This is a genomic window from Isoptericola sp. NPDC060185, from assembly GCF_042728595.1.
GTDB lineage: Bacteria > Actinomycetota > Actinomycetes > Actinomycetales > Cellulomonadaceae > Isoptericola.
Genome location: NZ_JBHWYY010000004.1, coordinates 107,979 through 153,291 on the forward strand (window position 1 = coordinate 107,979; position 45,313 = coordinate 153,291).

Consider the following 45,313-nt stretch of genomic DNA (forward strand, 5'->3'; position numbering starts at 1 on the left):
CCGCTCGTCGGCACCGGCGACGACGCCGGCAGCCTCGCCCAGGTCGCGGCCGTCGGCGCGGCGTCGGCCAACGCGGTGAACAACCTGCCCGCGTACCTCGCGCTCGCGCCGACCGTCACCGGCGACGACGCGCGGCTCGCCGCCCTCCTCGTCGGCGTGAACGCCGGCCCGCTGATCACCCCGTGGGCGTCCCTCGCGACCCTTCTGTGGCTGCAGCAGTACCGCCGCCACACGTTCTCGGCCCCCGACGGCCTGGTGCGCCGCGTCGTCGCCCAGGGCATCGTGGTCGCACCCCTCGCCCTCGCGGCAGGGGTCCTCGCGCTCGCCGCGACCGGCTGAGGCCGGCGGCGCCCGGCGGCGCCCGGCGTGTCGTCGCTCCGCCGACGTTGTTGTTTTGTGCGGAGTCCGCAGAACTGGAGAACGGCCTGCTGCTCGGGCGCCGATCCGGCTCAGCAACCAATTCCTGCTCAGCGAGAGCGACTCCCGCCGGGCAGGCACGAGTCCGCTCTCTCACGAATTGACGGTGGGAGCGCATAGGGGGCGGCTGAGCAGTCGCCGTTCCTGATCCGCGGACCCCGCACGAAACGACAACCCGCGCGGAGCGACGACGCGCCGAGCAGACACGCCGACCCCCGCGCGGCCGTCAGCGGGTCCAGGTCCGCAGCACGTCGACGAGCAGATCTTTCTCCGCCGCCTGCACGCGGGCACGCAGCGCGGGCACGTCGTCGCCGGGAAGCACCGGGACCTCGCGCCGCGCCACCACCGGGCCCTCGTCGTACCCCGCCGTCACGAGGTGCACGGTGGCTCCCGACACCTCCCTGCCGGCGGCGAGCACCGCCGCGTGGACACGGTCGCCGTACATGCCGACACCGCCGAACTCGGGCAGGAGCGCCGGGTGGGGGTTGAGGATGCACCCCTCGTAGCGCTCCAGCACCCGGGGTCCCAGCTTCTTCATGTACCCGGCGAGCACCACGACCTCCACTCCCGCGTCGAGCAGCGCGGCCAGGATCGCGGCGTCGAGCTCGTCCGGATCGGGATAGACGGCACCGCTGAGGTGTGCCGCCGGGACGCCGTGGCGGCGCGCGACGTCGAAGATCCCCGACCTGCTGTTGTTGCCCACCACCAGGCGCACGTCCACCGCATCGGCCGCGAGCACGTGCGCGGCGGTGCTGCCCGCGCCAGATCCCAACAGGCCGACGCGGACCGGGGTACTGGCCGCGCCCCGGCGCACACGCCGGTCCCGCCGCGCGACCACGACACGCGCGATCCCGGTGCTCGCGGCGCCAAGCACCGCCAGCGGAACCAGCAACACCCAGAGCGCCGGCCAGACCGAGAACGCCACCGCCGCGCCGACCGCGCCGGCGACGCCGGCGAGGGCCACCGCCCGCGTGCCCGTCCCCGCTCCCGCTCGCGCGAGCGCCCGCTCGACGGCGATGCCCAGCGGGAAGCCCAGCACCCACGCGGCCACCGCGGAGACGACCCAGATCATGAGGCCGAACAGGGCCGTCGACGCCGCCCACTCCAGGCCACCCCAGGGGTCCACCACGCCCGCGACGCCCGCCACCAGTGCCGCTAGGGGGACATAAGTGAGCAAGATGCCGCATGCCCATGCGCACGTCCGGGCCGCGACGGAGGTCGCGGCCGGCCACGGGCCGTCCCAGTCGTTCTCGAGCGGCCGTGCCGCGTCGCGGCTCACGCCCCTACCTGCCGCGCCAGGCCGACGACGTCGTCCACCACCGACCGCACACCGGGCAGCCCCGCGACCCGCACCAGACGGGCGATCAGCGGCGCCGCGCCGTCGACGAGCGCGCGCGCGCGGCGCTGCCCGGGCGAGCCGTCGTGCACCCAGAACAGGGTCACACCCAGCCAGGCCAGCCAGAGGAGGCGCGGCAGCTCCTCGCGCACGGCCGCGGGGACGCGCGTCGTCGCCCCCGCCACGACCTGCTCGTGCAGGGACCGGCTGAGGCGCGCGGTCTCGGCGGAGGCGGACGAGAACGGGCTCTCGGCGGCGCCCGGACGGATCGCGACCGCGACGAGCTCGGCGCCGAGGTCGTGCGACGGCCCGAACGCGTCGAGGCCCGCATGCCACAGCGCGCGCAGCCGTGGCCCGAGGCCGCCGACCCGGTCGAGGGCTGTCTCCGCCCGCCGGGCGTGGTCCTCGTTGACCTCGACGTAGAGCTCCTGGACCAGGTCCCGCTTGGACCCGAACCAGTAGTACGCGACACCCGTCGCGACGCCGGCCTCCGTGGCGATCGCGCGCATCGTCGTCGCCGCGAACCCGCGCTCGCGGAACATCCGCAGCGCCGTGCGCCGCACGAGGTCGCGCGTCGACTCCTCCGGCCGGGTCATCGCGACCCATCCTGTCTGAACGCGTTCAGTTTGAACATGTTCAGATTCCATCACACCCGGGACCTGGCCGGTAGAGTCGCCCGATGCTCAGAACCCTGCGGCGGGCGCTCGCCGGCATCTACTGGCGGCTCAGCCGCTGGACCCTCCGCAGCGAGCCCGTGCCCGCGCAGGCGGGCGTGCTGGTGGGGGCGCCGCACACGTCCAACTGGGACTTCGTGCTGATGCTCGCCATCGCCTGGCGGCTCGGGCTCGACGTGCGCTGGCTGGGCAAGCACACCCTGTTCGCCGGGTGGCGGGGGCCGCTGATGCGCGCGCTCGGCGGGATCCCCGTGGACCGCCGCGACCCCAGCCGCGTCGTCGACGACGTCCTCACGCGGGTCCGGGCGGGCGAGGTCTTCCACCTCGTCGTCACCCCCGAGGGCACCCGCTCCGGCGACGGCTGGAAGTCAGGCTTCTACCGCATCGCGCGCGCCGCCGACCTCCCCGTGACGCTCGGCTACGTCGACCGCACCACCATGACCACCGGCCTCGGCCCCACGATCCGCCTCACCGGCGACGTGCGCGCCGACATGGACGACATCCGCGGGTTCTACGCCGACAAGGCGGGCGTGCGGCCGGCCCTGCGCACCGAGCCACGGCTGGCCGACGAGGACCGCGAGGGCTGATCCGCCCGCGCGGCCCCCGCGCCCGGCGCCAGGTCAGCCGGGCGTCAGCCGCGTGTCAGCCGCGCGCGACGTGGTCGTACGCGCCGGCGGCGAGGTCCTCGACCAGGGTCGGCCGGGTGGGCTCCCAGCCCAGCCGTTCGCGGGTGATCGCGCTCGACGCGACGGCGTCCAGGCCCCAGAACCGGCTCAGCCAGCCGAAGTGCTCGGCCGCGTCCGCCGGGTCGACCGACACGGCCGGCACGCCGACGGCACGGCCGATCGCCTCGGCGATGTCGCGCGACGCGACGCCCTCCTCGGCGACCGCGTGCACCGCAGACCCCGCGGGCGCCTTGTCGACCGCGAGGGCGACGAGGCGCCCGGCGTCGTCGACGTGGACGGCCGGCCACCGGCCCGACCCGTCGCCGACATAGCCGGAGACGCCGCGCTCGCGCGCGATCTGCGTCAGCACCGCCGCGAACCCGTGGTCGCCGACCCCGTGCACGGTGGCCGAGAACCGCAACGCCACCGACCGCACCCCCCGGTCCGCGGCGTCGAGGGCCAGCCCCTCGGAGCCTCCGCGCGGGGCGTCCGGGCCGGAGAACACGGAGCGGTCGTTCTCGGTCATCACCGCGCCCGGGGTGGTGCCGATCAGGCCCGACGCCAGCAGGAGGCCGCGGCCGCTGCCCGCCAGCTCGTCGACGAAGGTCGCGACGGCGGCGCGCTCGACGCGGCCGGCCTCCCGGTAGTTGTCGAAGTCGTGCTTGAAGGCCAGGTGCACGACGGCGTCGGCGTCCTTCGCGCCGGCACGCAGGCTCTCCAGGTCGTCGAGCCCGCCACGGTGGACGGTCGCCCCCAAGGCCTCGACCCGGCGGGCGGAGTCGTCCGAGTAGCCGAGGCCGACGACGTCGTGCCCCGCGGCGAGCAGGTGCGGGACGGTGTGGGAGCCGATCCAGCCGGAGGCTCCGGTGACGAAGACGCGCATGATTCCCTCTTCCAGTGATGTCAGTTGCTGACATCACTCACGCTACACCCGATGTCTGGCACTGTCATCACTAGACTGTCCGGCATGGCCCGATGGGAACCCGACGCCCGCGGACGCATGACGCGCGCCGCCCTCGACCTGTACACCGAGCAGGGGTTCGAGCAGACGACGACCGCGCAGATCGCCGAGCGTGCCGGCGTCACCGAGCGCACCTACTTCCGGCATTTCGCGGACAAGCGCGAGGTGCTGTTCGACGGCTCGCACGAGCTCGAGGCCCTCGTCACCTCGGCCGTCGCCGGTGCGCCCGACGACGCCGCCCCGCTCGACGCCGTGGGCGCCGCGTTCGTGCGCGTCGCCGGCGAGCTCGAGGACCGCCGCGAGTTCGCGGCCCGCCGCGCCGCCGTCGTCGCGGCCACGCCCCGCCTCCGGGAGCGCGAGCTCCTCAAGCTCGCCGCACTGCGGGACGACGCCGCCGCGGCGCTGCGCGCCCGCGGCGTCCCCGAGCCGGCCGCATCGATGGTCGCGGAGGTCGGGGTCGCGGCGTTCAAGGTCGGCTTCGAGGCCTGGATCGCGTCCGGTCAGGCGCGGCCCGTCGCGGACGAGGTGCGCGACGCGCTCACGGCGCTGCGCGACCAGGCCGCGGTCTAGGCTCGCCGTCGTGCCCGCGACCGGAACCCCCGCCGACCAGCCGTCTCACGTCCCCGCCGACCTGCCCGACGGCGTCGTCCTGCGCCTGCTGCGCCGCGACGACGGCCCCGCGCTGGCCGCCGCGTACGCCCGCAACCGCGACCACCTCGCCCCCTGGGAGCCGGAGCGGCCGGCCGCGTTCTACGAGGCCGCGTACCACGCCGAGCGCATCCCCGTGGAGCTGCTGTCGCACGGCTCGGGGCGGTCCGTGCCCCTCGTGCTCGAGCGCGACGGGGACGTCGTGGGCCGCGTGAACCTGAGCGACATCGTGCTCGGCGCGTTCCACAGCGCCCACCTCGGCTACTGGGTCGACGCGGATCTCGCCGGCCGCGGCATCATGACCGCGGCGGTCGAGGCCGTGTGCGCCCACGCGCGCGACGACCTGGCCCTGCACCGCGTGCAGGCCGCCACGCTGCTGCACAACGACGCGTCACAGCGGGTGCTCGCGCGGACCGGCTTCGAACGGATCGGCACCGCGCCCCGCTACCTCCGCATCGCCGGCCGCTGGCAGGACCACGCCCTGTTCCAGCGGATCCTCCACGACTGACGCGACCGCGCCGACCCGCGCGTCCCGCGCGCGCCGCCGCCCGCGCACGACGAGGGCGACCACCCCGCCGCCCGCCGCGAGCACCAGCACGACGATCCCGGCACCCGCGGCCGTCGCGACGCCGGCCCGGCCGGACGCCGCGTCCGCGTGCGCGGCGGCGTCGTCCAGGTCTCCGGCGGCGAGGTCGTCGCGCGCCCGCTCGGCGGAACCCTCGACGCCGAGCACCAGCGCCCCCAGCGCCGACACCGGGTCGCGGTCGGCGTCCGCCGCGCGCACGGCCTCCCCGACCTGCGTCGTGACGTCGGCGGCGCGCGGCAGCAGGGTCGCGAGCTCCGCGTACTGCGCGTCGTCGGACGCGCCCTCGTACGCCGCGCGGACGGCGGCCGGCGCCTCCAGCCCTGCCGCGTCGGCGGCGGCCTGCACGGCACCCGCGTCCTCGGCCGCGCCGCCGAGCGCCGACCGGGCGGCCTTCGCGTCGCCGAACTCCCAGTCCGTCATCGCGGTGCGCAGCCCGAGCGGCGGCTGCCACGCGCCGTCCGCCTCGTCGATCGCCGCGTACGCGTCCCGCGCGGCCGCCCGGGGCTTCAGTCTCGCCTGCTGGTCGCCGTCGAGCACCCACGTGCGCAGCACCTTCGGCGCCCCGGACACGTCGCCGCGCGTCTCGACGAGGTCGAGGAAGCGCCGCCAGTCCGTGCGGCCGTGGTTCTCGTCGGTCGACCCGGGGCGCTCGTAGGCACTCTCCCCCGCCTGGGCGGCCGAGACCACGGCCGTGAACGCGTCGTCGTCGAGCCCGCCGATCAGCCGCTGCACCGCCGTGTACGACGCGGCGTACCCGTACGCCTCGACGTCGGCGTCGAGCTCGCCGGGGTTCGCCTCCCACGCCGCGAGCGGCAGGGCGACGTCGGCGCCACGGTCGGGCGCCTTCCACGGGTCGCTGGTGCCGCCGGTGCGTGCGACGACGCGGTGGGCCACCACCTCCGTCATCCCCTCGGACAGCCATCGCCCTTTGAGGCGGTCCGGGTTCAGCCAGGCGTGCCCGAGCTCGTGGTAGAGCGTGACGTCGTCCAGGTCCTCGGGGATGACGATCTCGTCCTTGCCCGGGTCGAACCACGCGTACCCGAGCACCTTGGGCGACACGTCCTCGCGGATGGTCTCGAGCCCGCCCGGCCAGGGCCTCCCCACGAGGTCCTCCAGCGCCGGCAGCCCCTTCGTCAGCTTGCGCGACACGAACGTCGTCCACCGGGAGTCGCCGGGAAAGCTCTGCAGCGAGAGGGTGGTGCCGGCGACGTCGACCCTCTTCTCGTCCGCCTTCTTCGGGTCCCGGGCCGAGACCACGGCCCAGATGCCGTCCTCGTCCGAGTTCTCGGTGGCCGTGTACGTGACGGTCTTGCCGGTGCGCTTCTCGGTGAAGCCGTCCGACGTGGCGTCGAACGTCATCGAGGCGGGCAGCACCACCTCGACGGTCGTCCGGCCGACGTCCCCCACCCCCGACGCCGCGAACGTGGCGAACCCGTCGCCCACGCGCGTGTAGTCCTTCGAGCGCACGGGCTCGCCGGGGATGTCGAAGCTCCACTCGATGGTGCGCGTGGCGCCGTAGCGCAGCGGGGGGAACGAGGCCACCGCGTACCGGGTGCTCGGGTCCTGGGTCGCCTCGAGCGACACGCTCAGCGGCGCACCCCCGCTGGTGGCCCGCAGGTGCTCCGCCCCGGCCGGGACGGGGACCGCGTACGACGTGTAGTAGTAGTACGTCAGCCCGCGGTCGGGGGTCACGTTGCCGATGGTGGTGGTCATCGTGGCGCGGACCTCGGTGCCCTTCGCCCGCAGCTCGTACCGGCTGTGCGACTCCTCCGTGAGCCCCTCGTCGGCGACGGCGGCCGGGCCGGCGAGCACGACCGCGCCGACCAGGCCCGCGCCCAGCAGGGCGAGCAGGGCGGGGTGGCGACGGGACGCGGGCGACGGGCTCATCGCGGGGCATCCTTCCACGTGCGGCCGGGGTCACGGTGCGGTAGACCAAAGGGGTCGGGCCGCGGAGGGGGACGCCATGAGTACTGACGAGAACAGCACCCACCCCGGCACGGACGCCGGGTCGATGACGATCGCGCTGCTGACCGCCTGCTCGGAGCCCGACCTCGGCATCCGCTCGCGCGTGGTGCAGGAGCTGCTCGACGAGGCCAGCCACGACGCGCGCCTCGCCCGCGAGGTGCTCACGACGATGCTCACGGCCTCCGTCATGTCGCTGCGCGCGTACACGGACGCCACCCGGCGCGACCCGCAGGACGTGCTGCGCACCCTCGGCGTGAGCTGGTCGCAGCGCTCGCAGCACGCCTGACGCCGCACGCCTGACGCCCGGGCGATCCCTCAGGGGTGCACGACGCTCACCGGGCACGGCGCGTGGCGCACGAGCCGGTCCGGCACCGAGCCGCGGACGACCTCTCGCACGTCGCGCCCGCCGGTCACGACCAGGTCGTCCGAGCGGAGCACCGCGAGCAGCGCGCCGGGCGCGTGGCCGCCGCGGCCCTCGACCGTCCAGCGCACCCGCGGGTACTTCTCCCCCCAGAGGCTGGCACGTGCCTCCAGGTCCGCCCGCGCCTCGGCGCGCAGCCGCTCGAGCCAGTCGAGGTCGCCCTCCGTGACGCCCACGAACATCCCCCGGTCGACGGCGTGCGCCGCCAGCAGGGCGACGCCGGCGCGGTCGGCCTCGTCGAACCCCGCCTCAAGCACACGGTCCAGCGGCTCGCTCGGGTCGACCGCCGCCACCACCCGCCGCGGGTCCTGCACCCGGGCCGCGCGCGGCACGACGACCACCGTGCCGGGCGCCAGTGCCGCGACCGACGACGACACGGAGCCCATGAGGACCCGGTCGAACGTCCCGACGCCGCGGCGGCCGACGACGACCACGGCGCCACGGCGCGCGTGGTGGACGAGGGCGGCGCTCGCGTCGCCGCGCACCGTCGCGTACGCCACCTCGGCGGGCTCGGCCGCGAGTGCGCCGGTGCGCGCCGTGCGGTCGAGGCGGGCCCGGGCGCGCGCGAGCAGCGCCTCGGCCTCGGCCCGCGGGTCCGGGCGGCCGGCCGGTGCGGCGACCGCCCCCACCCCGACCGGCAGGGCGTACGCGTGCAGCACGACCAGCCGCGTGGCCAGGCGTGCGGCCTCCCCCGCCGCCCACGCCATCGCGTGGTAGCCGCCCTCCGACCCGTCGACGCCCACCACCACGTCCCGGGTCGACACCTCGACGCTGCCGCTCATGGGCCACCTCCGTCCGTGTCCAGTGCGCCACGGGGGCGAGTGCGCGCGGCAGTGCCGAACGCCCCCGGGAGCAGGGCGGGTGGCCTCCCGGCCCCGGGCCGAAGGTCCCGATCGCGGCCTTCGGGGATCACCCGGAAATCTGGGGCACCCCGTACTACCGTGGGATCGGTGAGCCCGCGGCAGGGCCGCCGGGACCGGGACATGGACGTCCTGCTGGACGCCGTCGTGTCCGTGGGCCGGGGCCTGGAGCTGGAGACGACGCTGCACCGGGTGGTGCAGGCCGCCGCCGTGGTGGTCGACGCGCGCTACGCGGCCCTCGGCGTCCTCGGCGGCGACCAGCGCATCGCCCGGTTCATCACGGTGGGGATGACGGAGGAGCAGATCCGCGCGGTCGGCCCGTTCCCCACGGGGCACGGGATCCTGGGCGAGCTGATCCGGCACCCGCGCCCACTGCGGCTGCCGGACATCGCCGCCGACGAACGGTCGGTGGGGTTCCCCGCCCACCACCCGCCCATGCACAGCTTCCTGGGGGTGCCGCTGCAGGTGCACGGGGCGCCGTTCGGGAACCTGTACCTCACCGAGAAGCGGGGCGGCGGGGAGTTCACGGAGGCCGACCAGCGCCTCCTGGAAGGGTTCGCGTCCGCGGCGAGCGTCGCCGTCGAGAACGCCCGGCTGTACGAGGAGACGCGGCTGCGCGAGCGGTGGTCGCGGGCGGACGACGAGATCGCCCGGCGCCTGCTGTCGGGCGAGGACCCCGACACGGTGCTGGACCTCGTCGCGTCGGAGGCGATCGACGTCGCGGCGGCGGACACCGCGGGGATCGCCGTCCCGGTGGAGGACGACGAGGGCACCGAGGACCGGCCCGTCCTGGCCGTGCGGTCGGTGGTGGGGATCCGGGCGGACGTGCTGCGCGGCCGGCTGCTGCGCACGCCGGGGTCGTTCACGGCGAAGGCCTTCGGCGAGGGTCGGCCGATCGTCTCGACGGACGCGACCTCCGACGGCCGCGCCGCGGTGGCGCTGCACCCCGACGGCACCCTCGGCCCGCTCGCCGCGTTCCCGCTGATCGGCCGGGGCCGGCGGCCCCTCGGCGTCCTCGTCGTCGGGCGGGTGCGGGGCGCGCCGCCGTTCCCCACGGTGGTGATCGAGGCGCTGGGCGCGTTCGCGAACCAGGCGACGGTGGCGCTCGAGCTGGCGGAGCGGCGCGCGGACGCGGCGCGGCTCGCCGTCGTGCGCGACCGCGACCGCATCGCCCGCGACCTGCACGACCTGGCCGTCCAGCGGCTGTACGCGACGGGCCTGTCGCTGCAGGCGGTCGACCGGCGGCTCGGCGACGCGCGGCCGCTGGGCCCCGAGGCACGCGGCGAGATCGCGACCCGCGTCGGGGAGTCGATCGACCAGATCGACGAGACGATCGACCTGATCCGCACCACGATCCGCGGCCTGCGGGACCCGGGTGCCGGTGGTCCGCGCCGGGTCGCGACGCGCTCCCTGCTGCTGGCGGAGGCGGAGGCCGCGACGCACTCCCTGGGCTTCGCGCCGACGGTCCGCTTCGAGGGGCCGATCGACGCGCAGGTGCCGTCCACCACGGCCGCCCACCTCGTGGCGGTGCTGCGCGAGAGCCTGTCGAACGCGGCCCGGCACGCCCGCGCCACGCGCGTGCACGTGAGCCTGCGGGCGGGCGACGACCTCGTGCTGACCGTGGTGGACGACGGCACGGGCATCGCCACGGACGCGCCCCGCAGCGGGCTGGCGAACCTCGAGCGGCGCGCGTCGGAGCTGGGCGGGTCGTTCGAGGTGCAGCCCGGCCGCGCGGGCGGCACGGCGGTGCGCTGGCGGGTCCCGCTGGTGACGGAGCGGTGACGCCGGTCAGTGCTCGGTCGGTCAGTGCTCGGTCGGTCAGTGCTCGGTCGGTCGCTCGGGCTCGCCGTGCCGGCCGGCCCGCTCGAGGCGCGCGGCCAGCACCGCGGCCTGGACCCGCCGCTCCAGGCCCAGCTTCGCGAGCAGGCTCGACACGTAGTTCTTCACCGTCTTCTCGGCGAGGAACAGTTCCGCGCCGATCTGCCGGTTCGTCATCCCCTCGCCCACGAGGCCGAGGACGCGGCGCTCCTGCGGCGTGAGCTCCGCGAGCGGGTCGTCGCCCTCCCCCTGGTGCCGCATCCGGGCCAGGACGCGGCCCGTGGCCTTGGGGTCGAGGGTGGAGCCGCCCGCCGCCACCGTGCGGATGCCCGCGACGAGGTCGGTGCCGCGCACCTGCTTGAGCACGTACCCGGACGCGCCGGCGAGGATCGCGTCGAACAGCGACTCGTCGTCGTCGAACGACGTCAGCATCAGCACCGCGACGTCGGTGCGCGACCGCAGCTCCCGGCACACGCTCACGCCGTCGCCGTCGGGCAGGCGCACGTCGAGAACGACGACGTCCGGGCGCAGCGCGGGGACCCGGGCCAGCGCCTCGGCCGCCGTCCCGGCGACGCCGACGACCTCGAGGTCGTCCTCCATCCCGAGCAGGTCGGCCACGCCGCGACGCACCACCTCGTGGTCGTCGACGAGGAACACCCGCACGGGCGCACCGGTCATGGCCTCAACGTAGCCCTCCCGTGGCGTCCTGGCGGGTCGGTGGTCAGGGGCGACCGACCGTCAGGCGTCCAGGTCCTCGATGCGGGCGACGCTGGGCTCGCGCTCCGCCCGCAGCCGCGCGGCGACGCCCTCGGCCTCGCGCAGCACGCGCAGCACGTTGCCGCTGGCCAGGCCCGCGAGGTCGGCGTCCGACCAGCCGCGGTCGGCGAGCGCCGCGAGCAGGTTCGGATAGCCGGAGACGTCGCGCAGCTCGTCGGCGAAGCCGCCCGCGCCGTCGTAGTCGCCGCCGAGGCCGACGTGCCGCGGGCCCGCGACCTCGCGCACGTGCTCGACGTGCGCGACGACGTCGTCCAGCGTCGTGGGGGGCTTGGGGTGCGTCGTCGCCCAGTCGGTCGAGAACCGGTCGAACTCGGCGTAGTCGTTCGGCGCGATCCCCGCCGCCCTCGCCGCCTCGCCGGCCTCCGCCCGCCACCGGCCGATCGCGGGGGTGACGAAGCTCGGCACGAACGTCACCATGCACACGCCGCCGTTGTCCCCGAGGCGTGCCAGGACGTCGTCGGGAACGTTGCGCGGCACGTCGGCCACGGCGCGCGCGGAGCTGTGCGAGAAGATCACCGGCGCCTCGGAGACGTCCAGGGCGGCGCGCATCGTTCCCGCCGAGACGTGCGACAGGTCGACGAGCATCCCGAGGCGGTTCATCTCGCGCACCACCTCGCGCCCGAACGGCGTCAGCCCGCCCTCGTCGAACCGGCCGTCCGCGGGCCGGTCGTCCGTCGCCGACTCCGCCCACGGGTTGTGGTGGTTGTGCGTGAGCGTCATGTACCGCACGCCCATCTCGTACAGCATGCGCAGCGCGCCCATCGACGAGTCGATCGACTGTCCGCCCTCGGCCCCCATGAGCGAGGCGATCCGCCCGTCGGCCCACGCCGCCACGACGTCGTCCGCGCTCGTCGCGAGGCGGAAGTGCTCCGGCCACCGCTCGACCATGCGGTGGACGGCGTCGACCTGCTCCAGCGTGGCGGTCACCGCGGCGCTGCCGGGCAGGTTGGACGGCACGTAGACCGACCAGAACTGGGCGCCCACGCCCCCCGCGCGCAACCGCGGCACGTCGGTGTGCGTGCGCCCCTCGGTGCCTGCCACCAGGTCCAGGCGGGACCAGTCGTACGCGACCTGGTCGCGCGCCTCCCACGGCAGGTCGTTGTGCCCGTCCCAGACGGGGTGGTCGCGCAGGAGGGCGGAGATCCGGTCGGAGTGCACGGTCGTCATCTGGCGACCCTATCGACACACCCTTGACCTCAACCTTGATCGAGGTCTTACCGTCGCCGCATGACTACCCAGACCTCCGACGCCCAGCTGGCCGCCCAGCCCGCCGCGTACTGGACCGGAGTCGCCTACGAGGCGCTCATCGCGTACACCCGGGCGCGACAGGCCGAGAAGGGATACACCCAGCCGCAGTTCTGGCTGCTGCGCAACCTGTCCGTCCACGACATCTCACCGGACGGCGAGGGGATGACCCTGGACGAGCTGCGTCGTGCCATGGCCTCCTACCTGCGGCCCGAGGACGACCTGGCCGCCGAGTCCGAGGCGCTGGTGGAGCGCGGCTGGCTGACGCGGGACGCCGACCACCGGCTGTGGCTCACCGAGGCGGGCGAGCAGGCCCGCGTCGACCTCGCGCGCAACGCCCCCGCCATCCGCGACGCCCTCCACGAGGGCATCGACGACACGGACTACGTCACCACGGTGAAGGTGCTGCAGCGCCTGGTCCGCAACGCGGGAGGGAGCGTCGCCTGACGGCGCGCGCCGTCGGTCTCAGCGTCGCCCGCCGCGCAGCCGGTCGATCTCCCGGCGCTCGCGCTTGGTGGGGCGGCCGGCGCCGCGGTCGCGGACGCCGACGGCCTCCCGCTCCTGACGCGTGGGGACCGGCGGGCTCTCGTCGCGGTAGGCCTTGACGGCGAGCGGCGCACCGACGCGCTTGGGCAGCAGCTCGACGACCACGACCTTGCGGTCGCGCAGCGGGTCGCGCCAGGTGACCGTGTCGCCCACGGTGACGGACGTCGACGGCTTGGCCACCGTGCCGTTCACCCGCACCCGCCCCGACCGGAGCAGGGCGGCCGACGACGACCGGCTCTTGAAGAGCCGCACCGCCCACAACCACACGTCCACCCGCACGGCGTCAGCCTCTCACGGCGCGACCCGCGCCTACTTGGCCGACGCCGGGTCGCTGTCGCCGATGTGCCCGGGCGCGGTGACGGCGAGCACGCGCTGCACGAAGGCGCAGTACTCGTCCATGTAGTGCCGCAGGAAGCCGGCGGTGGCCTCGTTGGTGACCTCGCCGTCGGGGCCGAAGTCGTCGGCGACGTAGGTGATGTAGGCCTCCGGGGCGTTGAGCTGCGGCGCGTCCAGGAAGCTGAGGACGGCGCGCATCGACGACTGCATCACCGCGGTGCCGATGCCGCCCGGCGACGCCCCGATGATGCCGACGGGCTTGCGCGCGAACGAGTTCTGCCCCCAGGGCCGCGAGCCCCAGTCGATGGCGTTCTTCAGCGCGCCTGGGATCGACCGGTTGTACTCCGGCGACACGATCAGCAGCCCGTCGGACGCCGCGATCGCCGCCTTGAACGCCAGGCCCTCGGGCGGGTAGTCGGCGTCGTAGTCCCAGCTGTAGAGCGGGAGGTCCCCGATGGGGATCTCGGTGAACTCGAGGTCCGCGGGCGCCAGGCGGACGAGCGCCCGGGACAGCGTGCGGTTGATGGATCCCTTCGCGAGGCTCCCGACGATGTAGCCGATCTGGTGCGTCATGACGACTCCTGCTCCTCCGATGTCCGAAGGCCCGACGGCGGACGTCGGCAGGCCGGCTTCCATTCTGCGCGGGTGCCGGGGCGCCCGCGTTGCTAGCGTCAGGCCCATGGCTGAACCCACGGCTGACGTGCGCGTCGAGGAAGACCTGCTCGGATCGAAAGAGGTCCCTGCGCAGGCGTACTACGGGATCCACACCGTCCGGGCGATCGAGAACTTCCCCATCTCCGGGACGACCATCAACGACGTGCCGGAGATGATCCGCGGCATGGTGATGGTGAAGAAGGCGGCGGCGCTCGCGAACCGGGAGCTGCGCGCCATCCAGCGGGACGTCGCGGACGCCATCATCGGCGCGTGCGACGAGGTGCTCGTCAAGGGGCGGTGCCTGGACCAGTTCCCCGTCGACGTGTTCCAGGGCGGCGCCGGCACCAGCGTCAACATGAACACCAACGAGGTGATCGCGAACCTCGCGCTGGAGCTGTCCGGCTTCCCCAAGGGCCGCTACGACGTCATCAACCCCAACGACCACGTCAACAAGTCGCAGTCCACCAACGACGCCTACCCCACCGGCTTCCGCCTGGCCGTGCACGCCCTGACCGAGGCGCTCGTCGTGGCGGTGCGGCGGCTGTCGCGGGCGTTCGACGAGAAGGCGTCCGAGTTCGCGGACCTGCCCAAGATGGGCCGCACCCAGCTGCAGGACGCGGTGCCGATGAGCCTGGGCCAGGAGTTCGCCGGCTTCTCGGTGAACGTGGCCGAGGAGGTCAAGCGCCTGCGCAACGCGGCCGACCTGCTGCTCGAGGTCAACCTGGGCGCCACCGCGATCGGCACGGGCCTCAACACGCCGCCCGGCTACCCCAAGGTCGCGGCGCGGCGGCTCGCGGAGGTCAGCGGGCTCGGCACGGTCCCCGCGGAGAACCTCGTCGAGGCCACCTACGACAACGGCGCCTATCTGGCCGTGCACTCCGCGGTGAAGCGGCTCGCGGCCAAGGTGTCCAAGATCTGCAACGACCTGCGCCTGCTGTCCTCGGGGCCGCGCGCGGGGCTCAACGAGATCAACCTGCCCGAGCTGCAGGCCGGGTCGTCGATCATGCCCGCCAAGGTGAACCCGGTGATCCCCGAGGTGGTCAACCAGGTCTGCTTCAAGGTGATGGGCAACGACGTCACCATCACGCACGCCGCCGAGGCCGGGCAGCTGCAGCTCAACGTCATGGAGCCCGTGCTCGCGGAGTCGATGTTCGAGTCGATCCGCCTGCTGACCAACGCGTGCGACGCGCTGCGCACCAAGTGCGTCGTCGGGATCACCGCCAATGCCGAGGTCATGCGCCGGCACGTGCTCGGCTCCATCGGCATCGTCACCTACCTCAACGAGGTGATCGGCCACCACAACGGCGACCTGGTCGGCAAGGAGGCCGCCCGCACCGGCAGCTCCGTGCGGGACGTCGTCATCGCGCGCGGCCTGCTCACCGCCGAGGAGGTCGACAAGATCCTCACCACGGAGAACTTCCTGCACCCGCGCTACTCCGGCCGGTTCTACGCGCCGGACGAGCGCGGCATCCCGGACGCTGGCGAGGAGGGCGGGTCGTCGACCGTCGTCGAGTCCGACGACGCCACGGGCGCCCCGTCGGACCCCGAGCACGAGCACCCCGAACCGTCCGCCGGCGAGGAGGGTGAGGCCGCGCGGTGATCGTCGTCCAGTTCGTCGTCGTCCTGGTCTTCGTCTTCATCGGTGCGCGCATCGGAGGGATCGGGATCGGGCTGGCGGGCGGCGCCGGCGTCATCGTCCTCGGGCTGCTGGGCCTCGAGGTCGACCCGGCGACGGGCGTCCCCTGGGACGTGCTGGGCATCATCATGTGCGTCATCGCGGCCATCGCCGCGATGCAGGCCGCCGGCGGGCTCGACTACCTGGTGGCGAAGACGGAGGTGCTGCTGCGCGCCCGCCCGCGCAACATCACCTTCCTCGCGCCGCTCGTCACCTACTTCATGACCGTGTTCGCCGGCACGGGCCAGGTCGCCTTCTCCACCCTGCCCGTGATCGCGGAGGTGGCGAAGGAGTCCAACGTGCGGCCGTCGCGGCCGCTGTCGATCGCGGTGGTCGCGTCGCAGATGGCGATCGCGGCGTCCCCCATCTCCGCGGCGGTGGTGGCCATGGCCGCCGTCGTCGAGCCGCTGGGCGTCGACTACCTCACCCTCCTCACCGTGGCGGGCGTCTCCACGCTGGTGGGCTGCCTGGTCGGGGCCGTCGTCGCGTCCCGGCAGGGCGTGGAGCTGCAGGACGACCCGGTGTACCAGGAGCGGCTCGCCAAGGGCCTGGTGAAGCGGCGCGAGCGCACCGAGTTCGTCGCGAAGCCGCGCGCGCTGCTGTCGCTGATCATCTTCGCCGCCGCGCTGCTGGTCGTGGTGCTGTACTCGACCGCGGTGTCCGACTCGGTAGGCCTCATCGAGGACCCGACCATCACCCGCAGCGGCGCCATCATGACGTTCATGCTGCTGGCGGGGCTGCTCATCGCCGTCTTCTGCAAGATCGACGTGGGCACCGTCATCACGCAGCAGACGTTCCGCTCGGGCATGAGCGCCGCCGTCTGCATCATCGGCGTCGCGTGGCTGGGCAACACGTTCGTGCAGGGCCACACCGCCGAGATCGAGGAGCTGGGCGGCGACCTCATCCGGCAGTACCCGTGGATGCTGGCCGTCGTGCTGCTGCTGGCCTCCGCGCTGCTGTACTCGCAGGCCGCGACGACGATCGCGCTGATGCCCGTCGCGGCCGGCATGGGCGTGGCCGCCACCACGATGGTGGCGTCGTTCCCCGCCGTCACCGGGCTGTTCCTGCTGCCGACCTACACCACCGTGGTCGCGGCGATCGAGCTCGACGACACCGGCACCACCCGCATCGGGAAGTACCTGTTCAACCACTCGTTCATGGTGCCGGGGCTGGTGGCCGTCGGGACCGCTGTCGCCGTCGGCTTCGGCCTCGCGCCGCTGCTGATCTGACTGCGCGGGCCGACGGCGGTCTCAGACGTCGAGCCACGGCGCGCGGGCGTACTCCTCGTCCGTGACGTGCTCCCGCCAGGTGGTCGTGGCGGACGGGTCGTCGGCGTTCTCCAGCATCGCCAGGTGCTCCATGAAGTCGTCCGGCGACGCCCCGTGCCAGTGCTCCTCCCCCGGCGGGCAGTACACCGTCTCGCCCGGCCGGGCCTCCACGACGACGCCGTCGCGCGTGCCGACCAGCGCCACGCCGGAGACGATGTGCAACGTCTGGCCGCGGGCGTGCGAGTGCCAGGCCGTGCGCGCCGCCGGGGCGAACCGCACCAGCGCCACCACCATCCGCTGGTCCGCCTCCTGCGGCACCACGATCGGGTCGAGCCACACGTCGCCCCGGAACTGCTCGGGCGGGTTCTTCGTCGTGGCCGGGCGGGGGATCTTCTTCATCGGTCGTGGCTCCTTCGGTGGTCGGGGCGCCCGCGACGGGCGCGACGGGCGCTGACGCCGCCCGGCTACCCCCGGTAGTGCTCGACGACGTCGGCCGGGCGGACCTTCGCCTGCGCCGGGTCGCCGCCGAACTCGCGCGCCGCCTGGCGCTGCCGCAGCAGGTCCCAGCACTGGTCGAGGCGCGTCTCGGTGGCGGCGAGCTCCTCGTGCTCGGTGCTCGCGTCGATCTCGCCCTTCCCCAGACGCGCGCGCAGCTCGCGCTCGCGGGCGATGAGGTCGCCGATGGTCTGCTGGATGTCGCCGTCGGTGGTCATGCCGGCCCTCCTGCCGCTCCCCCGGGCGCGGCGCCCGGGTCCGACGTCGATCCTCTCTCTAGCGGCCCGCCCAGACCATCCCGAGGCTCTGCGGGGCGGACTCGACGAAGCCGAGGCTGCGGTACAGCGGTCGTCCCGGGGCGTCGGCCATGAGCGTGATGTACGGGTCGGCGGGAGCCCGCTCGTCGATCTGGGCGAGCAGCCACTCCAGCACGCGGCGCCCCAGGCCCTGCCGCTGGTGCGCGGGGAGCGTCGCGATGTCGGCGACGACGAAGTACCAGCCGCCGTCGCCGAGCACGCGGCCCATCGCGACCGCCTCGCCGGACCCGCGGTGCCGCACGTGTGCGAACGCCCAGCTGTTCGCGACGGCGTGGCCCGCCTGCTCCGCCGTCTTCGGGCTGAGGCCCGCGTCGCGGCGCAGGCGCAGGTACGCGTCGACGTCGGGCGGGGTGGGGACGAGCTCGTACGGGTCGTTCGCGTCGGCCATGCGCCTCACCCTAGGAGGGCCTGCCGACGGGGGCCCGGCGGTGGGCTCAGACGGGCTCGGCGACCTTGGCCGGCACCCGGGCGGGCGTCCGCGCCGCGGGCGCGAGGAACGCGGCCGCGGCGACCAGCACGAGGACGACGATCAGCGCGGAGCGCAGGCCGTAGTGGTCGCCGAGGAAGCCGAGCACGGGCGGCCCCACGAGGAACGAGACGTAGCCGAGGGTGGCGGCGAGGGACACCCGCGCGGCCGGGTTCGGGCCGGAGTCGCCCGCGGCCGACAGCGCCACGGGGAAGCCGAGCGACGCGCCGAGCCCCCACAGGACGGCGGCGCCCGCCGCGACCCACTGCTGGTCCGCGAAGATCACGAGCGCGAGGCCGGCGGCGCCCACGACGGCGCTGGCGCACAGCACCGCCGCGCGGCCGAACCGGTCCACGAACCGCCCGCCCACGAACCGGCCGATCGTCATGGCGGCGGCGAACACGGCGTACACGGCGGACCCGAGGGCGGCGTCGAAGCCGTGCCCGTCGACCATGACGAGCGGCAGCCAGTCGTTGGCGGCGCCCTCGGCCAGCGCGAGCGCGAGGATGATGCCGCCGATGAGCAGCAGGCGTGCGTCCTTCCAGACAGGCGGCCCGGCCGCCGCGTCGGCGCGCCGCGCGGCGGGGTCGCGGCGGCCGACGCCCGCGGGGATCGGCCGGATCGCGACCGCGAGCCCGGCGAGCATCACCGCGGCCGCCGCCAGCAGGTGCACGACGACCGGGAACGCGACGCTCGTGAGCACCATCCCGACGGTCGCGCCCACCACGGTGCCGAGGCTGAAGAAGCCGTGCATGGCGGGCAGCGCCGAACGGCCGAGGAGCCGCTCGACCTCCGCCCCCTCGACGTTGAGCGCGATCTCCCCGCCGCCCATGCCGCACCCGACGAGCCCGAGACCGAGGGCGACCACCCCGCCCGACCCCAGCGCCGCTCCCCCGCCGACGACCGCCACGCCCACCGCCATCGCGGAGATGCCGACGACCGTCACGGGGCGGGTGCCCCACCGCGCCACGAGCGGGCCGGAGGCCAGGATCCCGGCCATCGACCCGACGGACAGGCCGAACAGGATGAGCCCCATCTGCCCGGTGGAGGCGCCGACGAGGTCGCGCACGTCGGGGGTGCGGGTGACCCACGAGGAGATGGCGATGCCGTTGAGGAAGAACAGCGCGAACAGCGCGTTGCGGCGCGCGCGCAGGCTGGCGGTCACGAGGGGGTGGCTCCGGGGGCGGGTCGACGGGTGCCGCCCGAGCCTACGGTGCGTCCGGCCCCGTCAGGCGCCCGCGCGCTCGAGGCGGAACAGCCGCACCACCCGCCCCGACTCCCGCTCGTAGGCCCGGTAGCCGGGCCACTGCGCCTCGATGCGCGCCCACGCGGCGTCGCGCTCCGCAGCGTCGTCCACGAGCGTGGCCCGCACCGGGTACCGCCGGCCGCGGATGCTCACCGCCGCGTCCGGGTGGGCCAGCAGGTTGTACGTCCAGGCCGGGTGCCGGTCGCGCGCGAACGACGTGCCCGCCACGACCAGTCGTCCCTCCCCGAGCGGCGTGTACATGAGGTAGGTGTCGCGCGGCTCCCCCGACCGCGCCCCCGTCGTGTGCAGCACCAGCGAGGGCACGAGCACCGCGCTGAGCTGGAACCGCCCGCGGGTGAGCCACGCCAGCGCCCGCTCGACGGGCGGCATCGCCCGCGGCGCCGCCGCCCGGAAAGCACGCGTGCGCGTCACGGGCGCGACGACGGACCGGATCCCCTGCAACAGCGTGGCCATGCCTCATCCTGGCGGGTGCCCGGCCACGACCGGTAGGCCGACAGGCTTGCGTGCACATCTGCGCATGCCAACTTGTCGGCGCCGCAGGCCGTTGACCGCGGCACCGCGCCGCCCGTTCCCTTGGACCCATCGAGCAGGTTCACCCCTGGGACGAAGGAGACGCGGATGGCGACCTCAGCACACGAGCACGCGACACGGGCAGGGACGGCAGCACCGGGGGCAGGGCAGCGATGCCGGCGGGTGTCGGGCTACGGCCTCACGGCCCTCGTCGTCGCCGGTCTGGTCATGACGGGGATGCCGTCCGTCGCGTCCGCGCAGACGTCCGGCGCGGCGCAGCAGTCGCCGGTGGCGGCCACCGCGATCCCCGACGGCGAGACCACGACGGACACCCCCGCGCTGGTGACCGGGCTGGCCGCGAAGGCCGACGCGTCGGTCGCGCCCGCCACGGCCGCCAAGGGGTTCCTCGGCGCCAGCAAGGGCCGCTTCCACATCGCCGACCCGGGCAGGACCCTGAAGTCGGCCGGCACCGAGAGCGCCGACGGCCAGGAGGTCGTCCGCCTGCAGCAGCAGTACCAGGGCGTCGACGTCCTGGGCGGCGAGTACGTCGTGCGGATGACGAAGTCCGGCGACGAGCGCACCGTCACCGGCACGTCGGGCAAGTACTACACCGACCTCGCCCTGGACACCGTGACCCCGGCCGTCTCGGAGAAGGTCGCGATCCAGCGCGCGGTCGCCGCGGTTGCCGGCGTCCCCGGGGGGCTCCTCCGGAAGGACACGCCCGAGACCCTCAAGGCGTTCAGCGGCGAGTCGCAGGGCCTGGCCATCCTCCCGCAGGGCGACGGCGTGCTGACCCGCCACATCACCGTGACCGGCGTGGACGCCGACGGGATGCCGGTCAAGCAGGAGGTGTACGTCGACGCCGCCGGCGGCTTCCCGGTGCTGCAGTACAGCGCGATCAAGACCTTCGGCGCGCCGGACGGCGACCCCGCCGCCGCGGCGGCGACCGCCACGACCGCCGACGCCCCGGAGGCGGCGGTGACCTCCACCCCTGGCTCGGTCGTCGGCACCGGGGTCCGCTACAACGGCGAGACGGTCGACCTCGGCCTCTACCAGCCCAGCGCGGACAAGCCGTTCCAGATGCTCGACTACACCCGCCGGGCGGAGGACTCGCCCTTCCAGGGCCCGCTGATCAAGACGTACGACGCGAACGGCGCGGAGGCCGCCTACTCCTCCGGCGTCTGGCCCAGCCAGGCGACGATCGGCCAGAACGCCACCGCGGACTTCGGCCCGGAGTTCACGGACTCCGGCATGGTCGACGCGCACTGGGCGGCGGGCCAGGTCTACGACTACTACAAGGACACGTTCGGCCGGAAGGGTCTCGACGGGACCGACGCCTTCATCAACTCCATCGTGGGCGTCACCGCGAACGGCGGGCCCTACAACAACGCCTTCTGGGACGGCCAGAAGATGGTCTACGGCAAGGGCGGCGGCGACTACCGCACCTTCTCCGCGGACACCGATGTCGTCGGCCACGAGATGACCCACGGGGTCGTCGAGCACACCGCGAACCTCGTCTACGTCGGCCAGTCCGGCGCCATGAACGAGGCCGTCGCCGACTACTTCGGCAACGCGATCGACCTCGAGGCCAACGGCGTCTCGATGGACGACCCGGACGCCGCGCTCCTCGGCGAGGACCTGTGCACGACCCTCGCCCCCCGCGACTGCGCGCTGCGCGACCTGAACGACGGCGCCACCACCTTCGCCAACTTCGTCGGTGCCGGCATCGGCAGCGACAACGGCGGCGTCCACCTCAACTCCACGATCTTCTCGGGCTCCCTGTGGGACATCCGGGAGCAGCTCGGCGCGGAGCTTGCCGACCAGATCGTCTACCGCGCCCTGTCGGGGTACATGACCCCGCTGGACGACTTCCTCGCCGGCCGCACCGCCGTGGTCGCCGCCGCCCAGGAGCTCGGCGCCACGAAGGACCAGCTGAAGGTCGTCAACGCAGCCTTCGACGCGCACGGCATCGTGGCCGGCTGGGAGACCAAGCTCGGCGTCGACAGCGACCTCCTGATGGCGGACGTCAACGTCGGCGACACCGGGGTCGGCGCCGGCGGCGGCAAGTACGCCGTCTCGCGGAGCAACGAGGACGGCTCGATGCCGTACTCGGTGTGGCTGGGCAGCACGGACGGCAAGGGCCAGCCGGAGCTCGTGAGCGGCAACAACGGCAACTTCAACGTGTACGCCGACACCGACGGCAAGTCCGTCGTCTGGGCCGAGTACACCGGCAGCTCGATCAACATGTGGTCGCGCGCCGTGTCCGGCGGTGTGACGAAGCCGATCGTCTTCAGCCACAACGGGCCCGTCGGGTCGCTGGCCGTCGACGGCGACCTCGCCGTCCGGACGGTGACCGACTACACCACCGGGACCCAGCACGTCGGCTGGGTGAACATGAAGACCGGAGCGTCCGGCCTGGTCGACCCCGGCAGCCCCGCGGTGTCCACGGCCCTGCCGTCGGTCAAGGACGGCAAGATCGCCTACGCGAAGCTCTGGTACACGGCGGACGGCCCGCGGCTCGGCGTCGAGGTCTTCGACACCGTCGCCGGGACCAAGACCCTCATGCCGATGGACAACGCCTCCGTGATGGGCATCGGCCAGACCGGCTTCACCGACGACGGGGTCGTCTGGATCGAGGACACCGACATCGCCGACGGCGGCCAGGCCGCCGTGCGCAAGGCGTCCTTCGACGGCACCCACCCGGTGACGCTGGTCCCGGAGTCGGCCGACAGCACGCTCTACCCCTACTCGCTGACGGCGTCGGGCACCGCGGTGACGATCACGTCGATCCCGCCGGCGACGACGTGGGCCAACGCGACGCTGCCGAAGCTCTACCAGGTGGCCGCCGACGGCACGAAGGGCGCGCAGCGGATGTCCTGCGGCCGTGGCGAGCAGATGTTCGCCGCCGCCGACGAGGGCTCCCGCGTGCTGTGGTTCGACGGCACCACCAGTCACACCAACCTGGTAAAGCGGGACCGCCCGGTCGGCAAGTGCTGACCTGACCTCCCGACACCTGCAGACAGGCCGCGGCCGGGCGCCCCACGTGGGATGCCCGGCCGCGGTCCGTCCGGCACGGTGTGGCGATTTGTCTCTCGTGTCCGGAGACCGCACACTCCGGTCGTGCCCCCCGCCGTGCCCGACCGCCCGCCGACCGGCGACGAGACCGCCGTCGCCGGCCCCGTCGCCGAGCGTTCCGAGCTGTCCCGGCTCGGCCTGGACGACGACATGCTGCGGCTCTACCGGGCGGCACTACGCATCGGGGGCACGTCCTCCGCGGAGCTGGCCGCGCAGGTGGGGCTCGATCCCGACCGCACGGAGCGGGCGCTGGAGCGACTCTCGGCCGACGGCTTCCTCACCTCCTACGGGGCGGTCGCGCCGCGCGCGGCGCTGCGGACCGTCGTCGTGCGCCGGCTGGCGGAGCTGACCGCACGGGAGGCGGAGCTGCGCACCGTCGACGCGATGGTGGACGGGCTCGCGGACTCGCTGTGGCCGCAGGACGCGCGGCTGCCCGTCGCCGATGTGGGCCTCGTCGTCGGGCTGCCGGAGATCGCGCGGCTCAGCACGCACATCGTCATGGCGGCCGAGCGCGAGGTGCTGATCCTCGACGCCCCGCCGTACGCCCAGGACGACGCGGCGGTCGCGCCGTCGGCGCACTTCAACCGCGGCGCCGACGCCGACGAGGAGGCTCTGGACCGGGGCGTCACGTTCCGCCGGATCCTCGCGCGGGAGGCCCTGGACCTGCCCGGCCGGGCCGAGGGCATCCGCGACCGCGTCGGCAAGGGGATGTCCGTGCGGGTGCGCGCCACCCTGCCGTCCAAGCTGATCCTCGTCGACGGCACCACCGCGCTGCTCCCGCCGTCCTCGACCGCGGACGCGCGGGCCACCGCGCTGGTGCTGCGCGGCGGGATCCTCATGCACGTCCTCGTGCCGTTCTTCGAGATGCTCTGGGCGGACTCGGTCCCGATCGCGGTCGGCGACGACGGCGTCGCGCCCGGCGCGCCGGGCCCGGAGGGCTCGCCCACGGCGGAGGAGCGCGAGCTCCTCACCATGCTCGCCGCGGGCCTCAAGGACGAGTCGATCGCCCGGCAGCTCGACGTGCACGTCGCGACGGCGCGACGCCGCATCACCGCATTGCTGACCCGGCTCGGGGTGTCGAGCCGCTTCCAGGCGGGGGTCCAGGCCGCGCGGCGCGGCTGGCTCGGCGAGGGCTGACACCCCCGCCGAGCCGGCGGCTCACACGACGGCCGACGTCACCACCCGCCGGTCGGCGACGGTCACCTCGTAGGTGTCGCCCGTGACGAGCAGCACCGCGTGGGGCGTCGCGGTGCCCGGCAGCTCCCGCTTCTCCGAGCGGCGGGCGCTGGTGATGGCGCCGCCGGTGGCGTGCTGCACGTCCTCGGCGTCGGCGTCGGGGGTGGCGGCCACATGCGACCCGACCCACACCTCGACGTCGCCCGGCTCGACGACGCGCACCAGGCGGCGGTCGGCGAACGCGAGCCGGGTGGTGGGGACGTCGAACCGCACGACGACCGACTCCCCCGGCCCCAGAGCGACCCGGCGGTAGGCCAGGAGCTGCGCCACCGGCCGGGTGACGGACCCGACGACGTCGCGCCCGTAGAGCTGCACGACGTCCGACCCGGCGACCGTCCCCGTGTTGGTGACCCGCACGGCGGCCGCGAAGTCGCCGCCCGCGGCGACCTCGGCGTCCACGTCCAGGTCGGTGTACGCGAACGACGTGTACGACAGCCCGAACCCGAACGGCCGCAGCGGCGTCGAGTCGGTGGACGTGACGTCGGACGGCCCGCCGAGGACGGGGTGCAGGTAGGAGTACGGCTGCGCCCCCGCCGACCGCGGCAGCGAGACGGGCAGGCGGCCCGACGGGTTGACGGCGCCGGCGATCGCCGCGGCGACGGCCGTGCCGCCCTCCTCCCCGGGGAAGAACGCCTGCAGCACGGCGCCGGGGCGACGGTCGCCGGAGTCCCCGGCGACGTCGAGCGCCCAGTCGATCGCGTACGGGCGGCCGCTGAGCACCACCATGACGACGGGGGTGCCGGTGGCCAGCACCGCCTCGACGAGGCCGCGCTGCACGCCGGGCAGCTCCAGCGACTCGGCGTCGTTGCCCTCGCCCACGGTGCCGCGGCCGAACAGGCCCGCGTGGTCGCCCACCACGACGACGGCCACGTCCGCGGACGCGGCGGCCGCGACGGCCTCCGCGAAGCCCGACGTGTCCTCGCCCTCGACGTCGCAGCCGGCGGCGTGCACCAGCTCCGGCTGCGGCAGCCCCGCGGAGCGGAACGCGCCCCCGATCGACTCGAAGACCGTGGGGATGTGGAAGCCCTTCGGCACCTCGGGGTGGTGCGCCAGCACGTGGTTGGCGAACGAGTAGCAGCCCATGAGGGCGTCGCTGCGGTGCGCGTTGGGGCCGACGACGGCGACGCGGCCGGGCGCGGCGCTCCAGTCCTTGAGCGGGAGCACGCCGTCGTTGGTGAGCAGGACGAGCGACTCCTCGGCCAGGCGCCGGGCCACGTCGCGGTGCGCGGGCGAGTCCAGGTCGACCACCGCGGGCGGCTCGCCCGCGAACGCGTCGTCGTCGAGCAGCCCGAGCTCCTCCTTCTGCGCGAGGGCACGCAGCACGGCGCGGTCCACGTAACGCTCGTCGAGCCCGCCCGCGCGGACGAGCTCCGCGAGGGGCTCGAGGTACGCGTCGCCCGACGGCAGCTCGATGTCGAGGCCGGCCTCGAGCGCCTGGGCGGCGGCCTCCCCGCGGTCGGCGGCCACGCGGTGCATCACCTCGAGGAACGCGACGCCGAAGTAGTCGGCGACGACGGTCCCGTCGAAGCCCCACCGCTCCCGCAGGGTCCCGGTGAGGTGCTCGGCGCTCGCGTGCATCGGCACGCCGTCGACGTCGACGTACGACGCCATGACGGACCGCACGCCGCCGTCGCGCACCGCCATCTCGAACGGCGGCAGGTACACGTCGGCCATCTCGCGGGGGCCGGCCGAGACGGGCGCGTGGTTGCGCCCGGCGCGGGAGCCGGAGTACCCGACGAAGTGCTTGAGCGTGGCGTGCACGCCGGCGTCCTGCAGGCCGCGCACGTAGGCGGTGCCGACCGTGCCGACGAGGTACGGGTCCTCGCCGATGCACTCGTCGACGCGGCCCCAGCGGGGGTCGCGGACGACGTCGAGCACGGGCGCGAGGCCCTGGTGGATGCCCAGCTCGCGCATCGAGTCCCCGATGACGCGGCCCATCTCGGCCACGAGCTCCGGGTCGAACGACGCGCCCCAGGCCAGCGGCGTCGGGAACGTCGCCGCCTTCCACGCCGAGAGGCCGGTGAGGCACTCCTCGTGCACGAGGGCGGGGATGCCGAGCCGGGTGTCGCGGCGCAGGCGCTGCTGCTCCGCCCACAGCCAGGCGGCCCGCTCGGCCGGGTCCACCGGCCGGGTGCCGTACACGCGGGTGTAGTGGCCGATGCCGTGCCGGGTGATCTCCTCGAGCCGGCCGCCGTCGCCGGCCGCCATCTCCCCCTGCATCGGGGCGACCACCTCGCCGCCCTGGTCGAGCCAGTACCCGACGAGCTGCGCGAGCTTCTCCTCGAGCGTCATGCGGGCGTGCAGCGCGCGGACGCGCTCGGACACCGCGGGCAGCTCGGTCAGCGCCGGCAGCGCCGGCACCGTGGGTACAGGGTGGGTCACGTGCTCTCCTTGGCTGGTCCCACTGGTCTGGGTCATCCCTTCACGGCTCCCTGCAGGCCGTTCACGATGCGCTTCTGCATCGCGAGGAAGAACACCAGCGCAGGGATCATCGCCAGCGTCGTGAACGCGAAGACGCCCGCGGTGTCCGACGAGTGCTCCGAGGAGAAGTCGGCGACGCCCAGCGGCAGCGTCTTCATGTCGCCCTGCAGCAGCAGCAGCGGGAGGAGGTAGGCGTTCCAGGAGCCGACGAAGGCCAGCACCCCCACGGTCACCATGCCGGGCCCGGACAGGGGCAGCAGGATGCGCCAGAAGAACCCGACCCGGCTGGTGCCGTCGAGCTGTGCCGCCTCCTCCAGCTCCTTGGGCAGCGCCTTGATGAAGGGGCGCAGGATCACGACCGTCATCGGCAGCGCGAACGCCGCCTGCGGCAGGGCCACGCCCCACCACGTGTTGCCGAGCCCGAAGTTCTGCGTGAGGAGGATGAACAACGGGACGACGGCCACGGTGGCGGGGAAGAGCAGACCCGCCACGAACACCATGAACAGCGCCTCGCGGCCCTTGAACGCGTACCGGGCGAGCGGGTAGGCGGCCATCACGCCGAAGACCACGACGATCGCGGTGGTGATGACCGCGATGATCACGGAGTTGACGGTGTACTGCCAGAACGAGGGGTTGGTGAGCACCCCCGTGTAGTTGGTGAAGATCCACGGGTCGGGCAGCGACGCCGGTGCGTTCGCGAGCTGCGCGTTGCTGCGGAAGCCGCTCAGCACGCCGTAGACGACGGGGCCGAGCGTCGCGCAGACCACCACGAACGCGACGGCGTAGACGGCGGGGCTGCCGCCCTGGAACCTGCCCGCGCTGCCCCGACGGCGCACGGCCGGCCGGGTCGCGGTCGGCCTGTTCGTGGTCGGGTCGTTCGTGGCCGGAGTCTGGGTCGACATGGTCATCACGCCACCCCCTGGGCGTCGCGACGCAGGATGAGTCGCTGGTAGAGGACCGCCATGACGAGGGCGATCAGGAAGAGGATCACGGACGCAGCGCCGGCGATCCCGAAGTTGGCGCTGCGGGTGCCCTCGTTGACCAGGTAGATCGCCATGGTGCTGGTGGCGTTGGCCGGCCCGCCCTTGGTGAGGATCCAGACCATGTCGAAGAGCTGCAGCGAGCCGATCATGGACAGGAAGCCCCAGGTGCGGATGGTGGGGCCGAGCAGCGGGATGGTGATCTTGCGCTGCACCTGCCACCAGGACGCGCCGTCGAGCTGGGCCGCCTCGTAGAGCTCGTCGGGCACGCCCTGCAGGCCCGCGAGGAAGAGGATGACGGCCAGGCCGAGGTACTTCCACGTCAGGATGGCCAGGACCGTCCACAGGGCGAGGTCGGGGTCGCCGAGCCAGCCCTGCTCGGGAGGCGTGAGGCCGACGGCCGTCAGGAGGGTGTCGAGCACGCCGTACTGGGGCTGCAGCAGCTGGAACCAGATGACGCCCGCCACGACCTCGGCGAGGACGTACGGCACGAAGATGATGGTGCGCAGTGCGCTCTGGCCCCACATCCGGCGGTTGAGGAGCAGGGCGATCGCCAGCCCCAGGGGGAGCTGGATCAGGATCGAGCCCACCACGATCACGAGGTTGTTCACCAGCGAGCCGACGAACACGTCGTCGGTCAGCACCGACACGTAGTTCGCGAGGCCGACGAAGTCGACCATCGGGCCGCGACCGTTCCACCGGTAGCCGGACATCTGGACGGCCGTGATGACCGGCCAGACGACGAAGAGCAGGATCATCGCGAGCGCCGGGGCCACGAAGAACGTGATCTCCAGACGCTTGCGGAGCGTCGAGTCCGTCGACCGCCGACCCCCAGCCGAACGTCCGGCTGCCGAGCGACCCGGAGGGGTCGCACCGGCAGCCGGACCGGAGGAGGTGGCAGGCGATGCGGGCGCCGTGGTCACGGCGGCGTCGTCTGCCATCTCGATCATCCCTGCTTCGCCGCGGCTTCTTCGATCGCGTCGACGATGTCCTGCGGGCCGGCCTCGCCGGCGAACATGAGGGCGATCGCGTCGTTCATCGCGTTACCGACCGACTGGCCGAGGCGGGTGTCCAGGTAGAGCTGGGTCTGGCCGCCGCCGTCCCGCACCGGGATGAGCTGCTTGAGCGTCTCGTTGGACAGGGAGTCGGTGGCCGCCGGGTTGGTGGGCAGCCCCATGTCCAGCTCGGCGAAGCCCTGCTGCACCTCGTCGCTCAGCAGGTACTCGGCGAAGTCGACCGCGACGTCCGGGGCGTCCTTGGAGACGGCCCACGCGTCACCGCCGCCCATCTGGTCGTCCGGGGCGCCGCCCTGGCCGTCGAACGTCGGGAAGGCGAACCAGCCCATCCAGTCCGGAACCTGCTGGTCCTCGCGGAGACCGCCCACGACGCCGGGCTCCCAGTGACCGGCGAGCTCCATGCCGACCTTCTCCGAGGCGAGCAGACCGGAGGCCGACGTCGGACCCTCCTGGGCCCCGGTGCCCAGGAACCCCTTGTTGAAGGGCTTCTTGGCGATGATGTCCTGGACGTGCTCACCGGCCTTGATGAAGCACGGGTCGGAGTAGTCGCCGGAGTCGATCGCCGCCTCGACGGTGTCGAACGGGCACTCCCGCACCACGCCGTAGTACCAGTAGTGCGCGGCCGGCCACTTGTCGCCGGCGCCCACGGAGAGCGGGTCGACGCCCGCAGCCTTGAGCTTGTCGATGTAGCCGTAGAACTCGTCGATGGTCGGGTTCGGCGACACGTCGTCGATGCCGGCCTTGGCGAAGATGTCCTTGTTGTACCAGATGCCCACGATGCCCATCGAGAAGGGCAGGGCGTACGTGTGGTCGTCGACCGTGTACTGGCCGGCGAACGAGGAGATCTTCTCGATCGTGTCCGACGCGTCGTCGGTGAGGTCGCGGAGCAGGCCGGCGTCGATGTCGTTCTGCAGCTCGCCGCCGCCGCGGCTCATGAACACGTCCGGGATGCCGCTCCCAGCCTGCATCGCGGCCTGCAGCTTGGTGACCATGTCCTCGTGCTGCATGGCCTCGACCTTGACGGTCACACCCTCGTGCGCCGCCTCGAAGTCGGCCGCGACCTTGTCGTAGTACTCCTTGCCCTCACCGGTGTTGGAGTTGTGCCACCACGTGATGGACTTGCCGTCGGCGTTGCCGCCGCCGTCGCCCTGGTCGGCGGTGCCCTGGCCCGCGCAGGCGGCGCCGAGGAGCGCCACGGCGGTCCCGAGCGCGACCGCGGTGGCGCCGCGCATGATCCTCGTCCTGGTCATCATCGATCCCTTGTCTTCGTCGACGGGCGCGGCAGCGACGCTGCCGCGAGGTGGTGAGTGCCTGAACACGAGAGTGGCAGGCGCCCGACCGTTTCGTCAATCGTTGTCGATAACGATTTCGACAACCTCACCCTCGCCGACGTCCGACGGCGGGCGAGCCGTGTGACGGGCGCGGTCGTGGCGCATACTGTCGACTCGTGAGCACCCCCGCCGACCCGCCCGCCGCGGGCATCCCTGCCCCCGCCCCGGGCCGCGTCACCATCTCCGACGTGGCGCGTGTCGCCGGCGTCTCGGTGGCCACCGTGTCGAAGGTCGTCAACAACCGGTACGGCGTCGCGGCGGCCACGTCCGAGCGGGTGCTGGCCGTCGTCGAGGACCTCGGCTACGAGTCCTCCCTGGTGGCGCGCAGCCTGCGCCGCACCAGCACCAACGTCATCGGCGTCCTCGTGGCCGAGTTCGAGCCGTACTCCACCGAGCTGCTCAAGGGCATCTCCGCCGCCGTCGACGGCACCGGGTACGAGCTCCTCGCCTACGCCGGCCGCACCGACGGCGGCGCCCAGGCGGGCTGGGAGCGACGGTCGCTCTCGCGTCTCGCCGGGACGCTCGTGGATGCGGCCATCGTCGTGACGCCCACGATGGTGCTGTCCCCGGACTCCCCCGTGCCCGTCGTCGCCGTCGACCCGCACACCGGGCCGGAGGGAACCCCCACCGTCGACTCCGACAACACCACCGGCGCCCGCGAGGCCGTCGAGCACCTCATCGCGCTCGGCCACCGGCGCATCGCCCACCTGGGCGGGCGCCCGGACCTCGAGTCCGCCCGGCTGCGCGAGCTCGGGTACCGGCAGGCGCTCGAGGCCGCCGGCATCGCCGTCGACCCGCTGCTCGTCAAGGTCGGCGGTTACCGCCCCGACCTCGCCGACGCCCCCGTCCGCGCCCTGCTCGACCGCCCCGACCGGCCCACCGCCGTGTTCGCCGCCAACGACCTGTCCGCCATCCGCGTCCTCGAGGTCGCCCACGAGCTGGGGCTGCGCGTCCCCGACGACCTCTCCGTCGTCGGCTTCGACAACGTCCCCGAGTCCTGGGGCAGCGCTCCCCCGCTCACCACGGTCGCCCAGCCCATGCACCGCATGGGCGCCGAGGCCCTGCGCCTCGTCCTCGACCTGCTCGGCGGCACGGCCCGCGAGCGCCACCTGCGCCTGCCCACGTCGCTGGTCGTCCGCGCGTCGACGGCGCCCCCGCCGCGGTAGTCGGCCGCCCGGTCAGCGCACGACGAACGTCGCGGCGTCCGGGAACTTCACCGGCGGCGCGTCCACGCCGCAGAACGACAGGTAGCTGCCCACGTAGTCGCCGTCCGGATGCTCGGGGTCGGCGGCGATCACGCCGCCGGCGTCGGCCACCACGCCCGTGGCGGTGAACGCGTCGCCGCCGCTCGCGTCGGCCTCGAGCACCGTCCCGCCCGGCAGGGTCACGACGTAGCGGCCGACGGGTTCGCCGCTGTCGACCGCCCTCGTCCCGTCGGGCCAGAAGACCACGTGCTCCGTACCGTCGATCACGGCCACCAGGCACCCGTTCTCCGGCGCGCGCAGCTCGCCGTCGAGCGGGGCGGGATCGGCCCGGAAGTACTGGTGCAGCTCCGGCTCGTCGAGGTACTCGACCTGCGGCGTGCCGAAGCCGACCGCCTCGTCGTCCAGGGCGTCGTCGTCGAGCAGCTCGCAGCCCGCGAGCAGGGCCGTCAGGGCGAGGACACCGCCCGCCGCGCGCGCACCGGTGCTCCGCATGCCCGGAGCGTAGGACGGCGCGTCAGCGCGCGCGACCGTGCCGGCGCTCGGGCTCGCGCGGTCCGCGGCGGGCGACGTAGCGCTGCCGCAGCCGCACCACGACGAACCACAGCACGAGCAGGGCGATGATCACCAGCACGGCGTCGGAGATGATGCCGCTCCACTGCTCGAGCACGGGCTCGATGGCGGGGCCGAAGGCGTAGCCCAGGCCGACCCAGATGCTGTTCCACACCCCGGAGCCGATGGCGGTGTAGAGGGTGAAGGACCAGAACGGCATGCGCTCGATGCCGGCGGGGATGGAGATGAAGCTGCGCACCAGCGGGACGCAGCGCCCCACCAGCACCGCTACGCGCCCCCATCTCGCGAAGAACGCCTCGGCCTTGTCGAAGTCCGTGCCGTCCATGAGGGGGATGGCGTCGACGATGGCGCGCGTGCGGCGCCGGCCGAGCGCCAGCCCCAGGCCCCACCACACCCAGGCGCCGATGACGGCGCCCGCCGTCGCGGCGAGGATCGCGAGCCACGCGTTCATCTGCCCGTCGTAGGCGAGGAAGCCGGCGGCGGGCAGCACGGCCTCGGACGGGATGGGCGGGATGAACGTCTCGAGCAGGACGGCGGCGCCGACGCCGACCTCGCCGAGCGTGGTCATCAGGCCGAGCACCCAGCCGATGAAGCCGTCGTACCCCTGGGCGGGGTCGGTGGTGGCCGCGACGGCCAAGGCGTGGGCGGCGCCGCTCACGGGGCGGTCCCGGCGCCGGCGCGGTCGAGGGTCGCACGGTCGAGCGCGGCGCGGGTCGCGGCGACCACGTCGGGGTCGGTGACGTCGTAGCCGCTGGTGCCTCCTCCGCCGGGGCCGCCGTCGGCGACCACGGTGCGCTTGGCGGAGAGGTGCACGGCGTGCACGCCGGCCGCGACGAGGGCGGGCACGTCCTCGACGCGGACGCCGCCGCCGGCCATGACCTCGACGCCGAGCTCGCGGCCGCGGCCGGCCAGCGCGGCGAGGACGTCGAGGCCCTCGCCCGCCCGCGCCGCGCCGCCCGAGGTCAGCACGCGCCGCACGCCGGCGGCCGCGAGCGCCTCGAGCACGTCGAGGGGCCGCGCGACCTGGTCGATCGCGCGGTGGAAGGTCACCTCGGAGTCGCCGGCCGCGGCGACGAAGGCCGCGAGGGCTGCGGCGTCGACCTCGCCGTCCGGGGTCATCGCGCCCACGACGACGCCGTCGGCGCCGGCGTCGAGCACGGAGCGGACGTCGCGCACCTGGACGTCGGTCTCCTCGGCGGAGAAGACGAACCCGCCGGGGCGGGGCCGCACGAGGACGTGCACGCCCACGCCGCTGCCGCGCAGCGCGTCGGCGACGGCGGCGACCATGCCCGCGGACGGGGTGAGCCCGCCGGTGCCCGCGAGCGCGGCGCACAGCTCGAGCCGGTCGGCCCCGCCCGCGGCGGCGACGCGCGCTCCGGCGACGTCCTGCACGGCGATCTCGAGGGCGACGGGCCCGGGGCCGGGGGTGGGTGCGGTCGACGAGGCGGCAGTCACGGCGGCGAGTCTACGGGGGCCCGCGTGGCGGCGGCCGGGGTGACCTGTGACGGGACGGTGCGCGTCGCCGAGGACGGGACCCGGTGACGGGGCGGCTCGTCGTCGTCGCCGGGTGGCAGGATCGCCGCGTGCCCTCCTACCGCGTGACGCTCGGCGTCGGCCTCCTGCAACCCGGGGTTGACCCGGCGGACGTGCTGCCGGCCGCGGCCGCCGCGGCCCGCGACCTCGTGACCGTCGAGTCGTTCGACGTCGGGGTGGTGCGCGGACGGGCGCGCGTGACGGTGCGCTTCACGGCGGACGACGACGCGGCCGCGCACCGGGTGGCGGACGCCGTGCACGACCGGGTCGACGCGCTGGCCGACACGTTCGGCGCGGTGCTCACGCGCCGGTGGGGCAACCGCTGGCAGCCCGCCTGACGGTGTTGATGGACGGGGCCCCACGGCACGGGCGAGCCCGCCGGCCCGTGGAGGCGGCGGGCTCGTCGGCCGGGCGGCACGGGGCCGGCCGGGGCTCACTGGCCGAACGACTCCAGCAGGGTCCGTCGCTCCGCGTCGGTGAGGTTGGTGCTGACCAGGGTCGCGTCGATGCCGTGCAGGCGCTCCCCCAGACGGTCGGGGTCGATCGGCTCGGTCACGATGAACAGCGCCGACGTGCCGGGCACGATCTCCGCCTTCATCTTCTCGAGGTCCTTCGCCGTGATGCCGACGTCGGACAGCGAGCGCGTGATGCCGGCGATCACCGCGCCCGCGGCCGCCCCCAGGACCGGCAGGAAGAACAGCGCGCCGAGCAGGAGTCCCCAGACGGCGCCCCAGCCGGTGGCCTTGGCCGTGTCGTCGTGCGAGCCGTGGGTGTCGGGCTTCTTCGCACCCTCCGGCCAGCTCACCACGGCGTGGTCGACGATCTTCACCAGGCCGTCGGCCTCGCCGCCCTTGACGGCCTTGAAGGCGCGGTCGGCCGCGCCCGGGTCGTCGAACTTCCAGACCGTGAAATTCGCCATGCGTCCCTCTCCTCCGCCAGGCCGGGTCCGTCCCCGGCTGGTGGTCATCCTGGCAGCGTGAACAGGCCGCGCAACCGGGCCGGGCGGTCAGTACCGTTGGACCCATGACCTCCTCCCCCGTCGATCCCACCACCACGACCTCCTGGGGCGACCTCTACGCCCACTACCAGGAGTTCCGGGGCGACCTGCGCGGCTGGTTCGCCGCCGACCCGGGCCGCGCCGAGCGCATGACCCACGTCGCGGGCGACCTGCACGTCGACCTGTCGAAGAACCTCGCGACGGACGAGACCCTGGACCTGCTGGTCCGGCTCGCCCACGACGTGCACCTGCCGGAGCGCATCGAGGCGATGTTCACCGGCGAGCACATCAACGTGACGGAGGACCGCGCCGTGCTGCACACGGCGCTGCGCCGCGCGCCCGGCACGCAGCCGCCGCTCGTGGTCGACGGGCAGGACGTCGACGCCGACGTGCAGGCCGAGCTCGACAAGCTGAGCGCGTTCGCCGACCAGGTGCGCGACGGGTCGTGGACGGGCGTCACCGGCAAGCCGGTGCGCACGGTGGTGAACATCGGCATCGGCGGCTCCGACCTCGGACCGGTCATGGTCTACGAGGCGCTCAAGCCGTACGGCCGCACCGGCGACGACGCCCTCGAGGCCCGGTTCGTGTCCAACATCGACCCGACGGACGTCGCGCAGAAGACGGCCGGGCTCGACCCGGAGACCACGCTGTTCATCGTGGCCTCGAAGACGTTCGGCACGCTGGAGACGCTGACGAACGCCCGCCTCGCGCGCGCCTGGCTCTGGGAGGGCCTGGTCACGGCCGGCGCCATCGAGGACACGGACGAGGCCCGCCAGGCCGCCGTCGGGAAGCACTTCGTCGCGGTCTCCACGGCGCTCGACAAGGTCGCGGCGTTCGGCATCGACCCGGCCAACGCGTTCGGGTTCTGGGACTGGGTGGGCGGCCGCTACTCGGTGGACTCCGCGATCGGCACGTCGCTGGCGATCGCGTTCGGTCCCGACGTGTTCCGCGACCTCCTCGCCGGCTTCCGCACCGTCGACGAGCACTTCCGGAGCACGCCGTTCGAGTCCAACGTGCCCGTCCTCATGGGGATGCTGAACGTCTGGTACGGCAACTTCCTCGGCGCCCACACGCACGCCGTGCTGCCGTACGCGCAGCAGCTGCACCGCTTCCCGGCCTACCTGCAGCAGCTGACGATGGAGTCGAACGGCAAGTCCGTGCGCTCGGACGGCTCCCCGGTCACGACGCAGACGGGCGAGGTGTTCTGGGGCGAGCCGGGCACCAACGGCCAGCACGCCTTCTACCAGCTCATCCACCAGGGCACGCGCCTCATCCCGGCGGACTTCATCGCCGTCGCGACGCCCGCCTACCCGCTGGCGGACGCCGCCGGCGACGGCAAGGCCGTGGCGCCGGGCGCCGACGTGCACGAGCTGTTCCTCGCAAACTTCTTCGCCCAGACCAAGGCCCTCGCCTTCGGCAAGACGGCGGACGAGGTGCGCGCCGAGGGCACGCCCGAGGAGATCGTCGCCGCGCGCGTCTTCTCCGGGAACCGGCCCACGACGTCGATCGTGGCGCCCGCGCTCACGCCGTCCGTGCTGGGCCAGCTCGTCGCGCTGTACGAGCACATCACGTTCGTGCAGGGCGTGGTGTGGGGCATCGACAGCTTCGACCAGTGGGGCGTGGAGCTGGGCAAGAAGCTCGCCCTCGAGATCGCGCCGGCCGTCTCGGGCGACGACGCCGCGCTCGCCGCGCAGGACTCCTCCACCCAGGCGCTCATCCGCTACTACCGCGAGCACCGCGCCTGACCCTCGCCTCACCAGAAGGTGCCCGGCGGACTACTCGCCGCCGGGCACCTTGTCCTTGACGTCCTCGTAGCCGGCGTGGTTCGGCAGCTCGCTCGGCGCGTAGATCAGCCGGACGACGCCGGTCGGCAGCGCCTCCGAGCGCAGCAGGGTGAGCGGGTAGATCGGCTCGCCCTCGTCGAAGAGCCGCTCGCCGCGGCGGGCGGCGACGGGGTGCACCAGCAGGCGCAGCTCGTCGAGCAGTCCGGCGGCCAGGAGCTGGCGGACGACCGACAGCGAGCCCGGCACGAGGACCTTCTCGACGCCGTCCTCGGCCTTCAGCGCCTCGACGGCGGCCGGCAGGTCGCCCTCCAGCCGCTCCACGTTCCGCCAGCCGAGGTCGGCGTCGCCGCGGGTGGCGACCACCTTGCGCATGTCGCCGAGCCGCTTCGCGAACGACGCGTCGGCCTCGCCGGCCTCCTCCCGCCCGGGCCACGCCCCGGCGAAGCTGTCGTAGGTGACCCGCCCGACCAGGAGCACGTCCGTGCCCTGGTAGTCGTCGTCGACGGCGGCGGCCATGTGGTCGTCGAAGTACGGGAAGTGCCAGGCGGGGTCGATCTCCGCGACCCCGTCGAGCGAGATGAACAGGGTGGACACGACCGTGGTCACGGCACGACCTCCTCGGGGCGGGTTCTAGGATCGAGGGCCATGGCAGCCCTCGACCCGAAGGCCATCCTCGCCGGTCGGCGGCCCGGTCGCCCGCCGGTGGGCGCCATCGTCGTGATCGCGGTGTCGTCGCTGTGCCTGCTCGTGGTCCTCGCGGTGACGGCCGCCGAGGGGCCGACGTTCGCGCAGGGGCTGCTGCTCGCCCTGCTCCCGCTGCCCCTGCTGCTCGCGGGCGTGCTCTCCCTCGACCGGCTCGAGCCGGAGCCGCCCGACGCCCTCGTCCTGTCGTTCCTGTGGGGCGCCGGCGTCGCAGTGCTGCTGGCGATGGTGCTCAACACGGCCGGGCTCACCCTGCTGTGGGCGCCGCTGCTGGGGCCCGAGGAGGGGTTCGTCGTGACGGCGGTGCTCGGGGCGCCGTTCGTCGAGGAGACGCTCAAGGGCCTCGTCCTGGTGGGGATGCTGTGGTTCCGCCGGCACGAGATCGACGGCCCGACCGACGGCATCATCTACGGCTCGATGGTGGGCCTCGGCTTCGCCACCGTGGAGAACATCCACTACTACACGGTCGCCGGCCCGGACGCCCTGGCCGCGACGTTCGTCGCCCGCGGGATCGCGACCCCCCTGGTGCACCCGTTGTGCTCGTCCCTGACCGGCATCGGGGTCGCGACGGCGGCCCTCGCCGCCCCCGGCCTGCGGCGGGCGGTCCCCGTGCTGCTCGGCCTGCTCGGCGCCGTCACGTACCACGCGCTGTGGAACGGGGCCGCGACCCTCCCCGCGGGCGCCACCGTGGCCGTCTACGCGGTGGGCCTCGTCGTCCTGGTGGGCCTGCTCGTCGTCGTGCGTGCCGACCGGGCCCGCACCGTGGCGTCGATCGGCCGGTACCTGCCGCCGTACCGGGCGGCGGGGGTCGTGACCGGGGCGGACGTCGCCATGCTCGCGTCGCTGCCCGCCCGGCGTCGCGCCCGCGACCGGGTGCGCGCCGCCGGCGGGCCGGGCCCGGCCCGCGCCCTGCGCGACTACCAGCAGGCGGCCACCGAGCTCGCCATGCTGCACCGTCGCGCGGAGCGCGGGCTCGTCGACCGACCGGCGTTCGAGCTACGGCGCGAGCCGCTCCTCGTGCTCATGCTCGCGGCGCGGCAGGCTTTCGGCCCGCTCCTGCCCGAGGCGCCGCCCCGCTGAGGCCGAGCATGATCACGCCGCCCACGACGAGGTGCTCCAGCTGGAGCAGCACGACCGCGCCGGCGTTCGCCGCCCCCAGCGGGCCCAGCAGCGAGACCAGCAGCACCGCCCCGCTCACCAGGAGCCAGGCGCGGCGGCCTCCGCCCGGGCGGCGGAGCAGGAGCGCGCGGACCCCCCACCCGCCGAGCGCCGCGGTGAGGCTCGTGGCGATGACCATCGAGATCGTGACCTCGAGGGTCCCCGAGCCGGCCCGCACCTGCGGGTCGACGCCGGCCGGCGTGCCGGCCAGGAAGACCACCGCGCCGGCGAGCACCGCCCCCACGATCACGGACCGCGGGCGGTTCCACCAGGCCCGGTCGCGCCACGAGCGCCCGGCCGGACCGCCGGGGTTCCGGCCCTGCACCGCGCGGCCGCCCGCCGGCCCGGCCGGTCCGTCGGTGTTGCCGGTGACGCTGCTCGTGGTCGTGAAGGTCGTCTGGTGCGTCGTCGTGTCCATGTCGTCCCCTCCTCGGTGCCGGCTCCCTGCCGGTACGACGACCGTCCCGCGGGGCGGGCCCCGCGCGCGCCCTGCCGTCGTCGGTCGTCGTCGCGCCGTCCGACGGGACCACCCCCGACTTTCGTCGGTGTCGCCCGGGGGCCGTGGGCCGTAGCGTCCCGGTCATGACCAGCACCGGCACCACCCCGCACCCCGCCCCGGCCCGGCCCGGCGGCTGGGCGGAGTACGACCCGTGGGCGCCGTCCGACCAGGGCCCGCCGCCCGCCCCGCGCGGGATCCTCGTGGCGGCGTGGGCGCTCGTCGCCGTGCTGACGGCGTTCGCCACCTTCGCCGTCGCGGGCGCGGCACCAGCGCACGACGGGACGGCCTCGATCCTCGTGCCGGCCGGCGTGGACGTCGCCGTCGGGGTCGCTGCGATCGCGCTGGTCCCGCTGCTCTTCACGCGCCGCAGCGTGGTGGCCGCCGTCGCGCTCGCCGTGCTCGCCGCGGTCTCGGGGGCGGCGACACCCGCCTCGACCGTCGGCACGCTGCAGGTGGCGCGCTGGTACCCGGTCCGGACGGCGGCGTGGGTGGCCGGCGCGGGGGTCCTGGGGCACGCCGTCCAGGCGCTGTGGCGGCCGGTGGGCCTGCCGCTCGGCTGGTGGCTGCTGTGCGACGTCGCGGTGCACGCCGCGCTGTTCGGGTGGGGCGCGTACGGGCGCGAGCGCGCCCTCGTCCTGTGGTCCCTGCGCGATCGGGCGCGCCGGGCCGAGGCGGCGCAGGAGCAGCGCGTCGCCGAGGCACGGACCGCCGAGCGCACCCGCATCGCCCGCGAGATGCACGACACCCTCGCGCACCGCCTGTCCCTCCTGGCCGCCACGGCCGGCGCGATGGAGTACCGGCCCGACGCCGACCCGGCGCAGCTCGCGGCGGCCGCGGGCCGCGTGCGGGCGGGCGTGAGCGACGCCCTGGAGGACCTGCGGCAGGTGATCCGGCTGCTGCGGGCCGGCCCCGACGACCTCGGGCCCGTGCCCGGCCTCGACGACGTCCGGCGGCTCGTCGAGGACTCCCGCGCCGCCGGCACCACGGTCGCCTTCGAGCGCACGGGTTCCACCGCGCCCGACGACGCGCCGCCCGCCGCCGTCGCGACGGCCGTGTTCCGCGTGGTGCAGGAGGGGCTCACCAACGCCCGCCGGCACGCGCCCGGCTCGGCCGTGCGGGTGACGGTCGCGACGGCGCCCGGCGAGGTGCGGGTCCGCGTGGCCGACGACGGCGCCCGGCCGGGCAGCACGCCCCCGGTGGGCGAGGGGACGGGCACCGGGCTCGTCGGGCTGCGCGAGCGGGCCACGCTGCTGGGCGGCACGCTCTCCACGGGTCCCGACGGGTCGCGCGGCTTCGCGGTGGAGGCATGGCTACCGTGGGACGCGTGACGACGCTCCCCGGCACCGAACCCGCCGGCACCGACCCTGCCAGCACCGACCCTGCCGGCACCGACCCCACCGGCACCGACGACCCGGGGACGGTCGTCCGGCTCGTGCTCGTGGACGACGACGCGCTGGTGCGGGCGGGCCTGCGGCTCATGCTCGACGGCGCGCACGGCATGCGCGTGGTGGCGGAGGCCGCCGACGGGGCGGACGTGCCCGGCGTCCTGGACGCGCACCCGGCCGACGTCGTCCTCATGGACCTGCGCATGCCGGGCGTCGACGGCGTCACCGCGACCCGCCGGGTGCGGGCCCGCCCGTCGCCGCCGGCCGTCGTCGTGCTGACCACGTTCGACACCGCCGAGGAGGTGGGTGGCGCGCTGCGCGCGGGGGCCGCGGGCTACCTGCTCAAGGACATGCCGCCCGCCCGCATCGCCGCGGCCGTGCGCGCGGCCGCGGCGGGCGAGCCGGTGCTGGCGCCCGACGTCGCGCGGCGGCTCATGCAGGCCGTCGCCGGGTCGGACGGCGCGCGCGACCGCGCCCGCGCCGCGCTGGACGCGCTCACCGCTCGCGAGCGGGACGTCGCCGTCGAGCTCGGCCGCGGCGCGTCGAACGCCGACATCGCGGCGCGCCTGTACCTCAGCGTCCCCACGGTGAAGGCGCACGTGTCGAGCGTGCTGGAGAAGCTCGGGCTGGAGAACCGCACGCAGGTCGCCCTGCTCGTGCACGACGCCGGCGAGGCGTAGGGCTCAGCCGGCGGCGGGCACCGCCTCGCCCGGGCAGCCGAGCGGCTCCGCCGCCGTCACCGTGTCCGGGCACGACCGGTAGGTCCAGATCCGCTCGCCGAACGTGTCCTGCGTGCCGTCGACGTAGATCTCGAGCCCGTCGATCCCCGGCCCGACGCGGTGGTACTCCACGATCGGGTCCCCCTCGACCGTCAGGGACCGCACGAGGAGCTCGGCCCCCTCGCCGCGTGCCGACGCCGCGTCGAGGCAGGCGAACGCCTCGGTCAGCTCCGCCTTCGGCTCGCCCTCCCCGAGGTCGGGGCGTGCGGTCACCTCGCCACACGACGGGAGCGGCTCGCGGGCGGCGAAGGCGTCCTCGCCGTTCCCCGGGCCGCACGCGCCCAGCAGCGCGAGGCACGGCACGCACCACGCCACCGCGCGGCGCCCTCGCGGGGAGTCAGACCACGTCATGCCCCGATGATGTCGTCACCGTGGCGGTCCTTGCACCGGCCGCACCGGGCGTGTCCGGGGAGCCTGGCGCGTCGTCGGGCGCGAGGCCGAGGAACTCCGCCACCCGCGTGCTGGCGGGCGCGCGCAGCAGCACGTCCGGCGCGTCCACCTGCAGCAGCCGGCCGGCGTCCATGACGGCCACGCGGTCGGCGACGGTGAACGCCTCGTCGTGGTCGTGCGTGACGAACACGGCGGTAGTGCCGGTGGACTTCAGGGTGTCGCGGACGTCGACGGCGAGCCGCTCGCGCAGCCGGCGGTCCAGGGCCGACAGCGGCTCGTCGAGCAGCAGCAGCCGCGGCCGCGGGGCCAGCGCGCGGGCGAGCGCGACGCGTTGCTTCTCCCCGCCGGACAGCGTCGCCACGGACCGTCGCGCGTAGCCGGCGAGCCCGACGTCGTCGAGCAGCTCGGCCACCCGGGCGGCACGCTCGGCCCGCGGCAGGCTCTGCGTCTCGAGCCCGTAGGCCACGTTGCGGCCCACGTCGCGGTGCGGGAAGAGCTGCCCGTCCTGGAAGAGCAGGCCGAAGCCGCGGCGGTGCACGGGGACGCCCGCGAGGTCGGCGCCGTCGAAGGCGACGGTGCCGCCGGCCAGCGGCTCCAGCCCGGCGACGGCGCGCAGCAGCGACGACTTGCCGCAGCCGCTCGGCCCCAGCAACGCCACGATCTCGCCGGCCGCGACGTCGATGGTGACGCCGTCGACGGCCACCGATCCCGGCCGGCGGCGCGTGGCCCCGTACCGGACGACGGCGTCCGTGACGGCGAGCCCCTCCTGGCGGTCGTGCCCCATCAGAACTCCCCTCCCGGCCGGTCGCCCCGCAGGCGCTCGGCCACCATCATGACGGTCGCGGTGAGCACGGCCAGCACCACGGACGCCGCGAGCGCCATCCCGTAGTTCTCGGCCCCGGGCCGCCCGATCAGCCGGAAGATCACCACCGGCAGCGTGGCCGTGTCGGGGCGGGCGAGGAACGACGTCGCGCCGAACTCCCCCAGCGAGACGGCGAACGCGAACCCGATCGCGAGCCCGAGCGACCGCGCGCCCAGCGGCCCGTCGACGGTGCGCAGCACCCGACCGGGGGCGGCGCCCAGCGCGGCCGCGGCCTCGCGCAGGCGCGGGTCGACGGCGCGCAGCACCGGCAGGATCGTGCGCACCACGAGCGGGATCGCCACGACGGCCTGCGCGATCGGCACGAGCGCGCCGGAGGTGCGCAGGTCGACGTCGAGGCCCAGCGGCCGGTCCAGCGTGATGAGGAAGCCGAACCCGACGGTCACGGCGGACACGCCGAGCGGCAGCATGAACGCGGCGTCGAGCACCCCGACGGCCCGCCGCAGGCCCGCCCGGCGTGGCCGCCGGGACACGACGAGGGCCACGAGCCCTCCCACGACGACGGCGATCGCGGCGGCCCAGGCGGCGGTGCGCAGCGAGTTCCCGAGCGCCTCCCACACCGTGACCGTGAGGGCGTTGCGCCCGCCGGTGGTGCCGAGCGCCGCGTAGTTGGCGAGGCTCCAGGACCCGTCGGGGGCGTGCAGGGAGCGGGTGACCAGGCCGGCCATCGGCAGCACGAGCAGGCCCGCCACCACGACGAGCGTCACGAGCGCGGGCACGACGTCCGAGCCGTCGGCGCCCGCGCGCAGGCGCATCCGGTGCGTGGAGACGCGGTCGCTGGTGAGGTGCAGCGCGCGCTCCCGGCGGGCCCGGGCGCGGGAGCTGACCGCCAGGGCGGCCCCCACCACGACGAGCTGCAGCACCGACAGCACGGCCGCGGAGCGCAGGTCCAGGAACTGGGTGGTGCGGGTCCAGATCTCCGTCTCGATGGTGCCGTAGCGCAGGCCGCCCAGGACGAGGACGACGCCGAACGCCGTCGCGCAGAACAGGAAAACGACCGCGGCTGCCGACGCGATCGCCGGCCCGAGGGCGGGCAGCGTCACGGTGCGGAAGGCGCGCCAGGGCGTGGCGCCCAGCGCCCGGGCCGCCTGCTCGGCGCGCGGGTCCAGGCGCTCCCACATGCCGCCGACGGTGCGCACCACGACGGCGTAGTTGAAGAACACCAGCGCCAGCACGATGCCGGCGAAGCTCTCCTCCAGGTGCGCCCAGCCGAGCAGGCCGCCGGGCGCGAACAGCGCACGGAACGCGACGCCCACGACCACGCTGGGCAGCACGAACGGCACCGTCACCAGCCCCCGCACCAGCGTGCGGCCGGGGAACCGGCACCGGTACAGCACGTACGCGCCGGGCAGGCCGAGCAGCACGGACAGCACCGTGCCGGTGACGGCCTGCGCCAGCGTCTGCCCGACGATCCGCCACGTGCGCGGCTGGGACAGCACCTCCGCGAACCCGGACAGGTCGAGCTCCCGGCCCGCGGGGGTGTCGGTGAAGAAACCCTGCACGACGAGCGAAGTCACCGGCCAGGCGAAGAAGATCGCGAGGAAGCCCAGCGGGAGCACGACGGCGGCACCCCACCCCAACCAGGCGCCCCAGCGGTCCGCGCGCCATCGATCCGCGCGCCATCGATCCGCACGCGACCGCGCCGCCCCGGGGGCCGGGCTGGCGGTGGGGCGGGCGGCTCGGAGCACGGGGCGCGTCAACCGACGACCGTCGCCGTCCACTGCTCGATCCACTCGTCACGGTGCGCGGCCACGTCGGCGGGAGCCACCTCGAAGGGCTTGTCGGCCAGCGGGGCGAACTTCTGCCAGTCCGCGGGCAGCTCCACGTCCGGGTCGGCCGGGTACATGTACATCTGCCCGGGCACGTCCGCCTGGAAGGCCTCCGAGGTGAGGAAGTCGACGAGCTTCTGCGCGCCCTCGGGGTTCGCGGCGCCCGTGAGCACGCCCGCGTACTCGACCTGCCGGAAGCAGGTGTCGAGCATCGCGCTCGTGGTGGAGGTCTTCCCGTCGTCGCTCACCGTGAACGCCGGGGACGTCGCGTACGAGAGCGCGATCGGCCGCTCGCCGCCCTCGCCCGCGCCGGAGAAGTCCACGTAGTACGCGTCCTCCCACGACTCGGCCACCTTGACGCCGTTGGCGCGCAGGTCGGACCAGTAGCCCTGCCAGCCGTCGTCGCCGAACGCCCCGATCGTCGCGAGCAGGAACGCGAGGCCCGGCGACGACGTCGCGGGGTTGGTCACGACGGTCAGGTCCTTGTACGCCGGCTTCGCGAGATCCTCCAGCGTGGCCGGCGGCGTGACGTCGTGCTTCTCGAACCAGCCGTCGTCGAGGTTCATGCACACGTCGCCCACGTCGACGGGCGTCAGCGTGCCGTCGAGGTCGTCCGGCGCGTACGCCGCCACCCGCGGGTCCAGGTCGGCGGGCTGGTACGGCTCGAAGACCCCCGCGTCCACGGCCCGCGACGCGTACGTGTTGTCCACGCCGAAGACGACGTCGCCCAGCGGCGCGTCCTTGGTGAGCACGAGCTGGTTCACCAGCGTGCCCGCGTCGCCGGGGGCCACCTGCTTCACGGTGAGGCCGGACTCCTTCTCGAACGCGGCCAGCACGTCGTCGGAGACGGCGAACGAGTCGTGCGTGACGAGCGTGACGGCGTCCGACGCGCTCGCCGCGTCGTCCGGCGCGCTCCCGTCTCCGCACGCCGCCAGCAGCGGCAGCAGGGCGACGGCGGCGACGACGGCGACGACGGCGACGCCCGCCGCGGCCGTCGCCCGGCGGCGCCTGGTCGGGTGCTGCGTGGTCCTGCGGGTCATGCTGTCCTCCTCAGGGTGCGAGAAGGGGGTCCTGCGAGCACCCGGCACCGTCGTGGTGCGGCCGTCCCGCAGGGAACGAGATTCCCGACTTCCTCCACCGGTGCTAACCGGGTCAGGTTCGAGGGTCTGCGGCGTTCCGCACTCTCAGCGCCGGCGGGCGCTCCCCTGTCGTATCACCACGAGCCTACACACCGGCGCCGCGCTACCGTGGTCCCGTCCGCGGCGCCCTGGTGTGACATGCCTGACGTGCCACGACGCTCGTGGGCACGCACGCGACGACGCACCGGCCATGCCGGGGACCGACCGAGGGAGAGCACGTGACGGACACCGAGCAGCCGCTGGGCGTGAAGGTCGGCACGGTGGTGCTGACGATCGCCGCCGGATGGGTCGCACAGAAGCTGATCGGGGTGGTGTGGGAGAAGGCGACCGGCAACGTCGCCCCCACCAACGTGGACGACGACGAGATCTCCATCGTCCAGGCCGTGACCTTCGCGGCCGTCTCCGGGGGCGTCGCCGTCCTCGCGAAGCGCCTCGCGCGTCGGGGCGCCGTGCGCGCGGCCGCCCGCTTCATCCCCAGCCACTGAGCATCACCCGCCGTTGAGCATCATCGGCTACTGAGCGCCGTCGGCCCGGGCTCGCATCGCGCGGGCCCGGGC

The 45,313-nt window shown here is 74.5% G+C and carries 46 protein-coding genes, 1 pseudogene and 1 riboswitch (1 of these 48 running past the window's edge); of the genes and pseudogenes, 18 read left to right on the plus strand and 29 right to left on the minus strand.

The features are described 5' to 3' along the window. Positions 1 to 339 carry the final stretch of an SLC13 family permease gene (locus ACFWDO_RS02900; RefSeq protein WP_380318579.1) on the plus strand. It extends 849 nt beyond the left edge of the window, so 339 of the gene's 1,188 nt are visible here — the last part of the coding sequence; its start codon lies beyond the left edge, outside the window; the stop codon is at positions 337 to 339. Positions 340 to 643: 304 nt separating this feature from the next. Here the strand turns inward: ACFWDO_RS02900 and ACFWDO_RS02905 are convergent, their stop codons facing one another. Beyond that, complete coding sequence (locus ACFWDO_RS02905; protein ID WP_380318582.1) at positions 644 to 1,696, minus strand: formyltransferase family protein; 1,053 nt, start codon at positions 1,694 to 1,696, stop codon at positions 644 to 646. After that, the gene (locus ACFWDO_RS02910) at positions 1,693 to 2,349 is read right to left on the minus strand and encodes a TetR family transcriptional regulator (protein ID WP_380318585.1); all 657 of its coding nucleotides are present in this window, start codon (positions 2,347 to 2,349) and stop codon (positions 1,693 to 1,695) included. Before ACFWDO_RS02910 ends, ACFWDO_RS02905 begins: the two co-directional genes overlap by 4 nt. 83 nt (positions 2,350 to 2,432) lie before the next feature. Between ACFWDO_RS02910 and ACFWDO_RS02915 the strand changes: the two genes are divergently transcribed. Beyond that, positions 2,433 to 3,014 (plus strand): 1-acyl-sn-glycerol-3-phosphate acyltransferase, encoded by a 582-nt coding sequence (locus tag ACFWDO_RS02915; RefSeq protein WP_380318588.1) that lies wholly within the window; start codon positions 2,433 to 2,435, stop codon positions 3,012 to 3,014. 55 nt (positions 3,015 to 3,069) lie between these two features. Here ACFWDO_RS02915 and ACFWDO_RS02920 read toward each other — a convergent pair whose 3' ends face one another. After that, complete coding sequence (locus tag ACFWDO_RS02920; protein WP_380318591.1) at positions 3,070 to 3,975, minus strand: SDR family oxidoreductase; 906 nt, start codon at positions 3,973 to 3,975, stop codon at positions 3,070 to 3,072. An 84-nt stretch (positions 3,976 to 4,059) separates the two neighbouring features. On the opposite strand from ACFWDO_RS02920, the gene ACFWDO_RS02925 reads away from it, so the two are divergent. Further along, positions 4,060 to 4,623, plus strand: a complete 564-nt coding sequence (locus tag ACFWDO_RS02925) for a TetR/AcrR family transcriptional regulator (RefSeq protein WP_380318594.1) — start codon at positions 4,060 to 4,062, stop codon at positions 4,621 to 4,623. Between the two features lie 10 nt (positions 4,624 to 4,633). After that, the gene (locus ACFWDO_RS02930) at positions 4,634 to 5,209 is read left to right on the plus strand and encodes a GNAT family N-acetyltransferase (protein WP_380318597.1); all 576 of its coding nucleotides are present in this window, start codon (positions 4,634 to 4,636) and stop codon (positions 5,207 to 5,209) included. Here the strand turns inward: ACFWDO_RS02930 and ACFWDO_RS02935 are convergent. Beyond that, the gene (locus ACFWDO_RS02935; RefSeq protein ID WP_380318600.1) at positions 5,093 to 7,174 is read right to left on the minus strand and encodes a hypothetical protein; all 2,082 of its coding nucleotides are present in this window, start codon (positions 7,172 to 7,174) and stop codon (positions 5,093 to 5,095) included. The genes ACFWDO_RS02930 and ACFWDO_RS02935 overlap by 117 nt on opposite strands. 76 nt (positions 7,175 to 7,250) lie before the next feature. Between ACFWDO_RS02935 and ACFWDO_RS02940 the strand changes: the two genes are divergently transcribed. Then, complete coding sequence (locus ACFWDO_RS02940; protein WP_380318603.1) at positions 7,251 to 7,538, plus strand: hypothetical protein; 288 nt, start codon at positions 7,251 to 7,253, stop codon at positions 7,536 to 7,538. Positions 7,539 to 7,567: 29 nt separating this feature from the next. Here the strand turns inward: ACFWDO_RS02940 and ACFWDO_RS02945 are convergent, their stop codons facing one another. Further along, entirely contained in the window at positions 7,568 to 8,455 is an 888-nt protein-coding gene (locus tag ACFWDO_RS02945) for a universal stress protein (protein WP_380318606.1), read from the minus strand. Between the two features lie 168 nt (positions 8,456 to 8,623). Between ACFWDO_RS02945 and ACFWDO_RS02950 the strand changes: the two genes are divergently transcribed. After that, positions 8,624 to 10,315 (plus strand): GAF domain-containing protein, encoded by a 1,692-nt coding sequence (locus ACFWDO_RS02950; RefSeq protein WP_380318609.1) that lies wholly within the window; start codon positions 8,624 to 8,626, stop codon positions 10,313 to 10,315. 36 nt (positions 10,316 to 10,351) lie between these two features. Here the strand turns inward: ACFWDO_RS02950 and ACFWDO_RS02955 are convergent, their stop codons facing one another. Both ACFWDO_RS02955 and ACFWDO_RS02960 read right to left on the minus strand, forming a co-directional pair. Next, the gene (locus tag ACFWDO_RS02955) at positions 10,352 to 11,029 is read right to left on the minus strand and encodes a response regulator (protein WP_380318612.1); all 678 of its coding nucleotides are present in this window, start codon (positions 11,027 to 11,029) and stop codon (positions 10,352 to 10,354) included. A 60-nt stretch (positions 11,030 to 11,089) separates the two neighbouring features. Further along, positions 11,090 to 12,295 (minus strand): dipeptidase, encoded by a 1,206-nt coding sequence (locus ACFWDO_RS02960; RefSeq protein WP_380318615.1) that lies wholly within the window; start codon positions 12,293 to 12,295, stop codon positions 11,090 to 11,092. A 60-nt stretch (positions 12,296 to 12,355) separates the two neighbouring features. Between ACFWDO_RS02960 and ACFWDO_RS02965 the strand changes: the two genes are divergently transcribed. Beyond that, a complete protein-coding gene (locus ACFWDO_RS02965; RefSeq protein ID WP_380318618.1) occupies positions 12,356 to 12,820 on the plus strand; it encodes a hypothetical protein in 465 nt (154 codons plus the stop codon). A gap of 18 nt (positions 12,821 to 12,838) precedes the next feature. Here the strand turns inward: ACFWDO_RS02965 and ACFWDO_RS02970 are convergent, their stop codons facing one another. Together ACFWDO_RS02970 and ACFWDO_RS02975 are read right to left on the minus strand one after the other, a co-directional pair. Further along, on the minus strand, positions 12,839 to 13,198 hold the full coding sequence (locus tag ACFWDO_RS02970; RefSeq protein WP_380318621.1) for an RNA-binding S4 domain-containing protein: 360 nt from the start codon (positions 13,196 to 13,198) through the stop codon (positions 12,839 to 12,841). 30 nt (positions 13,199 to 13,228) lie between these two features. After that, complete coding sequence (locus ACFWDO_RS02975) at positions 13,229 to 13,828, minus strand: NADPH-dependent FMN reductase (RefSeq protein WP_380318624.1); 600 nt, start codon at positions 13,826 to 13,828, stop codon at positions 13,229 to 13,231. A 106-nt stretch (positions 13,829 to 13,934) separates the two neighbouring features. On the opposite strand from ACFWDO_RS02975, the gene aspA reads away from it, so the two are divergent. Together aspA and ACFWDO_RS02985 are read left to right on the plus strand one after the other, a co-directional pair. After that, positions 13,935 to 15,509 (plus strand): aspartate ammonia-lyase, encoded by a 1,575-nt coding sequence (gene aspA / locus ACFWDO_RS02980; RefSeq protein ID WP_380318628.1) that lies wholly within the window; start codon positions 13,935 to 13,937, stop codon positions 15,507 to 15,509. After that, entirely contained in the window at positions 15,506 to 16,813 is a 1,308-nt protein-coding gene (locus tag ACFWDO_RS02985; protein WP_380318631.1) for an anaerobic C4-dicarboxylate transporter, read from the plus strand. Before aspA ends, ACFWDO_RS02985 begins: the two co-directional genes overlap by 4 nt. 21 nt (positions 16,814 to 16,834) lie before the next feature. Here ACFWDO_RS02985 and ACFWDO_RS02990 read toward each other — a convergent pair whose 3' ends face one another. The 6 genes and pseudogenes from ACFWDO_RS02990 to ACFWDO_RS03015 form a co-directional block, all read right to left on the minus strand. Continuing rightward, entirely contained in the window at positions 16,835 to 17,251 is a 417-nt protein-coding gene (locus ACFWDO_RS02990; RefSeq protein ID WP_380318634.1) for a cupin domain-containing protein, read from the minus strand. A gap of 65 nt (positions 17,252 to 17,316) precedes the next feature. After that, positions 17,317 to 17,565 (minus strand): DUF2630 family protein, encoded by a 249-nt coding sequence (locus ACFWDO_RS02995; protein ID WP_380318637.1) that lies wholly within the window; start codon positions 17,563 to 17,565, stop codon positions 17,317 to 17,319. A 58-nt stretch (positions 17,566 to 17,623) separates the two neighbouring features. Beyond that, the gene (locus ACFWDO_RS03000; protein ID WP_380318640.1) at positions 17,624 to 18,052 is read right to left on the minus strand and encodes a GNAT family N-acetyltransferase; all 429 of its coding nucleotides are present in this window, start codon (positions 18,050 to 18,052) and stop codon (positions 17,624 to 17,626) included. 46 nt (positions 18,053 to 18,098) lie between these two features. Beyond that, complete coding sequence (locus tag ACFWDO_RS03005; RefSeq protein WP_380318658.1) at positions 18,099 to 18,962, minus strand: MFS transporter; 864 nt, start codon at positions 18,960 to 18,962, stop codon at positions 18,099 to 18,101. Beyond that, positions 18,948 to 19,316: pseudogene (locus tag ACFWDO_RS03010) on the minus strand (MFS transporter); the annotation flags it as partial. The pseudogene ACFWDO_RS03010 and the gene ACFWDO_RS03005, both read right to left, overlap by 15 nt. 42 nt (positions 19,317 to 19,358) lie before the next feature. Next, a complete protein-coding gene (locus ACFWDO_RS03015; protein WP_380318643.1) occupies positions 19,359 to 19,850 on the minus strand; it encodes a nitroreductase family deazaflavin-dependent oxidoreductase in 492 nt (163 codons plus the stop codon). A gap of 240 nt (positions 19,851 to 20,090) precedes the next feature. On the opposite strand from ACFWDO_RS03015, the gene ACFWDO_RS03020 reads away from it, so the two are divergent. Both ACFWDO_RS03020 and ACFWDO_RS03025 read left to right on the plus strand, forming a co-directional pair. After that, the gene (locus ACFWDO_RS03020) at positions 20,091 to 22,904 is read left to right on the plus strand and encodes a M4 family metallopeptidase (protein WP_380318646.1); all 2,814 of its coding nucleotides are present in this window, start codon (positions 20,091 to 20,093) and stop codon (positions 22,902 to 22,904) included. Positions 22,905 to 23,027: 123 nt separating this feature from the next. Then, positions 23,028 to 24,119: a LuxR C-terminal-related transcriptional regulator gene (locus tag ACFWDO_RS03025; protein ID WP_380318649.1), complete on the plus strand. Its 1,092-nt coding sequence runs from the start codon at positions 23,028 to 23,030 to the stop codon at positions 24,117 to 24,119. 21 nt (positions 24,120 to 24,140) lie between these two features. Here ACFWDO_RS03025 and ACFWDO_RS03030 read toward each other — a convergent pair whose 3' ends face one another. From ACFWDO_RS03030 to ACFWDO_RS03045, 4 genes are read right to left on the minus strand one after another with little or no spacing between them, the layout of a single operon-like run. Continuing rightward, positions 24,141 to 26,636 carry a beta-glucosidase gene (locus ACFWDO_RS03030; protein WP_380318652.1) on the minus strand — a complete coding sequence of 832 codons (2,496 nt, stop codon included), beginning with the start codon at positions 26,634 to 26,636 and terminating at the stop codon, positions 24,141 to 24,143. After that, positions 26,633 to 27,541, minus strand: coding sequence for a carbohydrate ABC transporter permease (locus ACFWDO_RS03035; protein ID WP_380318661.1), 909 nt, complete (start codon positions 27,539 to 27,541; stop codon positions 26,633 to 26,635). The genes ACFWDO_RS03030 and ACFWDO_RS03035 overlap by 4 nt, the downstream gene beginning before the upstream one ends. Before the next feature lie 5 nt (positions 27,542 to 27,546). Next, positions 27,547 to 28,560 carry a carbohydrate ABC transporter permease gene (locus ACFWDO_RS03040; RefSeq protein WP_380346784.1) on the minus strand — a complete coding sequence of 338 codons (1,014 nt, stop codon included), beginning with the start codon at positions 28,558 to 28,560 and terminating at the stop codon, positions 27,547 to 27,549. A 5-nt stretch (positions 28,561 to 28,565) separates the two neighbouring features. Continuing rightward, positions 28,566 to 29,885 (minus strand): ABC transporter substrate-binding protein, encoded by a 1,320-nt coding sequence (locus ACFWDO_RS03045; RefSeq protein WP_380322971.1) that lies wholly within the window; start codon positions 29,883 to 29,885, stop codon positions 28,566 to 28,568. A 197-nt stretch (positions 29,886 to 30,082) separates the two neighbouring features. Here ACFWDO_RS03045 and ACFWDO_RS03050 point away from each other — a divergent pair, with 197 nt between their 5' ends. Continuing rightward, a complete protein-coding gene (locus tag ACFWDO_RS03050; protein ID WP_380322975.1) occupies positions 30,083 to 31,132 on the plus strand; it encodes a LacI family DNA-binding transcriptional regulator in 1,050 nt (349 codons plus the stop codon). Between the two features lie 12 nt (positions 31,133 to 31,144). On the opposite strand, the gene ACFWDO_RS03055 is transcribed toward ACFWDO_RS03050, so the two are convergent. The 3 genes from ACFWDO_RS03055 to ACFWDO_RS03065 form a co-directional block, all read right to left on the minus strand. Further along, positions 31,145 to 31,663, minus strand: coding sequence for a hypothetical protein (locus ACFWDO_RS03055; protein WP_380322978.1), 519 nt, complete (start codon positions 31,661 to 31,663; stop codon positions 31,145 to 31,147). A gap of 22 nt (positions 31,664 to 31,685) precedes the next feature. Next, the gene (locus tag ACFWDO_RS03060) at positions 31,686 to 32,309 is read right to left on the minus strand and encodes a DedA family protein (protein WP_380323023.1); all 624 of its coding nucleotides are present in this window, start codon (positions 32,307 to 32,309) and stop codon (positions 31,686 to 31,688) included. A gap of 86 nt (positions 32,310 to 32,395) precedes the next feature. Further along, on the minus strand, positions 32,396 to 33,196 hold the full coding sequence (locus tag ACFWDO_RS03065; RefSeq protein WP_380322981.1) for a copper homeostasis protein CutC: 801 nt from the start codon (positions 33,194 to 33,196) through the stop codon (positions 32,396 to 32,398). Positions 33,197 to 33,324: 128 nt separating this feature from the next. Here ACFWDO_RS03065 and ACFWDO_RS03070 point away from each other — a divergent pair, with 128 nt between their 5' ends. Continuing rightward, positions 33,325 to 33,612, plus strand: coding sequence for a hypothetical protein (locus ACFWDO_RS03070; protein ID WP_380322984.1), 288 nt, complete (start codon positions 33,325 to 33,327; stop codon positions 33,610 to 33,612). A 95-nt stretch (positions 33,613 to 33,707) separates the two neighbouring features. Here the strand turns inward: ACFWDO_RS03070 and ACFWDO_RS03075 are convergent, their stop codons facing one another. After that, entirely contained in the window at positions 33,708 to 34,193 is a 486-nt protein-coding gene (locus ACFWDO_RS03075) for a DUF1269 domain-containing protein (protein WP_380322987.1), read from the minus strand. A gap of 104 nt (positions 34,194 to 34,297) precedes the next feature. On the opposite strand from ACFWDO_RS03075, the gene pgi reads away from it, so the two are divergent. Beyond that, positions 34,298 to 36,016: a glucose-6-phosphate isomerase gene (pgi, locus tag ACFWDO_RS03080; protein WP_380322990.1), complete on the plus strand. Its 1,719-nt coding sequence runs from the start codon at positions 34,298 to 34,300 to the stop codon at positions 36,014 to 36,016. Positions 36,017 to 36,046: 30 nt separating this feature from the next. Here the strand turns inward: pgi and ACFWDO_RS03085 are convergent, their stop codons facing one another. Next, positions 36,047 to 36,661: a dihydrofolate reductase family protein gene (locus ACFWDO_RS03085; RefSeq protein WP_380322993.1), complete on the minus strand. Its 615-nt coding sequence runs from the start codon at positions 36,659 to 36,661 to the stop codon at positions 36,047 to 36,049. A 39-nt stretch (positions 36,662 to 36,700) separates the two neighbouring features. Between ACFWDO_RS03085 and ACFWDO_RS03090 the strand changes: the two genes are divergently transcribed. Beyond that, positions 36,701 to 37,837, plus strand: a complete 1,137-nt coding sequence (locus ACFWDO_RS03090; protein WP_380322996.1) for a PrsW family intramembrane metalloprotease — start codon at positions 36,701 to 36,703, stop codon at positions 37,835 to 37,837. Here the strand turns inward: ACFWDO_RS03090 and ACFWDO_RS03095 are convergent. Continuing rightward, positions 37,779 to 38,333 (minus strand): DUF6069 family protein, encoded by a 555-nt coding sequence (locus ACFWDO_RS03095; protein ID WP_380322999.1) that lies wholly within the window; start codon positions 38,331 to 38,333, stop codon positions 37,779 to 37,781. The two genes, ACFWDO_RS03090 and ACFWDO_RS03095, sit on opposite strands and share 59 nt — an antisense overlap. Positions 38,334 to 38,497: 164 nt before the next feature. On the opposite strand from ACFWDO_RS03095, the gene ACFWDO_RS03100 reads away from it, so the two are divergent. Both ACFWDO_RS03100 and ACFWDO_RS03105 read left to right on the plus strand, forming a co-directional pair. After that, the gene (locus ACFWDO_RS03100; RefSeq protein ID WP_380323002.1) at positions 38,498 to 39,742 is read left to right on the plus strand and encodes a sensor histidine kinase; all 1,245 of its coding nucleotides are present in this window, start codon (positions 38,498 to 38,500) and stop codon (positions 39,740 to 39,742) included. Then, positions 39,739 to 40,479 carry a response regulator transcription factor gene (locus ACFWDO_RS03105; protein ID WP_380323005.1) on the plus strand — a complete coding sequence of 247 codons (741 nt, stop codon included), beginning with the start codon at positions 39,739 to 39,741 and terminating at the stop codon, positions 40,477 to 40,479. The genes ACFWDO_RS03100 and ACFWDO_RS03105 overlap by 4 nt, the downstream gene beginning before the upstream one ends. Positions 40,480 to 40,482: 3 nt before the next feature. On the opposite strand, the gene ACFWDO_RS03110 is transcribed toward ACFWDO_RS03105, so the two are convergent. The 4 genes from ACFWDO_RS03110 to ACFWDO_RS03125 all read right to left on the minus strand — a co-directional run bounded on the left by ACFWDO_RS03110 (position 40,483) and on the right by ACFWDO_RS03125 (position 44,657). Next, positions 40,483 to 40,929, minus strand: a complete 447-nt coding sequence (locus tag ACFWDO_RS03110) for a hypothetical protein (protein ID WP_380323008.1) — start codon at positions 40,927 to 40,929, stop codon at positions 40,483 to 40,485. Continuing rightward, a complete protein-coding gene (locus ACFWDO_RS03115) occupies positions 40,916 to 41,752 on the minus strand; it encodes an ABC transporter ATP-binding protein (protein WP_380323011.1) in 837 nt (278 codons plus the stop codon). Before ACFWDO_RS03115 ends, ACFWDO_RS03110 begins: the two co-directional genes overlap by 14 nt. Then, positions 41,752 to 43,407 carry an ABC transporter permease gene (locus ACFWDO_RS03120; protein ID WP_380323014.1) on the minus strand — a complete coding sequence of 552 codons (1,656 nt, stop codon included), beginning with the start codon at positions 43,405 to 43,407 and terminating at the stop codon, positions 41,752 to 41,754. The genes ACFWDO_RS03115 and ACFWDO_RS03120 overlap by 1 nt, the downstream gene beginning before the upstream one ends. 137 nt (positions 43,408 to 43,544) lie before the next feature. After that, a complete protein-coding gene (locus ACFWDO_RS03125) occupies positions 43,545 to 44,657 on the minus strand; it encodes a thiamine ABC transporter substrate binding subunit (protein WP_380323017.1) in 1,113 nt (370 codons plus the stop codon). Between the two features lie 72 nt (positions 44,658 to 44,729). Then, positions 44,730 to 44,834, minus strand: a riboswitch (TPP riboswitch). 140 nt (positions 44,835 to 44,974) lie between these two features. Between ACFWDO_RS03125 and ACFWDO_RS03130 the strand changes: the two genes are divergently transcribed. Next, positions 44,975 to 45,241 (plus strand): DUF4235 domain-containing protein, encoded by a 267-nt coding sequence (locus ACFWDO_RS03130; protein ID WP_380323020.1) that lies wholly within the window; start codon positions 44,975 to 44,977, stop codon positions 45,239 to 45,241. Positions 45,242 to 45,313 lie beyond the last annotated feature (72 nt).

Excerpts from the sequence above, each read along its gene's own strand:
- ACFWDO_RS02920 (WP_380318591.1), bottom strand. The coding sequence starts at position 3,975 with ATGCGCGTCTTCGTCACCGGAGCCTCCGGCTGGATCGGCTCCCACACC.
- ACFWDO_RS02975 (WP_380318624.1), bottom strand. The coding sequence starts at position 13,828 with ATGACGCACCAGATCGGCTACATCGTCGGGAGCCTCGCGAAGGGATCC.
- ACFWDO_RS03110 (WP_380323008.1), bottom strand. The coding sequence starts at position 40,929 with ATGACGTGGTCTGACTCCCCGCGAGGGCGCCGCGCGGTGGCGTGGTGC.
- ACFWDO_RS03035 (WP_380318661.1), bottom strand. The coding sequence starts at position 27,541 with ATGTCGACCCAGACTCCGGCCACGAACGACCCGACCACGAACAGGCCG.
- ACFWDO_RS02925 (WP_380318594.1), top strand. The coding sequence starts at position 4,060 with ATGGCCCGATGGGAACCCGACGCCCGCGGACGCATGACGCGCGCCGCC.
- ACFWDO_RS02915 (WP_380318588.1), top strand. The coding sequence starts at position 2,433 with ATGCTCAGAACCCTGCGGCGGGCGCTCGCCGGCATCTACTGGCGGCTC.
- ACFWDO_RS02940 (WP_380318603.1), top strand. The coding sequence starts at position 7,251 with ATGAGTACTGACGAGAACAGCACCCACCCCGGCACGGACGCCGGGTCG.
- ACFWDO_RS02995 (WP_380318637.1), bottom strand. The coding sequence starts at position 17,565 with ATGACCACCGACGGCGACATCCAGCAGACCATCGGCGACCTCATCGCC.
- ACFWDO_RS02955 (WP_380318612.1), bottom strand. The coding sequence starts at position 11,029 with ATGACCGGTGCGCCCGTGCGGGTGTTCCTCGTCGACGACCACGAGGTG.
- ACFWDO_RS03090 (WP_380322996.1), top strand. The coding sequence starts at position 36,701 with ATGGCAGCCCTCGACCCGAAGGCCATCCTCGCCGGTCGGCGGCCCGGT.
- ACFWDO_RS03075 (WP_380322987.1), bottom strand. The coding sequence starts at position 34,193 with ATGGCGAATTTCACGGTCTGGAAGTTCGACGACCCGGGCGCGGCCGAC.
- ACFWDO_RS03115 (WP_380323011.1), bottom strand. The coding sequence starts at position 41,752 with ATGGGGCACGACCGCCAGGAGGGGCTCGCCGTCACGGACGCCGTCGTC.
- ACFWDO_RS03060 (WP_380323023.1), bottom strand. The coding sequence starts at position 32,309 with ATGACCACGCTCGGCGAGGTCGGCGTCGGCGCCGCCGTCCTGCTCGAG.
- ACFWDO_RS02990 (WP_380318634.1), bottom strand. The coding sequence starts at position 17,251 with ATGAAGAAGATCCCCCGCCCGGCCACGACGAAGAACCCGCCCGAGCAG.
- ACFWDO_RS03005 (WP_380318658.1), bottom strand. The coding sequence starts at position 18,962 with ATGGGCGGCGGGGAGATCGCGCTCAACGTCGAGGGGGCGGAGGTCGAG.
- ACFWDO_RS03055 (WP_380322978.1), bottom strand. The coding sequence starts at position 31,663 with ATGCGGAGCACCGGTGCGCGCGCGGCGGGCGGTGTCCTCGCCCTGACG.
- ACFWDO_RS02965 (WP_380318618.1), top strand. The coding sequence starts at position 12,356 with ATGACTACCCAGACCTCCGACGCCCAGCTGGCCGCCCAGCCCGCCGCG.
- ACFWDO_RS03125 (WP_380323017.1), bottom strand. The coding sequence starts at position 44,657 with ATGACCCGCAGGACCACGCAGCACCCGACCAGGCGCCGCCGGGCGACG.
- ACFWDO_RS02935 (WP_380318600.1), bottom strand. The coding sequence starts at position 7,174 with ATGAGCCCGTCGCCCGCGTCCCGTCGCCACCCCGCCCTGCTCGCCCTG.
- ACFWDO_RS03030 (WP_380318652.1), bottom strand. The coding sequence starts at position 26,636 with ATGACCCAGACCAGTGGGACCAGCCAAGGAGAGCACGTGACCCACCCT.
- pgi (WP_380322990.1), top strand. The coding sequence starts at position 34,298 with ATGACCTCCTCCCCCGTCGATCCCACCACCACGACCTCCTGGGGCGAC.
- ACFWDO_RS03095 (WP_380322999.1), bottom strand. The coding sequence starts at position 38,333 with ATGGACACGACGACGCACCAGACGACCTTCACGACCACGAGCAGCGTC.
- ACFWDO_RS02945 (WP_380318606.1), bottom strand. The coding sequence starts at position 8,455 with ATGAGCGGCAGCGTCGAGGTGTCGACCCGGGACGTGGTGGTGGGCGTC.
- ACFWDO_RS02910 (WP_380318585.1), bottom strand. The coding sequence starts at position 2,349 with ATGACCCGGCCGGAGGAGTCGACGCGCGACCTCGTGCGGCGCACGGCG.
- ACFWDO_RS03000 (WP_380318640.1), bottom strand. The coding sequence starts at position 18,052 with ATGGCCGACGCGAACGACCCGTACGAGCTCGTCCCCACCCCGCCCGAC.
- ACFWDO_RS02960 (WP_380318615.1), bottom strand. The coding sequence starts at position 12,295 with ATGACGACCGTGCACTCCGACCGGATCTCCGCCCTCCTGCGCGACCAC.
- ACFWDO_RS03040 (WP_380346784.1), bottom strand. The coding sequence starts at position 28,560 with ATGGCAGACGACGCCGCCGTGACCACGGCGCCCGCATCGCCTGCCACC.
- ACFWDO_RS03100 (WP_380323002.1), top strand. The coding sequence starts at position 38,498 with ATGACCAGCACCGGCACCACCCCGCACCCCGCCCCGGCCCGGCCCGGC.
- aspA (WP_380318628.1), top strand. The coding sequence starts at position 13,935 with ATGGCTGAACCCACGGCTGACGTGCGCGTCGAGGAAGACCTGCTCGGA.
- ACFWDO_RS03045 (WP_380322971.1), bottom strand. The coding sequence starts at position 29,885 with ATGACCAGGACGAGGATCATGCGCGGCGCCACCGCGGTCGCGCTCGGG.
- ACFWDO_RS03015 (WP_380318643.1), bottom strand. The coding sequence starts at position 19,850 with ATGGCCACGCTGTTGCAGGGGATCCGGTCCGTCGTCGCGCCCGTGACG.